The 56,141-nt window shown below is 67.2% G+C and carries 56 protein-coding genes, 2 tRNA genes and 1 pseudogene (1 of these 59 running past the window's edge); 31 read left to right on the forward strand and 28 right to left on the reverse strand.

The features are described 5' to 3' along the window. Positions 1 to 235: pseudogene (locus CEX87_RS27180) on the forward strand (IniB N-terminal domain-containing protein); the annotation flags it as partial. A gap of 63 nt (positions 236 to 298) precedes the next feature. Here CEX87_RS27180 and CEX87_RS00010 read toward each other — a convergent pair. The 3 genes from CEX87_RS00010 to CEX87_RS00020 form a co-directional block, all read right to left on the reverse strand. Then, entirely contained in the window at positions 299 to 1,540 is a 1,242-nt protein-coding gene (locus tag CEX87_RS00010; protein WP_094285780.1) for a glycosyltransferase family 4 protein, read from the reverse strand. Between the two features lie 100 nt (positions 1,541 to 1,640). Then, positions 1,641 to 3,197 carry a 1,4-alpha-glucan branching protein domain-containing protein gene (locus CEX87_RS00015; protein ID WP_094285782.1) on the reverse strand — a complete coding sequence of 519 codons (1,557 nt, stop codon included), beginning with the start codon at positions 3,195 to 3,197 and terminating at the stop codon, positions 1,641 to 1,643. Between the two features lie 20 nt (positions 3,198 to 3,217). After that, positions 3,218 to 3,988, reverse strand: coding sequence for a class I SAM-dependent methyltransferase (locus CEX87_RS00020; RefSeq protein WP_094285515.1), 771 nt, complete (start codon positions 3,986 to 3,988; stop codon positions 3,218 to 3,220). A gap of 194 nt (positions 3,989 to 4,182) precedes the next feature. Between CEX87_RS00020 and CEX87_RS00025 the strand changes: the two genes are divergently transcribed. From CEX87_RS00025 to mnmA, 8 genes are all read left to right on the forward strand, one after another. Next, entirely contained in the window at positions 4,183 to 4,974 is a 792-nt protein-coding gene (locus CEX87_RS00025; protein ID WP_064398495.1) for an electron transfer flavoprotein subunit beta/FixA family protein, read from the forward strand. A 45-nt stretch (positions 4,975 to 5,019) separates the two neighbouring features. Continuing rightward, a complete protein-coding gene (locus CEX87_RS00030) occupies positions 5,020 to 5,976 on the forward strand; it encodes an electron transfer flavoprotein subunit alpha/FixB family protein (RefSeq protein ID WP_064398497.1) in 957 nt (318 codons plus the stop codon). A gap of 167 nt (positions 5,977 to 6,143) precedes the next feature. Next, entirely contained in the window at positions 6,144 to 6,887 is a 744-nt protein-coding gene (locus CEX87_RS00035; RefSeq protein WP_064398854.1) for an SDR family oxidoreductase, read from the forward strand. After that, a complete protein-coding gene (locus CEX87_RS00040) occupies positions 6,884 to 7,555 on the forward strand; it encodes a nitroreductase (protein ID WP_094285517.1) in 672 nt (223 codons plus the stop codon). Before CEX87_RS00035 ends, CEX87_RS00040 begins: the two co-directional genes overlap by 4 nt. A gap of 90 nt (positions 7,556 to 7,645) precedes the next feature. Beyond that, the gene (locus CEX87_RS00045; RefSeq protein ID WP_094285784.1) at positions 7,646 to 8,497 is read left to right on the forward strand and encodes a GNAT family N-acetyltransferase; all 852 of its coding nucleotides are present in this window, start codon (positions 7,646 to 7,648) and stop codon (positions 8,495 to 8,497) included. After that, the gene (locus CEX87_RS00050; RefSeq protein ID WP_094285519.1) at positions 8,494 to 9,324 is read left to right on the forward strand and encodes a lysophospholipid acyltransferase family protein; all 831 of its coding nucleotides are present in this window, start codon (positions 8,494 to 8,496) and stop codon (positions 9,322 to 9,324) included. The genes CEX87_RS00045 and CEX87_RS00050 overlap by 4 nt, the downstream gene beginning before the upstream one ends. Before the next feature lie 44 nt (positions 9,325 to 9,368). Further along, complete coding sequence (locus tag CEX87_RS00055; RefSeq protein WP_066809416.1) at positions 9,369 to 10,565, forward strand: cysteine desulfurase family protein; 1,197 nt, start codon at positions 9,369 to 9,371, stop codon at positions 10,563 to 10,565. Further along, complete coding sequence (gene mnmA / locus CEX87_RS00060; protein WP_094285521.1) at positions 10,565 to 11,632, forward strand: tRNA 2-thiouridine(34) synthase MnmA; 1,068 nt, start codon at positions 10,565 to 10,567, stop codon at positions 11,630 to 11,632. Before CEX87_RS00055 ends, mnmA begins: the two co-directional genes overlap by 1 nt. Here mnmA and CEX87_RS00065 read toward each other — a convergent pair whose 3' ends face one another. Beyond that, complete coding sequence (locus CEX87_RS00065; protein ID WP_066809403.1) at positions 11,633 to 12,277, reverse strand: sensor domain-containing protein; 645 nt, start codon at positions 12,275 to 12,277, stop codon at positions 11,633 to 11,635. A 60-nt stretch (positions 12,278 to 12,337) separates the two neighbouring features. Between CEX87_RS00065 and CEX87_RS00070 the strand changes: the two genes are divergently transcribed. The 4 genes from CEX87_RS00070 (at position 12,338) to CEX87_RS00085 (ending at position 17,366) form a co-directional block, all read left to right on the forward strand. Then, positions 12,338 to 13,348, forward strand: coding sequence for a uroporphyrinogen decarboxylase/cobalamine-independent methonine synthase family protein (locus CEX87_RS00070; protein WP_094285523.1), 1,011 nt, complete (start codon positions 12,338 to 12,340; stop codon positions 13,346 to 13,348). 339 nt (positions 13,349 to 13,687) lie between these two features. Next, on the forward strand, positions 13,688 to 14,572 hold the full coding sequence (locus CEX87_RS00075; protein WP_094285525.1) for a hypothetical protein: 885 nt from the start codon (positions 13,688 to 13,690) through the stop codon (positions 14,570 to 14,572). Between the two features lie 309 nt (positions 14,573 to 14,881). Continuing rightward, positions 14,882 to 15,622: a hypothetical protein gene (locus CEX87_RS27040; RefSeq protein WP_142301064.1), complete on the forward strand. Its 741-nt coding sequence runs from the start codon at positions 14,882 to 14,884 to the stop codon at positions 15,620 to 15,622. Positions 15,623 to 15,770: 148 nt separating this feature from the next. Continuing rightward, a complete protein-coding gene (locus CEX87_RS00085) occupies positions 15,771 to 17,366 on the forward strand; it encodes a pentapeptide repeat-containing protein (protein WP_094285529.1) in 1,596 nt (531 codons plus the stop codon). A 389-nt stretch (positions 17,367 to 17,755) separates the two neighbouring features. On the opposite strand, the gene CEX87_RS00090 is transcribed toward CEX87_RS00085, so the two are convergent. Both CEX87_RS00090 and CEX87_RS00095 read right to left on the reverse strand, forming a co-directional pair. Continuing rightward, complete coding sequence (locus CEX87_RS00090) at positions 17,756 to 19,357, reverse strand: 4-coumarate--CoA ligase family protein (protein ID WP_094285531.1); 1,602 nt, start codon at positions 19,355 to 19,357, stop codon at positions 17,756 to 17,758. Positions 19,358 to 19,395: 38 nt separating this feature from the next. After that, complete coding sequence (locus CEX87_RS00095) at positions 19,396 to 19,800, reverse strand: MmcQ/YjbR family DNA-binding protein (RefSeq protein ID WP_064416827.1); 405 nt, start codon at positions 19,798 to 19,800, stop codon at positions 19,396 to 19,398. Positions 19,801 to 19,879: 79 nt separating this feature from the next. Here CEX87_RS00095 and ligA point away from each other — a divergent pair, with 79 nt between their 5' ends. After that, positions 19,880 to 21,964 (forward strand): NAD-dependent DNA ligase LigA, encoded by a 2,085-nt coding sequence (gene ligA, locus CEX87_RS00100; RefSeq protein ID WP_094285785.1) that lies wholly within the window; start codon positions 19,880 to 19,882, stop codon positions 21,962 to 21,964. A 79-nt stretch (positions 21,965 to 22,043) separates the two neighbouring features. Next, positions 22,044 to 22,298 carry a hypothetical protein gene (locus CEX87_RS00105; protein WP_064416829.1) on the forward strand — a complete coding sequence of 85 codons (255 nt, stop codon included), beginning with the start codon at positions 22,044 to 22,046 and terminating at the stop codon, positions 22,296 to 22,298. A gap of 3 nt (positions 22,299 to 22,301) precedes the next feature. Here the strand turns inward: CEX87_RS00105 and CEX87_RS00110 are convergent, their stop codons facing one another. From CEX87_RS00110 to CEX87_RS00135, 6 genes are all read right to left on the reverse strand, one after another. Continuing rightward, the gene (locus CEX87_RS00110) at positions 22,302 to 23,879 is read right to left on the reverse strand and encodes a polyamine aminopropyltransferase (protein WP_094285533.1); all 1,578 of its coding nucleotides are present in this window, start codon (positions 23,877 to 23,879) and stop codon (positions 22,302 to 22,304) included. Continuing rightward, positions 23,876 to 24,331: a DUF350 domain-containing protein gene (locus tag CEX87_RS00115; protein ID WP_064416831.1), complete on the reverse strand. Its 456-nt coding sequence runs from the start codon at positions 24,329 to 24,331 to the stop codon at positions 23,876 to 23,878. Before CEX87_RS00115 ends, CEX87_RS00110 begins: the two co-directional genes overlap by 4 nt. 36 nt (positions 24,332 to 24,367) lie before the next feature. After that, a complete protein-coding gene (locus tag CEX87_RS00120) occupies positions 24,368 to 24,802 on the reverse strand; it encodes a DUF4247 domain-containing protein (protein WP_094285787.1) in 435 nt (144 codons plus the stop codon). Beyond that, a complete protein-coding gene (locus CEX87_RS00125) occupies positions 24,799 to 25,302 on the reverse strand; it encodes a DUF2617 family protein (RefSeq protein WP_064416832.1) in 504 nt (167 codons plus the stop codon). Before CEX87_RS00125 ends, CEX87_RS00120 begins: the two co-directional genes overlap by 4 nt. A gap of 6 nt (positions 25,303 to 25,308) precedes the next feature. Beyond that, on the reverse strand, positions 25,309 to 25,926 hold the full coding sequence (locus CEX87_RS00130; protein ID WP_064416833.1) for a DUF4178 domain-containing protein: 618 nt from the start codon (positions 25,924 to 25,926) through the stop codon (positions 25,309 to 25,311). A 79-nt stretch (positions 25,927 to 26,005) separates the two neighbouring features. Further along, positions 26,006 to 26,662, reverse strand: a complete 657-nt coding sequence (locus tag CEX87_RS00135) for an ACT domain-containing protein (RefSeq protein WP_064398860.1) — start codon at positions 26,660 to 26,662, stop codon at positions 26,006 to 26,008. A gap of 80 nt (positions 26,663 to 26,742) precedes the next feature. Between CEX87_RS00135 and gatC the strand changes: the two genes are divergently transcribed. From gatC to gatB, 4 genes are all read left to right on the forward strand, one after another. Then, positions 26,743 to 27,042 (forward strand): Asp-tRNA(Asn)/Glu-tRNA(Gln) amidotransferase subunit GatC, encoded by a 300-nt coding sequence (gene gatC / locus CEX87_RS00140; protein WP_064398527.1) that lies wholly within the window; start codon positions 26,743 to 26,745, stop codon positions 27,040 to 27,042. Positions 27,043 to 27,056: 14 nt separating this feature from the next. Beyond that, complete coding sequence (gene gatA / locus CEX87_RS00145) at positions 27,057 to 28,520, forward strand: Asp-tRNA(Asn)/Glu-tRNA(Gln) amidotransferase subunit GatA (protein ID WP_064416834.1); 1,464 nt, start codon at positions 27,057 to 27,059, stop codon at positions 28,518 to 28,520. 78 nt (positions 28,521 to 28,598) lie between these two features. After that, positions 28,599 to 29,630 carry an ATP-dependent 6-phosphofructokinase gene (locus CEX87_RS00150; RefSeq protein WP_064398530.1) on the forward strand — a complete coding sequence of 344 codons (1,032 nt, stop codon included), beginning with the start codon at positions 28,599 to 28,601 and terminating at the stop codon, positions 29,628 to 29,630. A gap of 23 nt (positions 29,631 to 29,653) precedes the next feature. Further along, positions 29,654 to 31,156: an Asp-tRNA(Asn)/Glu-tRNA(Gln) amidotransferase subunit GatB gene (gene gatB / locus CEX87_RS00155; protein ID WP_064416835.1), complete on the forward strand. Its 1,503-nt coding sequence runs from the start codon at positions 29,654 to 29,656 to the stop codon at positions 31,154 to 31,156. Positions 31,157 to 31,227: 71 nt separating this feature from the next. Here gatB and CEX87_RS00160 read toward each other — a convergent pair whose 3' ends face one another. Beyond that, positions 31,228 to 32,349 carry a PQQ-dependent sugar dehydrogenase gene (locus CEX87_RS00160; protein WP_064398534.1) on the reverse strand — a complete coding sequence of 374 codons (1,122 nt, stop codon included), beginning with the start codon at positions 32,347 to 32,349 and terminating at the stop codon, positions 31,228 to 31,230. Positions 32,350 to 32,488: 139 nt separating this feature from the next. Between CEX87_RS00160 and CEX87_RS00165 the strand changes: the two genes are divergently transcribed. Then, a complete protein-coding gene (locus tag CEX87_RS00165; protein WP_064426160.1) occupies positions 32,489 to 33,316 on the forward strand; it encodes a DoxX family protein in 828 nt (275 codons plus the stop codon). On the opposite strand, the gene CEX87_RS00170 is transcribed toward CEX87_RS00165, so the two are convergent. Next, positions 33,313 to 33,660: a PH domain-containing protein gene (locus tag CEX87_RS00170; RefSeq protein ID WP_064398535.1), complete on the reverse strand. Its 348-nt coding sequence runs from the start codon at positions 33,658 to 33,660 to the stop codon at positions 33,313 to 33,315. The two genes, CEX87_RS00165 and CEX87_RS00170, sit on opposite strands and share 4 nt — an antisense overlap. Before the next feature lie 306 nt (positions 33,661 to 33,966). On the opposite strand from CEX87_RS00170, the gene CEX87_RS00175 reads away from it, so the two are divergent. The 3 genes from CEX87_RS00175 to ilvC all read left to right on the forward strand — a co-directional run bounded on the left by CEX87_RS00175 (position 33,967) and on the right by ilvC (position 37,411). Continuing rightward, positions 33,967 to 35,835 (forward strand): acetolactate synthase large subunit, encoded by a 1,869-nt coding sequence (locus CEX87_RS00175; RefSeq protein WP_094285535.1) that lies wholly within the window; start codon positions 33,967 to 33,969, stop codon positions 35,833 to 35,835. Beyond that, positions 35,835 to 36,344: an acetolactate synthase small subunit gene (ilvN, locus tag CEX87_RS00180; protein WP_094285537.1), complete on the forward strand. Its 510-nt coding sequence runs from the start codon at positions 35,835 to 35,837 to the stop codon at positions 36,342 to 36,344. The genes CEX87_RS00175 and ilvN overlap by 1 nt, the downstream gene beginning before the upstream one ends. A 65-nt stretch (positions 36,345 to 36,409) precedes the next feature. After that, positions 36,410 to 37,411, forward strand: a complete 1,002-nt coding sequence (ilvC, locus tag CEX87_RS00185; protein ID WP_197506030.1) for a ketol-acid reductoisomerase — start codon at positions 36,410 to 36,412, stop codon at positions 37,409 to 37,411. Positions 37,412 to 37,468: 57 nt separating this feature from the next. On the opposite strand, the gene CEX87_RS00190 is transcribed toward ilvC, so the two are convergent. After that, the gene (locus CEX87_RS00190; protein WP_094285539.1) at positions 37,469 to 37,906 is read right to left on the reverse strand and encodes a hypothetical protein; all 438 of its coding nucleotides are present in this window, start codon (positions 37,904 to 37,906) and stop codon (positions 37,469 to 37,471) included. A 134-nt stretch (positions 37,907 to 38,040) separates the two neighbouring features. Between CEX87_RS00190 and CEX87_RS00195 the strand changes: the two genes are divergently transcribed. Both CEX87_RS00195 and idi read left to right on the forward strand, forming a co-directional pair. After that, positions 38,041 to 38,877: a MerR family transcriptional regulator gene (locus CEX87_RS00195; RefSeq protein WP_094285541.1), complete on the forward strand. Its 837-nt coding sequence runs from the start codon at positions 38,041 to 38,043 to the stop codon at positions 38,875 to 38,877. An 83-nt stretch (positions 38,878 to 38,960) separates the two neighbouring features. Then, the gene (gene idi, locus CEX87_RS00200) at positions 38,961 to 39,518 is read left to right on the forward strand and encodes an isopentenyl-diphosphate Delta-isomerase (RefSeq protein WP_064416838.1); all 558 of its coding nucleotides are present in this window, start codon (positions 38,961 to 38,963) and stop codon (positions 39,516 to 39,518) included. Here the strand turns inward: idi and CEX87_RS00205 are convergent. From CEX87_RS00205 to CEX87_RS00255, 11 genes are all read right to left on the reverse strand, one after another. Next, positions 39,479 to 39,817 (reverse strand): DUF3140 domain-containing protein, encoded by a 339-nt coding sequence (locus CEX87_RS00205; RefSeq protein ID WP_233151195.1) that lies wholly within the window; start codon positions 39,815 to 39,817, stop codon positions 39,479 to 39,481. The two genes, idi and CEX87_RS00205, sit on opposite strands and share 40 nt — an antisense overlap. Positions 39,818 to 39,821: 4 nt before the next feature. Further along, on the reverse strand, positions 39,822 to 40,031 hold the full coding sequence (locus tag CEX87_RS00210; protein WP_064398548.1) for a hypervirulence associated TUDOR domain-containing protein: 210 nt from the start codon (positions 40,029 to 40,031) through the stop codon (positions 39,822 to 39,824). Between the two features lie 38 nt (positions 40,032 to 40,069). Beyond that, positions 40,070 to 41,077: a DUF5914 domain-containing protein gene (locus CEX87_RS00215; protein ID WP_064416839.1), complete on the reverse strand. Its 1,008-nt coding sequence runs from the start codon at positions 41,075 to 41,077 to the stop codon at positions 40,070 to 40,072. Continuing rightward, entirely contained in the window at positions 41,074 to 42,585 is a 1,512-nt protein-coding gene (locus CEX87_RS00220) for an FAD-dependent oxidoreductase (RefSeq protein WP_094285543.1), read from the reverse strand. The genes CEX87_RS00215 and CEX87_RS00220 overlap by 4 nt, the downstream gene beginning before the upstream one ends. Beyond that, positions 42,582 to 43,313: a class I SAM-dependent methyltransferase gene (locus CEX87_RS00225; protein WP_094285545.1), complete on the reverse strand. Its 732-nt coding sequence runs from the start codon at positions 43,311 to 43,313 to the stop codon at positions 42,582 to 42,584. Before CEX87_RS00225 ends, CEX87_RS00220 begins: the two co-directional genes overlap by 4 nt. Beyond that, complete coding sequence (locus CEX87_RS00230; RefSeq protein WP_064398556.1) at positions 43,310 to 43,639, reverse strand: lycopene cyclase domain-containing protein; 330 nt, start codon at positions 43,637 to 43,639, stop codon at positions 43,310 to 43,312. The genes CEX87_RS00225 and CEX87_RS00230 overlap by 4 nt, the downstream gene beginning before the upstream one ends. Then, positions 43,636 to 43,980 carry a lycopene cyclase domain-containing protein gene (locus CEX87_RS00235; protein WP_064398558.1) on the reverse strand — a complete coding sequence of 115 codons (345 nt, stop codon included), beginning with the start codon at positions 43,978 to 43,980 and terminating at the stop codon, positions 43,636 to 43,638. Before CEX87_RS00235 ends, CEX87_RS00230 begins: the two co-directional genes overlap by 4 nt. Before the next feature lie 2 nt (positions 43,981 to 43,982). Beyond that, the gene (locus CEX87_RS00240; RefSeq protein WP_064398561.1) at positions 43,983 to 44,930 is read right to left on the reverse strand and encodes a phytoene/squalene synthase family protein; all 948 of its coding nucleotides are present in this window, start codon (positions 44,928 to 44,930) and stop codon (positions 43,983 to 43,985) included. Then, a complete protein-coding gene (gene crtI / locus CEX87_RS00245; protein WP_064398563.1) occupies positions 44,927 to 46,435 on the reverse strand; it encodes a phytoene desaturase family protein in 1,509 nt (502 codons plus the stop codon). The genes CEX87_RS00240 and crtI overlap by 4 nt, the downstream gene beginning before the upstream one ends. Further along, positions 46,435 to 47,499 carry a polyprenyl synthetase family protein gene (locus tag CEX87_RS00250; RefSeq protein WP_064417134.1) on the reverse strand — a complete coding sequence of 355 codons (1,065 nt, stop codon included), beginning with the start codon at positions 47,497 to 47,499 and terminating at the stop codon, positions 46,435 to 46,437. Before CEX87_RS00250 ends, crtI begins: the two co-directional genes overlap by 1 nt. A 194-nt stretch (positions 47,500 to 47,693) precedes the next feature. Further along, positions 47,694 to 49,124, reverse strand: coding sequence for a phytoene desaturase family protein (locus tag CEX87_RS00255; RefSeq protein WP_094285547.1), 1,431 nt, complete (start codon positions 49,122 to 49,124; stop codon positions 47,694 to 47,696). A gap of 102 nt (positions 49,125 to 49,226) precedes the next feature. Between CEX87_RS00255 and serA the strand changes: the two genes are divergently transcribed. Together serA and CEX87_RS00265 are read left to right on the forward strand one after the other, a co-directional pair. Next, a complete protein-coding gene (serA, locus tag CEX87_RS00260) occupies positions 49,227 to 50,813 on the forward strand; it encodes a phosphoglycerate dehydrogenase (protein WP_064416844.1) in 1,587 nt (528 codons plus the stop codon). An 8-nt stretch (positions 50,814 to 50,821) separates the two neighbouring features. Then, entirely contained in the window at positions 50,822 to 51,832 is a 1,011-nt protein-coding gene (locus CEX87_RS00265) for a 3-isopropylmalate dehydrogenase (RefSeq protein WP_064416845.1), read from the forward strand. Positions 51,833 to 52,049: 217 nt separating this feature from the next. Here CEX87_RS00265 and CEX87_RS00270 read toward each other — a convergent pair whose 3' ends face one another. Continuing rightward, positions 52,050 to 53,255, reverse strand: a complete 1,206-nt coding sequence (locus tag CEX87_RS00270) for an MFS transporter (protein WP_094285549.1) — start codon at positions 53,253 to 53,255, stop codon at positions 52,050 to 52,052. 116 nt (positions 53,256 to 53,371) lie between these two features. On the opposite strand from CEX87_RS00270, the gene CEX87_RS00275 reads away from it, so the two are divergent. From CEX87_RS00275 to CEX87_RS00290, 4 genes are all read left to right on the forward strand, one after another. Then, positions 53,372 to 54,181, forward strand: a complete 810-nt coding sequence (locus CEX87_RS00275) for a fumarylacetoacetate hydrolase family protein (protein WP_064398573.1) — start codon at positions 53,372 to 53,374, stop codon at positions 54,179 to 54,181. After that, on the forward strand, positions 54,181 to 55,656 hold the full coding sequence (gltX, locus tag CEX87_RS00280) for a glutamate--tRNA ligase (RefSeq protein ID WP_198957131.1): 1,476 nt from the start codon (positions 54,181 to 54,183) through the stop codon (positions 55,654 to 55,656). Before CEX87_RS00275 ends, gltX begins: the two co-directional genes overlap by 1 nt. A 118-nt stretch (positions 55,657 to 55,774) precedes the next feature. Continuing rightward, positions 55,775 to 55,849: transfer RNA gene (locus CEX87_RS00285), tRNA-Gln, on the forward strand. Positions 55,850 to 55,911: 62 nt separating this feature from the next. Continuing rightward, positions 55,912 to 55,984, forward strand: a tRNA-Glu gene (locus CEX87_RS00290). A 32-nt stretch (positions 55,985 to 56,016) separates the two neighbouring features. Here CEX87_RS00290 and CEX87_RS00295 read toward each other — a convergent pair. Beyond that, a protein-coding gene (locus tag CEX87_RS00295; protein WP_094285553.1) for an IclR family transcriptional regulator crosses the window boundary here: on the reverse strand, positions 56,017 to 56,141 show its end. 577 nt of this gene lie beyond the right edge of the window; only the last 125 of its 702 coding nucleotides appear in the window; its start codon lies beyond the right edge, outside the window; the stop codon is at positions 56,017 to 56,019.

Genomic DNA, 56,141 nt, shown 5'->3' on the forward strand with positions numbered 1-56,141 from the left:
CAACGACAACGACACGACCACTACCAATGTCGATGGCAACCAGACCAATGTCGGCGATATCGACGGCAGTGTGTCCGGTGGGATCTCGGGCGGGTCGAGCATCGAGGACAACTCGGTGGACAACTCGGTGGACAATTCGGTCGACAACTCCGGACAGGACAACTCGACGGACAACTCCGGTCAGGTCAACACCGATGTCGATGTGGACACCACCGTCGACACCGGCCTGTTCTGAGCCCGACCGTACAACGCCACTGGCGGGGATCAATCCACGATCCCCGCCAGTCGCCACGTCTGATCAGCGGCCGGGCAGTGCGTGTTCGATGATGGGTCGGCGCCGATGTGGTTCGCGCTCACGACGTTTGGCGGCCAGGTACACCTGGGCGGTTTCGTCTGCGATCGCGTGCCATTCGAACTGCGAGGTGAGCCGCTCGCGCGCGGCGATCGCGCGTTGTTGGGCGGCGTGCGGGTCGTCGAGAACCGAGCGGACAGCCGCCGCCAGGCGCGCGGTATCGCGTGGCGGAAAGGACATTCCGGTTTCACCGTCGATGACCGCCTCGCCCAACCCTCCGACGTTCGAGGTCACCAAGGGGATTCCGGTCGCCGCAGCTTCTAGAGCGACGATGCCGAACGGCTCGTAGTGGCTGGGCAATACGGCTGCGTCGGCGGTGTGCAGCAGGTTCACCAACGCGTCGTGGTCGAGGTGTCCGGCGAACGCGGTCGCCTTGAGCACCTTGTGCTTTCGCGCCTGATCGATGAGCCAATCGAGCTGGGTGCCCTCGCCGGCGATCGTCAGCGTGGTACCGGGGTGGGTGCGCCTGATTCGGGGTAGCGCGGCGATTGCGTCGTGGATGCCTTTCTCGTACTCCAGCCGACCGAGATACAGCAATCGGGCAGGTCCGGTCCGGGGCTTGCGTTGAGCGAATGGCCAGCGACCACAGTCGATTCCGTTGCGGATGACATACGACTCGGCCAGGCCCGGCCCGAAGAGCTCCGAGACCTCATCGCGCATCGAGGCCGAACAGGTGATCAGCGAATCGGATTCGCGCACCAACCACGATTCCACCGCGTGGACCTGTCTGCTGATGCGGCCCGACACCCATCCGGAGTGTCTGCCGGCCTCGGTGGCGTGGATCGTGGATACCAGTGGCGCATCGTAAAATTCGGCCAGGGCGATCGCGGGATGTGCGACCAGCCAGTCGTGTGCGTGTACGACGTCGGGGCGCCAAGGGCGACCGCGTCGCGACTTCAGCATCAAACCGGTGCGGACCATCGCGTGGCCCATCGCCAACGTCCAGGCCATCATGTCCGTGCCGAAATCGAACTCGTGCGGATCGTGCGCCGCCGCGACCACGCGCACACCTTCGGCGATCTCGTCGGTGGTCGGATGCGTGCTCGGGTCGGTGTTCGACGGTCGCCGGCTCAGCACGACGACCTCGTGGCCGGCTTCAGCTAGCGCGGTGGCGAGATGATGAACGTGCCTCCCGAGTCCGCCGACCACGACCGGCGGGTACTCCCACGACACCATGAGGATCTTCACGGTCGCTGACTCCTGTGCGAGTGACCGGAAAATGTACACGCGGAGCGGCGTGTCGGTGTGCAGACACGGTCGCTCGCGGAAGTGAAGGCTGGGGGTGGGGTCATCGCGGTAACCGCCGGGCGTCCAGCGCGCCGAACAGGCCGTCGGCGCGGTTCCAACCGGCGGCGAGGCGCTGTGCATGCTCACGGCGACCGGACGCCACGGCGTCGGCGATCTCGCGGGTGGCGTGGGCGTGCAGGTGCGCACGGTAGCGGGCATAGTCGGCCGCGGAGTCCTTGCTGACCATGAACGGCCAGTCGCTCGACACGGTCAGCAGCGTCTCGCGCAGGATCTGGTCGGCGACAAAGTTGCGTGCAGGCGCAGCGTCGGTCTCGCCGAGCGCCTTGTCGATGGTCGCCAGCGCGGTGTCGACGACCTCGGTGTTCAACTGGACCAGGTCGGCGACCTGCTCACCGGCCCACACCTGCCAGTCCTTGCCGGAACCCCATGAGCTGGGCGGCAATTCGACAGGCGAGCCGACGAAACCGTCGGCCTTGGCGTCGCTCAGCGTGCCGACGCGCACACCGGCCTCGGGCAGCGCGCGCAGCACCCGCTCGAGCCACACGGGGCCCTCGTACCACCAGTGGCCGAACAACTCGGTGTCGAATGCGGCGATGACGTGTGCGGGGCGCCCGATGCGTTCGCTCTCGTCGCATAGTCGCTGCCGGACCACCGCGACGAAATCGGCGACATGGGCGTCGATCGCTCGGTCGGCGCGCTCCGGGTCGTACGGCGCCTTGGCCTCCGACGGCACATTGCGGCCCGTCACCCGGGCCGGCTTGAGTCCGGTCGTGTGGTCGTAGGTGTGGAAGTCGCGGTAGGCGGCGTGCCCGGGGTAGCCGGACTTCGGCGACCACACTCGATAGCTGACGTGCAGGTCCCGGCCGAATGCCACCACGTCGGAGGATCCGACCGGACGGCCGAGCGCGGTGTCGCCGTGCAGGGACGGGCCGTCGACCATGAAGTGGCCGACACCGGCTGCGGCGTAGTCGGTTTCCATGCCGGGCGCGTAGGCGCATTCCGGGGCCCAGATGCCGACGGGTGTGTGCGCGAACCGCAGGCGGGCATCGGCGAGCCCCTCGTGCAGCGCGAATTCCCGCAGCCTCGGGTTGAGCAGCGGCTGGAACGGATGCGCGAGCGGACCGCCGAGCAGTTCGATGGTTTCGGCGTCGATCACCTCGCGCAGCAAGGGGCTGCCGCCGTGCGCCCACAGCGTGGCGAAGTCCTCGATGGCCTGCTCGGCCTCGGCGTGCTCGCGAACACCGAACTGGCGCAACGGATCACCGAGAGTGGTCGCCTCGAGCGCGCGCAGCTGCCAGTTCGCCAGCCAGTGGTGCATCCCGGTCAGGCAGTACGGGTCGTCGAGTTGTGCGGTGACCACCGGCGTCATGCCCAGCGTCAGCTGGTGGCGGCGGCCTTCGTCCGCCAACGTGCGCAGCACCCGCATCAGCGGGAGGTAGCACGCCGACCACGACTGGTAGAGCCATTCCTCGCCGACGGGCCAGCGGCCGTGATGAGCCAGCCAGGGCAGGTGGGTGTGGAGAACGAGCGTGAAGAGGCCCGGAGCCGGGTCGCCGGCGACATTGGACCGGGGAGCCGGGTCGCCGGCGACATTCAGCCCCGGGGGGTCGGCGGATGTCACGGCCGCACCGCGATCGCGACCAGATCGAGGCTGTCGTCGATGTTCCGATCGCGCGCGTCGACCAAATCGAAGTCGTCGCTGCGCACGGAGGCCACGTCGGCGAGCAGATCCTCGGGCCACGGCGCATCGGCTATTGCCCGCGCGATCTGGGCGTCGATGATCGAGCCGCCGTGTCGGGCGTCGAGTTCGACGAGCCGCGGCCCGTGAAAGACCCCGTATACACCTTCGACCGCGAACCCTTCGGTGGTGAGCAGTTCGGTCAACTCGGCGGCGTTGAGTTCGCGGGTGTGGAACGGGTTGATCGGGGCGTCCCGACCGGGGGAGAACGTGATTCGGTTCGGCGTCGACATCAGCAGACGCCCGCCCGGCCGCAGCACACGCAGGCATTCGCGCACGAATTGCCCCTGATCCCAGAGGTGTTCGATGACCTGGAAGTTCACAACGACATCGACCGAGCCGTCTGCGAGCGGCAACACGGCCAGGTTGCCGTGGCGCATGTCCACGCGCGGATACCGCGCACGCACGTGGGCGACCGCTGTCTCGTCGTAGTCCAGGCCGATCACGCACCGGGCGACGTCGGCGATCAGGTTGGCCCCGTAGCCCTCACCGCAACCGGCCTCGAGCACGTCGCGATCCGCACAGCGGTGGGCCGTCTGCTCGTAGACAACCTCGTGGCGGCGGAACCAGTAGTTCTCCTCCGCGAGTCCCGGAACCGTGCGTTCCCCGGTGAGGGGGAGGTCGGGTCCATCAGTAACAAAAGCGCTCATTGGAAGGCAGGCTAACGTGAAACGGCCCACAGACGAATGGTTCACCCCCTACGTGCTGCTAGAACACGAACTTCGACCCGCTACAGTGTTCCTGCGAACCGCCACAAGTTACCCGCGAGTAACATGGTGGTTGTTGCTCAAAGCGTGTTATGCGGGCCGATCATCGGTCCCTTCGAGGAGGACGAACCAGACTCATGACGAACATCGTGGTCCTGATCAAACAGGTCCCTGACACCTGGTCGGAGCGCAAGCTCACCGACGGCGACTTCACTCTCGACCGCGAGGCGGCCGACGCGGTGCTCGACGAGATCAACGAGCGCGCCGTAGAGGAAGCGCTGCTCATCAAGGAGAGGGAAGGTGGCGACAGCACTGTGACGGTGCTGACGGCCGGCCCCGAGCGCGCGACCGAGGCGATCCGCAAGGCGCTGTCGATGGGTGCCGACAAGGCCGTGCACCTCGTCGACGAGGGCATGCACGGCTCGGACATGGTCCAGACCGGTTGGGCCCTGGCACGTGCGCTGGGGACCATCGAGGGCACCGAGCTGGTCATCGCCGGCAACGAGGCCACCGATGGCACCGGCGGCGCGGTCCCCGCGATCATCGCCGAGTACCTGGGCCTGCCGCAGCTGACGCATCTGCGCAAGGTGACCGTCGAGGACGGCAAGGTCAGCGGCGAGCGGGAGACCGACGACGGCGTGTTCTTCGTCGAGGCTCCGCTGCCCGCCGTGGTCAGCGTCAACGAGAAGATCAACGAGCCTCGCTTCCCGTCCTTCAAGGGCATCATGGCCGCCAAGAAGAAGGAAGTCACCAAGCTCACGCTCGCCGAGATCGGTGTCGAGGCCGATGAGGTCGGTCTCGCCAACGCCGGGTCCAAGGTGTTGTCGTCGACGCCGAAGCCGCCGAAGACCGCCGGCGAGAAGGTCACCGATGAAGGCGACGGCGGAACCAAGATCGCCGAGTACCTGGTCGCCCAGAAAATTATTTAGGCCCCAGACCGAGACTGCGAAGAACAAGAGACGAGAGAAGAACTCATGGCTGAAGTACTCGTGCTCGTTGAGCACGCCGAAGGTGCACTGAAGAAGGTCACCTCGGAGTTGATCACCGCGGCTCGCAAGCTCGGCGAGCCCTCGGCCGTCGTCGTCGGCGCGCCGGGTACCGCAGAACCGCTCACCGACGGCCTGAAGGCCGCGGGCGCGGCCAAGATCTACGTCGCCGAGTCCGAGGACGCGGAGAACTACCTGATCACCCCGCAGGTCGATGTGCTGGCATCACTGGTCGAGTCGGCCTCGCCCGCCGGTGTTCTGCTGTCGGCCAACGCCGACGGCAAGGAGATCGCCGGCCGGCTGGCCGCCCGCACCGGTTCCGGTGTGCTCACCGACGTCGTCGACGTCCAGGAGGGTGGCAAGGCCGTGCACTCGATCTTCGGTGGTGCATTCACCGTCGAGGCCGAGTCCACCGGTGAGGTTCCGGTCATCACCTTGCGCGCCGGATCCGTTGACGCCGAGCCCGCCGACGGTGCGGGTGAGGTCGTCAACGTCGAGGTCCCCGGCCAGGCCGAGAACGCGACAAAGATCACCAAGCGCGAGCCCGCCGTCGCGGGTGACCGTCCGGAGCTCACCGAGGCGACGGTTGTCGTCTCGGGTGGCCGCGGTGTGGGCAGCGCGGAGAACTTCAACGTGGTCGAGGAGCTGGCGGACTCGCTCGGCGGCGCTGTCGGCGCGTCCCGTGCCGCCGTCGACTCCGGCTACTACCCGGGCCAGTTCCAGGTGGGCCAGACCGGTAAGACGGTGTCGCCGCAGCTGTACATCGCCCTGGGCATCTCCGGCGCGATCCAGCACCGCGCGGGCATGCAGACGTCCAAGACGATCATCGCGGTGAACAAGGACGAAGAGGCGCCGATCTTCGAGATCGCCGACCTCGGCATCGTCGGCGACCTGTTCAAGGTCACACCGCAGCTGACCGAGGCGGTCAAGGCTCGCAAGGGCTGAGTTTCCGCGCGACGGGCCCCCGGACACTGTCCGGGGGCCTTTTGCATGCCGTTCCGAGGGCGTACAAGGGTGAGCGCTCGGCGGTCTGGACTACGGACTTTCAAGGGCTCGATCGCCGCCACCCGAGTGCGAGTCTTTTCGTGACAGGCACGACGAAAGGTTCCGAGATGAAGATCACCGTGTTCGGCGCGACCGGACTCATCGGCTCGAAGGTGGTATCGATCCTCACCGCGGACGGCCACGAGGTGGTCGCCGCGGCGCGCTCCACCGGTTTGGACGTGTTGACCGGCGTCGGGGTGGCCGAAGCGGTCGCCGGCGCGGATGTGGTGATCGACGTGACCAACTCGCCGTCGTTCGAGGACGACGCGGTCATGGACTTCTTCACGAGGTCGACGACGAACCTGGTGGGTGCCGCGACGGCCGCGCGGGTGGGTCACGTCGTGGCGCTGTCGATCGTCGGCGCCGACGGGCTTCCCGAAAGCGGTTATCTGCGTGCGAAGGTCGCGCAAGAACGCATCATCAAAGACTCCGGACTGCCGTTCAGCATCGTGCGCGCCACGCAGTTCCACGAATTCGCCGAGGCGATCACCGAATCGCTGAGCGGCAACGGCGAAGTGCGGGCGCCCGACGCGCTGATCCAGCCGATCGCAGCCGATGAGGTCGCCGCCGAGGTGGCCCGGACAGCCGTGGCGGCCCCGAGCAACGGTCACGTCGATATCGGCGGGCCCGACAAGATGCCGTTCGCCCAGCTCGCGGGTGCGGTGCTGGCCGCACGCGGCGACGAGCGGCCGGTCGTTGTCACCACCGAGGCGACGTACTTCGGCACTCCGCTCGACGAGCAGAGCCTGGTCACCGGCGACGGCGCCGTCATCGCCGCGACGCGCTTCACGGATTGGCTGGCACGACGATGACCTCCGCGGCGCCCGAGAACGACCTGGACCGGGTTGTTCGCGAGCGGCACTGCACACGCAAGTTCCTGCCCGACAAGCCCGTACCGCGCGTACTGCTCGACGAGGCGCTGGAACTGGCGATGCGTGCACCATCGAACTCCAATATCCAACCCTGGCGGCTGTTCTTGGCCACCGGCGCGCGCCGCGACCAACTCGTCGAAGCACTGCTGCACCGCGCGTCCGCCGGTTTTCCCGCGACCATGGGGATTCCGGAGAGCTTCGCACCGCTGCGGCAGGAGTTGGGCGCGTTGGTCTACGGCTCGATGGGTGTGGCCCGTCACGACGCCGAGGGGAGACGTCGCGCACAGCTGCGCAACTTCGAGTTCTTCGGTGCCCCGGTGGCGGGAGTGGTCTGCATGCACCGCGATCTCGGACACGCCGACAGCCTCGCGGTCGGGATGTTCCTGCAGACGCTGGTGCTTGCGCTGACCGAACGCGGTCTCGACACGTGCGTGCAGGTTTCGGTTGCACACTTCCCGGATGTGCTGCGCGAACAGCTGGACATCCCCGCCGAACTGCGGGTGTTGTGCGGACTCGCGATCGGGTACGCCGACCCGTACTTCCCGGCCAACCACGTGCGCACACCCCGCAACTCGGTATCCGACAACGTCGTGCTGCTCGGCGGCTGACATTTCGCCGGGGCAATTCGTCACCTGGCGCTCATCGACACGTCACGCCTGCGATGCCGCCCGGAGATGCGGCTGAGCGACCGTGCAGCCATGAGCACTGCTTCTGTACTCATCGCCCCCGAGGAGATCGACCGAGGCCGGACCGGGTCCGCAGGTCCCGCGCCGCGCTATACCCTGCTGCTGACGACGGACGCCACGCTCATCGAAGCGGCGCAGCGGCTGCGCCACGAGGTGTTCACCGCCGAGCCCGGATTCGCGCTGACCGGTTCCGCCGACGGCCTGGACGCCGACCGCTTCGACGAGCATTGCGACCACCTGCTGGTACGCGAGGACGTCACCGGCGAAATCGTCGGCTGTTATCGAATGCTGCCACCAGCCGGTGCCGTTGCCGCCGGAAGCCTCTACAGCGCAATCGAATTCGACGTGCGTGCGCTCGATCCGCTGCGGCCGGGCCTGGTCGAGATGGGCCGGGCTGTGGTGCGATCGGATCACCGTAGCGGAGCCGTCGTGCTGCTGATGTGGGCCGGGATTCTGGCGTACCTCGACCGCTGCGGGTACGACTACGTCACCGGCTGCGTGTCGGTGCCCGTCCACGGCCCCGACGGTTACCCGCCGGGCGCACAGATCCGCGAAGTCCGCGACTTCGTGCGTCGCTGCCACGCCGCACCGGCGCTCTACACCGTGCATCCGTACCGGCCGGTGACTGTCGGCGGCAAGGGCCTCGACGACATCGAGCCGCCGGAGAGGCTCGCCGTACCACCATTGATGCGCGGCTACCTGCGGCTCGGCGCGCAGGTGTGCGGCGAACCCGCTCACGATCCTGATTTCGGCGTCGGGGACTTCCCGGTGTTGCTCGACAAACGCCGGGCCGACACGCGCTACCTGCGCAGGCTGCGGTCCGTCGCGGCCGCCGCCACCCTGGCCGGCGGGATCGCGCCGTGAGCACCCTCGGCGCCTGGGTGCCGAAGGCGTCGTGCGATGCGAGTTGCGTCGGCGCTGGCGCCGCGCGGTCCGGACGACGGGTGATCGTGACCTGCCGTGCCGCGGTACGGGTCACCTCGGCCCTGCTGCTCCTGCCGCTGGCGCCGATGCTGGTCCTCCCCGCCCCCGGACGATCCCATCTGCAGCGCGGCTACTGCCGGTTGCTTCTGTACTGCCTGGGTGTGCGCACCAAGGTGTCCGGGGGCCCGATCCGCAACCTGAGCGGCGTTCTGGTGGTCAGCGGCCACATTTCCTGGGTGGACGTCTTCGTGGTCGGCTCGGTGCTGCCAGGCCGGTTCGTCGCCAAGTCCGAGCTCGTCAGCTGGCGGGGCCTCGGACTGCTGGCCCGGCTGCTGAAGGTGATCCCGATCGAGCGGTCGAACCTGCGGCGCCTGCCCGACGTGGTGGGCGCCGTCACCCGCAATCTGAGCGCGGGCCGTACCGTGATCGCCTTTCCGGAGGGCACCACCTACTGCGGACTGGCGTACGGCCGCTTTCGCCCCGCCATGTTCCAGGCCGCCATCGATGCCGGCAGACCGGTCCAGCCGTTGCGTCTGGCGTACCACCACCCCGACGGCACCACCTCCACCGTCGCTGCCTATGTGGGCGATGACACACTGCTCGACTCGATCCGGCGACTGGTCACGACGAGGCGCACGGTCGCGCGGGTGCACGTCGAGTCGCTGCAGCTACCCGGAACCGACCGCCGCGACCTGGCCAATCGCTGTGAGACGGCGGTGCGGGGCGACACAACCAAACACACGTCCGGTCACGCGCTCGTGGCCTGAGCGGATCGGAAGAGCCCCGGCTCGACGGCTATTCTGGACTGGTTATGACCTCGGATCAGCCGGTCTACCTCGATCACGCCGCCACCACCCCGATGCACCCCGCTGCCATCGAGGCGATGACGGCTGCGATGGCGACGGTCGGCAACGCGTCGTCGTTGCACGGCACGGGCCGCACGGCCCGGCGGCGGATGGAGGAGTCGCGCGAGACGCTGGCCAATCTGCTGGGTGCCCGCCCGTCGGAGGTGATCTTCACCGCGGGCGGCACCGAGAGCGACAACCTCGCGGTCAAAGGTATCTTCTGGGCCCGCCGCGACGCCGATCCACGCCGCAGGCGGATCGTGACCACGCCGGTCGAGCACCACGCCGTGCTCGATTCGGTCGAGTGGTGCGTCGAGCACGAGGGCGCCGAGGTGACCTGGCTGCCCGTCGAGAAGGACGGTTCGGTCACGCCCGCGGCGCTGCGACAGGCGCTGCAGGACCACGACGACGTCGCTCTGGTGTCGGTGATGTGGGCCAACAACGAGGTCGGGACGATCATGCCGATCGCCGAATTGGCTTCTGTGGCAGCAGAATTCGATGTGCCAATGCACAGCGACGCCGTTCAGGCCGTCGGCCACATTCCGGTCGACTTCGCCGCGAGTGGGCTCTCGGCGATGAGCATTGCGGCGCACAAGTTCGGCGGCCCCACCGGGATCGGTGCGCTGCTGCTGCGCCGCGACACGGCCTGCGTCCCGCTGTTGCACGGCGGAGGCCAGGAGCGCGACGTCCGCTCCGGCACACCGTATGTGGCGGGAGCCGTCGCGATGGCCGCAGCGGCGAAGGTCGCGGTCGACGGGCTCGAGACCAATGGCGCGCGGGTGTCGGCGCTTCGCGACCGCCTGATCAAGGGCGTGTTGGCCGCCATCGACGACGTCGAGGTGAACGGCACGACGGGTGCCGCTCGGCTGCCCGGCAACTGCCACTTCACCTTCCGCGGCTGCGAAGGCGACTCGCTGCTGATGTTGCTGGACGCCAAGGGTATCGAGTGTTCGACCGGTTCGGCCTGCACGGCAGGCGTCGCGCAGCCCTCACACGTGCTGATCGCGATGGGTGCCGACCCGGCGAGTGCGCGGGGTTCGCTGCGACTCTCGTTGGGGCACATCAGCAGTGAGGCCGACGTCGATGCCGCGCTCGCGGTGCTGCCCGCCGCGGTCGAACGGGCCCGGCAGGCGGCGCTGGCAAGTTCGGGAGTGGTCGAGTAGTGCGGGTACTCGTGGCGATGAGCGGCGGCGTGGACTCCTCGGTCGCCGCCGCCAGGATGGTCGACGCCGGACACGACGTCGTCGGTGTTCACCTGGCACTGTCACCGTCCCCAGGCACACTGCGCACCGGTTCGCGCGGCTGTTGTTCGAAAGAGGACGCCGGTGACGCGGGCCGGGTCGCCGACATCCTCGACATCCCGTTCTACGTCTGGGATTTCGCCGACCGGTTCAAAGAGGACGTCATCGATGACTTCGTGTCGTCATACGCCCGCGGGGAAACCCCGAACCCGTGTGTGCGCTGCAATGAACGGATCAAGTTCTCCGCGTTGGCCGCCCGCGCGCTGGCATTGGGATTCGACGCCGTGGCCACCGGACACTATGCCCGGCTGTCGGACGGTCGACTGCGGCGCGCGGTCGACGCCGCCAAGGACCAGTCCTACGTGCTCGCGGTGCTGACCGCCGAGCAACTGCGGCACGCGGTGTTCCCGGTCGGCGACACCCCGAAGCCGCAGATTCGCGAGGAGGCTGCGCGTCGCGGGCTCGCGGTCGCCGAGAAACCCGACAGCCACGACATCTGCTTCATTCCCTCCGGTGACACCCGCGCGTTCCTCGGGGCCAAGATCGGTGTTCGACGCGGTTCGGTCGTCGACGCCGCAGGGACGGTGCTCGCCGAACACGACGGCGTGCACGGGTTCACGGTGGGTCAGCGCAAGGGTCTGGGCATCGCCGGGCCGGGCCCGGACGGACAGCCGCGCTATGTCACAGGGATCGACCCGCAGACCGCGACCGTGCGGGTCGGTGGCGCCGAAGACCTCGACGTGTGGACGTTGACCGGTGAGCGGCCGATCTTCACCTCCGGTGTCGCGCCCGCGGGCCCGATCGAATGCCAGGTGCAGGTCCGCGCGCACGGCGGTGTCGCAGACGGCGTTGCCGAACTGCGCGACGACCGGCTCGTCGTCGAGCTGCGTGCGCCCCTGCGCGGCGTGGCTCCCGGCCAGACGATGGTGCTGTACCGCCCCGACCCGGCTGGCGACGAAGTGCTGGGCAGCGCGACGATCACCCGGTAGTTATCCGGGGACATTGGCCAGAATGTTGGACATGACGATCTCGGGCACCGAGTCGGGGAACCGGCACGCGGTCACCTCCACCAGCACGACCGACTTCACGCGGTAGTCGCGACCGCAGGCACCCGAGGGTCGGGTCTGCAGGGTGTCCGCGCCCACCCTCCACTCGCCGACGAACATCGGCCCCAAAGGCGTTGCGCTGCAACCATCGACGAGAGCGACGAGCGAATCGAACGCCCGCCGGGCGGTCGCGGCGTCGCGATAGGCCGCCGCGCCCTCGGAGATCAACCCACCTTCGGGCGGGTGCTGGAACGTGGTCTTGCGGAACTCCTCGACCTCTGATCCGAAGGTCTGGGTCTCGGCGAAGATCCACTGGCATGGTAGGGGAGTGGTCTCGGCGAGCGGCTCGATGTCGACGGGGATCTTGCCGTCCATGGTCGGGATGATCGTGAGATCCTCACCGGCTCCGGTGATCGCACGCATCTGTGACTGGTCGAGCATGATCGTCTCCACATCGACCGGCGACAGCGATCCGTCGTCGATGCCCGGCGTCGCCCGCATCGCGTGTCCGTCGATGACCTGAGTGCACCCCGAGGTGATCGCGACCGCCACGCACCACAGCACGAGCGACCGGAGCGCTGCGGGCATGGCCTGTCCTTCCCCAACCCTTTCGGGATGAGATTAGCCCCATCGAATACTGTCAAACGAGTGAGTGCTTTCGCCGCGGCCACCGGCATCGGGTCCTGGCCCGGAACGTCGGCGCGCGAGGCCGCCGAGGTCGTCGTCGGCGAACTGCACACCTTGCCGCATCTGGTGGAACTGCCGGGCCGCGGCGTGGGTGCCGACATGATCGGCCGGGCCGGCGCGATCCTGGTCGACATCGGTATGGACACCGTGCCCCGCGGATATCGGATCGCGGCGGGCCGCACCGCAGTGCTCAGGCGGGCGAGGAGCCTGCTCGAGGAGGACCTCGACGCGCTCGAAGAAGCCTGGGAGAAAGCAGGTTTGCGCGGCGCTGGGCGCACGGTCAAGGTTCAGGCGCCGGGGCCGGTCACGTTGGCGGCGCAACTGGAGCTTCCCAACGGCCATCGCGCCCTGACCGATCGAGGCGCGGTGCGCGACCTCACCGCTTCGCTGGCAGAAGGGATCGCAGCGCACCGCGCGACTGTCGGCCGGAGGCTCGACGCGGCGGTGGTGGTTCAATTCGACGAACCGTTGCTGTTCTCCGCGCTCGAAGGCCGGCTGACCGGGGTCACCAGTTTGACGCCCGTGCACCCGGTCGACGAGGCGCAGGCCATCGGGCTGCTCGACGAATGCGTCGCCGCGGCGGACGTCCCGGTGGTCGTGCACAGCTGCTCATCGGGTGTGCCATGGAATACGTTGCAGCGCAGTTCTATCGATGCGGTTTCCGTCGATGTGTCCGCACTGGTGGCCGACGACCTCGACGGGGTGGGGGAGTTCGTCGACTCGGGTCGCACGGTGGTGTTCGGCGTGGTGCCCTCGACGGCGCCGGAGTCCCGTCCTTCGGCCGAGGAGATCGCCAAGGCCGCGGTGTCACTGACCGACCGGCTCGGGTTCGCCCGGTCCGTGCTCAGGGAGCGGACCGGGATCTCGCCCGCGTGCGGCCTGGCGGGCGCCACCGCCGAATGGGCGCGCACCGCGATCGGTTTGGCGCAGAAGGCGGCGGATGCTTTCGCCGAGGACCCCGACGCGATCTAGTCAGCTAAGCGGCCGACGTGATACCGGTCAACGGGCTGGCAACAACCAAACCGGTGGCGCCAGCGGCCTTGGTGAGCAGCCGGCGCAGTGGCCGTGACCGCATCTGGCGGATGTGGCCCGCACTCCTCGCCGACGCCAGCGAGTCCCTGGAGACGGTTTCGCGAGCCGTGGATCGCACGGTCGAGCGACCCACGGGCGCACGTCGCGGACCACGGAAAACGCGCTTCGCTGAACTATTTGCGGCGTTCCTGCCGGACACCTCGTCTTACGCGGCTACCCATGCGAGAATGCTCCGCAGGCGGCGTCGATCGCCTTTGCCGAGAAGGGAATGGTGTCCGGATGAACGCGCGCCTCGCCGCAGGTGCCGGCGTGGTGTCCGTATTTCTCCTGGTGAGCGGATCGGGTGCGGTGGTCGCATACGCCCACCCCGGTGATTCGCGCGGCTCGGACCGGGGCCACAGCGCCGACCGCGGCGGCGGCCACGACAGCCGCGGGTCCGGCAACGGCAAGCACGACAACGACCGTCGCGACGGCAAGCGCATCACCGGCAGCAAACGGGGCGGGGACACCAACGGGCCCGGCACCGTCCCGAAGTCGCGGGTCGGATCCGGCCGAAACGGGCTCGCGCAGCCGTCGCCGGATAACCGGCCGGGCCCTGTTATCGCCCCGGAGTCGGCCGGCCGCACAGCGTCGCCGGGCGCATCGGCCGCCGCGCCCGATGTGTCGGCCAGCCGTGCGGTTGCGCCCGATGTGTCGGCCAGCCGGTCGGCCGTCGCAGGCGCGACGCCTCCGGTCGAGGCGCCGGTGAACACCACGTTGTCGACCGGCCCAATTGCCTCTGGCGGATCCGGTGCTGCGAGTGCGCCGGCCCCAGCGTTCGAGCCGCCGCAGGTGGCGTTCGGCAACGGGCGCACGCCGCAGAGCCGAGATTCCCAACCCGAAACCCATTGGCAGCCACCAGCACTGGCGTCGCCCTCAGCGCCGGTGCCCGCGCAACCGGTCCTGACGCCGCCGCTATCACCGGCTCCGCCTGCTCCGGCTCCGTTGGAACCGCTGGCGACCCCGCCCCCGGTGGTGCGCCAGTTCGTCGTCGCGCCCGGCGCCGGGACGAGCGACCCGCTGTGGGGCCTGGCCGGGTTGCTGCTCATCCCGGTGGCGGGCGCCGCGCTGGGCTACCGGCAGGCGCGGGCGGCGCAGGTCGCCGAACGGATCGGCCGGCCCTGATCAGCCGCGCAGATCCTTGCGCAGGACCGCTAGCTCAGCGCTGTGCATTGACCAGGTAAATCCTGATTAAGTGAATGCGCTGTGGCCTGAAAGATCCTTGACTGAAACTCGCCAGCTCGACTCTTGGCGTAGCTCTCAGTGTGTTGTGCACTTACATGCGAGACACCATTCACCATCGTCGGTTCCTGTGACCTTTTCGCGGCGCCTGTCGTCATGACGTCGGACACCGCGTAGCACACCCAAAATTCTGAGTATGAGGTTATCTCCAAATCGGACTGACTGCTGAGCAGCAATGGTAGCGTGCTCGCAATGGAGGGGATCGTTCATTGGCTTCAAATTAATGGGTGGCTAGTAACCGCGATTAGTGCTGCAGTTGCGGCCACCATTGCTGTGACTCTCTATTTCAAGAATAAGAAGCGGAAGACGCTCGACTTTCTGATCTTAACCGATATTCCTGTTCTTTCCCCAGAGGGAGCCGCTATTTCCGAGCAGGTGCGAGTTGTTGTGCACGGCGAAACCATCGACAATCCGCGACTAGTATCAGTCTTGTTTGCGAATACCGGCAATCAGGAGATAGTCGCCGACGATTTCCTTCTGCCTTTCACAGCTGAATGCAAGGGGGGTAAAATTGTCAGCGCAAGCATTGGGGACGCTTCGGAAGAAACAGTTTCGGCGGAGGTGCATGATGACCACACGGTGACTGTAGACTGTTTGAACGCCGGTGAACACGTAGTCGTGCAGTATCTCGTCGAAGTGAGTGATGATGAAGATGAAGATGTTGAGCTGAAGCCAAAGTACCGGGTTCGCGGCGCTACTCGCGCACCGCAAGAGATCGATACTATGCGTACCCGTCGGGTACTTCGGCGATCAGTCTTGATAGAGGTTATCTTTTTATGGGCAATCGCACCCTATTTTCTCTACAAGTTGTGGACGACGACACAGTTAACTGTGAATGATTCTCAAGTGGGTATGACTGTGCTGTTCGGTTTCGTGTTATTGTTTGTAGCATTGTCATACTACCTGCTGCATAAATTCACTCCGCTCAAGTAATTCTGCGCCAATTTTATTGGGGTCACTAATCCGAATGTTATGCGACAGGAAAGCAGGCAGCCGCATTCAGAATCTGAATGCCGATGGTTAACATGCGAAATCGAGAGATGGTTGACGGGGAGTCGAATCGCACTGCGGGAGCCAACTCGTGACTATTTCAACACCGGGCAGTCAAGGCGGCGACGACGGCAAGAAGTTGAGCGAGGTGGCGCGGGAGAAGCGCGCCGACACCGAAGCGCAACCCCCATCGCTCCCATCTAAAAGCTCCTCGCCTGCCACGGACGAGGCTGAGGCAGCGCTTGCCGAACAAGCCGGTAGGTGGCCGCTTTGGGTCTTGGTCGTGTTCGGCGCGCTGGGCGGTCTGATCCTGGGTGGCGGCTCATTCGCATGGCTGTCCTGGCTCCTCAGTGATCGGCCAGCCCCGTGGAACGATGACGGAGGGTGGTTCGCATGGCTCGACTCGGTGGACGGTGCCGCCCTATTTGACGCCGCCAGGACAGCCGCCACCCTCCTAGCCATCATCGGCGTCGGCGGTGCAGCCTTCGTCGCTTACAGACGTCAGGCGACCACAGAACTCACCTATCAGTTCACTGTCCGAGCACATGCAGTCGCCATTGATGCGCAGGAGACTGCCGCCCGCCAGTACGAACTTGACTCGAAAAAATATGAACTGGATCGCCAGCGTCACGATTTGGAAACACAACGCCGCATTGACGATCGCGAGCGTGAGCTGCGGGCCAGATTTGCGTCCATCGCTGCTCAGCTAGATGCGGAACGGTTTGCGGAACGACACGCAGCCGTCTTCGCATTAGCATCTCTGGCCGATGACTGGCACCGTGCGGGCAACGATGTCGAGCGGCAGGCGTGTGTGGACTTATTCTGCGCGCAACTGCGAAGCCGTCGCGTCCGAAAGCCTTTCCCTAGAGAAGAGGAAGCGGGCATAGGGCCAACTACGGCGAAGTACATGCAAGACGCTGAAATTCGCAACGCTCTGGTCGCTCTACTGCGGTCTCACCGTCCTTTGGTGGCAGACTCCGACGACAATTGGAAGTCATGTCTGCTCGACCTGTCGGGAGCTGACCTTTCGGGGTTCTACTTCAAGGACACCGACCTGCGCGGCGTCAACCTGGACGACGCAAATCTTAGCGATGCCAACATGGTCGGTGCTGATTTGTGCAATGCGACGATGGTGCGAGCAATACTGTCGTCCGCGAATTTCGAGAAGGCAACCATGGTTAACGCAAGGCTTCATAGCACCCGCATCGTAGACAGCGTGGACGATAAGCGCCCGTGGGGCAACGCTGCTCGGTTCAACAGCGCAGACTTGCGGCGCGCATGGTTCACCAATGCCCGCTTGAAATACTCCGAATTCGACGGGGCCGATTTCACGGGCGCCAAGATGGACCGCGCCGACTTGCGAAACTGTCACTTCGTCGCTGCGACGCTGACAGAGGCCCGATGCCGTGAATCGAACCTTGAGCAAGCCAACTTCGCCCGAGCCGAACTACGTTTCGCCCGGTTCATCGAAAGTGAGCTTGCGAAGGCCAACTTCTCAAAGGCTGATCTGCGCGACACGGACTTTAGGGAGAGTGATCTTACAGCTGCCAATTTCGAGAGAATCCGCCACAACGCCGGTACGCGCTGGCCCAACGAAGAACCACCGGGAAACATCGGACAGCCAGAACTTTCTGAGACTGAAACCCCCGGGCAGGATCGACCGCTCGGGGGTCCCGATTCCGATTGAGCCAACTCCCTGGCTCGCAGGTGGAAGGGGGCACCCCTCCCCGTCACCGGGTAGACACGACACCTGGTGACTGCATCGCCGTGAGGAGCCAGGGGCCGGGGGCGTTTGTTGTGGTGTACTACTTCTTGCGCTCCTTAAAGGGGCGCGGCGTTGGGTGACGGTCAGCCCGCCCATGCCTTCGGTCTTCACCTGTGAGGGGTTCTGACCAGTCGTCCCGCCACGGTAAGGATTACGGCATCTAGGTCCTCGGCGGGTTCGGGGGTGAATCAGGTCCAACGAATCTCCCGTTTCCTGCATGAGTAGGATCTTGTCTGACAGCGCTGTGCACGTCCAGTAGGCACGCTCGTGTCCTTATAATCCCAGTTTAGAGCGCTTCCGGCTACTGACCGCTACTTCAGATCCTTGCGCAAGATCTTGCCGGACGCCGACTTGGGCACCGCGTCGATGAACGCCACCTGGCGGACCTTCTTGTAGGGAGCCACCTCGCCAGCCACGAATTCGATCACCTGTCGCTCGCTCAGCTCGGCTCCGGATCGCTCGACCACGAACGCCTTCGGCACCTCTTCGCCGTCGGCGCCGATGACTCCGACCACGGCGGCGTCGGCGATGTCGGGATGAGTCAGCAGCACGGCCTCCAGCTCGGCGGGCGGCACCTGATAACCCTTGTACTTGATCAGCTCCTTGAGCCGGTCGACGATGTAGACACAGCCGTCGGCGTCGACCTGTGCGAGGTCACCGGTGTGCAACCAGCCCTGGTCGTCGATGGTCTCCTTGGTGGCCTTCTCGTTGCCGAGGTAACCCGCCATCACGTTGGGCCCCTTGAACAAGAGTTCCCCGGTTTGGCTGAGACCCTCTGTGGGCGGGTCGATCTCGTCACCGGTGTCGGGGTCGACGATCTTCGACGCGGCGTTCGACACCGTCCAGCCGACCGAGCTGAGCGGGGCCACCATGTTCATCTCGTGTTGGCCGCCGTCGAACGGCGTGATGTGGCTGACCGGGCTGAGCTCGCTCATGCCGTAACCCTGGATCACTCGACAGCCCAACCGCTCGGCCACGGCGTGGCCGAGGTCGGCGTCCAAAGGGGCCGCACCCGACATCACGACATTCAACGACGACAGGTCGTACTCGTCGACCAGCGGATGCTTGGCCAGCGCGACCGCGACGGGCGGGGCGATGAACGCGATGGTGCAGGCATGGTCCTGGATGTTGCCCAGGAAGTCGCCGAGATCGAAGCTCGGCATGATGACCAGCCGGGCCCTGGCGTGCAGTGCCGCGTTGAGCAGCACGGTCATCCCGTAGATGTGGAAGAACGGGAGAACGGCCAACACGGTGTCGTCGGCGACCATGCCGTGCAGCGGCCGGATCTGGGCGACGTTGGCCACCAGGTTGCGGTGGGTGAGCATGACGCCCTTCGGGTTTCCGGTCGTTCCCGAACTGTAGGGCAGCACGGCAAGGTGCGATGAGGGCGCGAAGCTCACCTCAGGCGGTGGATGGCCCGGCCCCATGAGGTCGGCGGCGTTGGGATGCCCGTCCGAGGACAGGCCGGGTCCGTCGAGCACGACGAGCCCGTCGTCGGGAATGCCGACCGCCGCGGCCGCTTCCTCGGCTTGGGGCAGCAGCAGCGCCACCGTCACGAGCATCCTGGCGTTCGAATCGGTCAACTGCTTGGCGATGTCCTTGGCGGTGAACAACGCGTTGACGGTCGTGGCCGTCGCGCCCGCGCGCAGGATGCCGTGGAATGCGACCGCGAATCCCGAGCTGTTCGGCGAGAGCAGGCCGACCACATCGCCGACGCCGATCCCGCGCCCGGCAAGCGCACCGGCGAACGCGTCGACGCGCGCGATCGTTTCGCGGTAGGTCGTCTCCCGCCCCGATTTCGCGTCGACAAGCGCGACGCGGTCGAGGTCGTCTTCTGCGATATGTCCGAAAAGGTAGTCGTAGACGCTGGTGGACGGGATGTCGACCTCGGGGAAGGGGCTCGCGAAACTCATGGCGTCTCCGATCGAATCATGCCCTGTCTGCTACCTGGTCAGCCTTCGTCGAGCTGTTTGACGAGTTTCCTGGGCGCAGTCAACCGAAACGACGCATCGATCAGCTCGCGTATCTCGTCCCAGTCGATCTTCTTCCGAGCCGACAGGTCTAGCCCGAGCCACCCCGACGGTCCCAGGTAGGCCGGAGAGAAGAATCGGGCGTCCTGCTGCAGCGCCTGGCGTTCACTGTCGTCGACCTTGACCAGGATCGACTGCGGGTACTGGATGTAGTCGCCCTTGGTCGTAGGTTTGACGCTGCCGCCGTACATGGCGAACATCTTGGCGACGAAGAACGCCGGCCGTCCGTGCGAGACCTTCTCGTAAGCCTCGGGGAACGCCAGCGCCACGGTCCGTACCCGGGCCAGCACCGGGTCGTCGTCGCGGAACATGATCGGGTGCGGCATGGGGCCAGGGTAACGGTGCGGTGCTGTCGGGCCGCTCGGTTAGCCTGCGAAGGTGACCTCCAAGGGTGCGGAAGACGCGCTGGCCGCACAGGCCGACGACGCCCCCGACGCCGACGTGCGTCGCCGCTGGCAAGAGCTCGCCGACCAGGTGCGTGAGCACCAGTTCCGCTACTACGTGCGGGACTCGCCGATCATCACCGACGCCGAGTTCGACACGTTGCTTCGCGAACTGGAGGCCCTCGAGGAGGACCATCCCGAACTGCGCACCCCGGACTCGCCGACCCAGTTGGTGGGTGGGGCCGGCTTCGCCACCGACTTCACCCCGGCCGACCACCTCGAGCGGATGCTGAGCCTGGACAACGCCTTCACACCCGACGAGCTCGCCGTATGGGCGGGGCGGCTCAAGGGCGAGATCGGACCAAACGTGCTGCAGGACGCGCACTTCCTGTGCGAGCTCAAGATCGACGGGGTCGCCCTGTCCCTGGTGTATCGCGACGGTCGGCTCGAGCGGGCGGCCACCCGAGGTGACGGCCGCACCGGTGAGGACGTCACGCTGAACGCCCGCACCATCGGTGACATCCCTGAAAAGCTCAGGGACAGCGACGAATTCCCGCAGCCGAAGGTTCTCGAGGTGCGCGGCGAGGTGTTCTTCCGGGTGGCCGACTTCGAGGAACTCAACGCCGGCCTGGTCGCCGACGGCAAGCCGCCGTTCGCCAATCCGCGCAACAGCGCGGCGGGCTCGCTGCGGCAGAAGAACCCCGCCGTCACCGCGCGCCGTAAGCTGCGGATGATCTGCCACGGCGTGGGGCAGGCAGAGGGCTTCCGCCCGAAGACACTGCACGACGCCTACCGCGCATTGGCGGCCTGGGGACTGCCGGTCTCCGAGCACACCGCGCAGGTCAAGGGGATCGACGCGGTCACCGAGCGAATCGCGTACTGGGGCGAGCACCGCCATGACGTCGAGCACGAAATCGACGGTGTGGTGGTCAAAGTCGACGATGTGTCGTTGCAGCGCCGACTCGGGTCGACGTCGAGGGCGCCGCGGTGGGCCATCGCCTACAAGTTCCCGCCCGAGGAGGCGCAGACCAAGCTGCTCGACATCAGGGTCAACGTCGGGCGCACCGGTCGAGTCACGCCGTTCGCCTGGATGGAGCCGGTCAAGGTGGCCGGCTCGACGGTCAGCCAGGCCACGCTGCACAACGCCTCGGAGGTCAAGCGCAAGGGCGTGCTCATCGGTGACACGGTGGTCATCCGCAAGGCGGGCGACGTGATCCCCGAGGTGCTCGGCCCGGTCGTCGATCTGCGCGACGGCTCCGAACGCGAGTTCGTGATGCCGACGCACTGCCCGGAGTGCGGAACCAAGCTCGCGCCCGCGAAGGAGGGCGACGCCGACATCCGGTGCCCGAACACCCGATCCTGTCCGGCGCAGTTGCGCGAGCGCGTGTTTCACGTCGCGGGCCGCGGTGCGTTCGACATCGAGGGTCTGGGCTATGAGGCGGGCACCGCGCTGCTGCAGGCCGGTGTCATCGCCGACGAGGGTGACCTGTTCACGCTGACCGAAGAGGACCTGCTACGCACGGACCTGTTCACCACGAAGAACGGCCAGCTTTCGGCCAACGGGAAACGGCTACTGGCCAACCTGGACAAGGCCAAATCGCAACCGCTGTGGCGAGTGTTGGTCGCGCTGTCGATCCGGCACGTCGGGCCGACGGCGGCGCGCGCACTGGCCACCGAGTACGGCAGCCTCGACGCCGTCATGGCGGCTTCGGAGGAGGAGTTGGCGGTCGTCGAGGGGGTGGGTCCGACGATCGCGGCCGCGGTCACCGAGTGGTTCACCGTCGACTGGCATCGCGCGATCGTCGACAAGTGGCGCGAGGCCGGGGTGCGGATGGCCGATGAACGCGACGCCAGCATCGAACGGACGCTGGAGGGGCTGTCAATCGTCGTCACCGGCTCGCTGACCGGGTTCTCTCGCGACGAGGCCAAGGAGGCGATCGTCGCGCGCGGTGGCAAGGCGGCCGGCTCCGTGTCGAAGAAGACGGCGTACGTGGTCGCCGGTGATTCGCCGGGCTCGAAGTACGACAAAGCCGTCGAGCTTGGCGTGCCGATCCTCGACGAGGATGGGTTCTCCCGGTTGTTGCAGAACGGGCCCGACGGCGTCTGAGTCGCTGCCTATGACTACTTCCGCGTTTGTCGGCTCCGCTCACCGGGCACCCGACTGGGCGAATCGACAAGGAGTTGTGATGGCGATCTGCGATACCTGTGGCAACGACTACGACAAGGCGTTCACCGTGACGTGGCCCGACGGCCGCAGCGCGACGTTCGACAGCGTCGAGTGTGCGGCGGTCCAACTGGCCCCGGAGTGCGCCCACTGCGGGTGCCGAATCCTCGGTCACGGCATCGAGACAGAAGAAGCGATCTTCTGCTGCGCGCACTGTGCCCGAAAGGACACCAACGCCGACGTCAACGACCGCTGGCCGGTGCCTGCGGGCGGCTGACGCTCAGCGGTATCCACGCCGCACGTCGTCGACGACGCGCGGGTGGTCGAGCGTCGACGGTTCCAACGTCTGGGGCCGGGTGTCGCCGCCGAACACAGTGGCGGCATCCAGCGTGCGTTGGTCGAGGTAGCGCAGCGGTGGGGCGTCGGCCGGGATCGTCGGCTTCGGTGCCGCCGGGCCCCGGCGCGCCAGGACGAATCCCCAGTCGCCGAATGTCGGCACGTGCACGTGATACGGGGTCACTGCGTAGCCGGCGGCACGGATCGTCGACACCGTGCGCCAGAATGCGGCCGGGGTGGAGAAGGGGCTACCCGCCTGCACGGCCAGCAGACCGTCCGGCGCCAACACCCGCGCGATCAAGGTATAGAACTCCACCGAGTACAGCCGTCCCAGCGCCGGGTTGTCCGGGTCGGGCAGATCGGCGATCACCGCGTCGAAGCCGCCGGGCTCGACGCTCCCGGGGGCGGTGCGCAGCCACTTCATCGCGTCGTCGATGACCACCTGCATTCGCGGATCGTCCAGGGCACCGGCGTTCGCATCGCGCAACGTGGTACGCCCCACCTCGACTACCGCGGGGTCCAGCTCCACCTGCACGATTCTCTCGATGTCCTCGTCTCGCAACGCTTCACGTGCCACCAAGCCGTCACCGCCGCCGAGGATCAGCACCGAGCGCGCGTCGGCGCCGAGTGCGGGGTAGACCAGACTCTCGGTGTAGCGGTACTCGTCGCGAGTCGAAAACTGCAGTCCGCCATCGAGATACAGCCGAACGTCGTCACCGCGCCGGGTGACCACGATCTCCTGGTACGCCGACTGCTCGTGGGCGATGATCGGATCGGCGTAGAGGCGCTGGCGGGTAGAGGCCTGAATACCGTCCGCACGCACCAGAAGCGTGACGAGCAATGCCAGCGCGGCCGCCAGCACCGTCAGCGACACCGCCAGTTCGCGCGTACTGACAATGCGGCGCAGCAGGAGCACCGCCACGACGGCCGCCGCGACGAGGTTGACGATCCCGGTGGCGGCGGCGCCCCGGATCATGCCCAGCTGGGGCAGTAGGAGAAACGGCCAGACCAACCCGCCGATCAGCGCACCCAGGTAGTCGGCGGCGTTCAGGTTGGCCAACACCCGGCCGGTGTCGGTGGCGCCCGCGGTGCGTCCCCGCTGCAGCAGGGTCATCAGCAACGGCACCTCGGCGCCGACCAGACAGCCGATCACGGCGGTGCCGATCGCGAGCACCCACAGCGAGCCGCCCACGAAGGCGAACGCGACATACAATGCGGCCGCGGACAACCCGCCGATGATCGCCAACGTCGTCTCGACGGCGATGAACGTGACAGCCGCGCGGTGCAACAACGGCTTCACCAGCAGCGCACCGACGCCCAACGCGGCGACGTAGCCGGCGACGATCAGCGACATCGCCACGATGCCCCCGCCGTGCAGGTTGGTCGACAGCGTCAGTAGCGCCAGTTCGTAGATGATGCCGCACGCCGCGCACGCCGCCACGGCCGCGAACAACACCGCGCGCCACCGCCTGACCGATCCGGCCAGCTGCGGTGCGGGTGCGTCGTGTTCGGTCGCCGTCATGACAGCGCGGCGGCGTTCACCCCTCCCACGGCGAGCAGCGTCACAGCGGTCGCGATGGCGGCGGGGTGCAGCCGCTCCTCGGTGATCAGGTCGCGGAAACGCCCGGGTACCACCACCTCCAGCACGATCAGCGCCAGTCCTTGCAGCACAACGCCGACCAGCCCGTACACCGCCGCGTCGACGAGCCCTTGGCCCAGTTCGTTGGAACTGGCCACGATCGCCGAAATCACGACGATGGCCAGGGCCGCATACATTCCCGATGCGACCGCGACGGCGTTGGGCCGCCGCTCGACGAACACCAACCTGCGCAGGTTGCCCGGGGTCAGCAAGTCGGCCATGGCGAATCCGGCTGCCAGGACGCCGACACCCACCAGGAAGTACAGGATCGCTGCGACCACATTCTGGGCGAGGCTCTCGCCGCTGATGGTGCCGAATTCGACCGCCAGATTCATGGGGTTCTCCTTACCTGATTGGCTCTGGTGCGCGTGTCATTTCGTCCCACCCGGGCCGCCGGAACTACCGCCCGCGCCGCCGGCCGGTGCACCCGGAAAGAAACCGGGCCCGAGGAAGATGAACGCGCCCCCGGTGTATCTGCTGCCGCGAACGTCCTCGACCCGGATGGTGCATGGTCGGTTGCCGTCCGGCCCGATGATCACGATGTCGTCGTCATAACGCAGGTACTCGATGCCGCGGTCGGTGGCCCGCGCCTCGGGTGCCTGATAGTCGGCAAGACGGTCGGCCACTTCACTGGGGGACCCGCTGCACTCGTAGCTGCTGGCCTCCGAACCGTGCGAGTACGCGGCGTAGTTCTCGGCCACATATGTACGAATGTCGCGGTTCTGCAACGAGATACCGAGAATCAGGCATGCAATCCCCGCCACGGCCAACCCTCCGGCCAGCCAGAACAACGCGCTTCGGCTCACGGTCGCCACCGACTGCGGGTGTAGACGACGGTGCCGCCCGCGGCTTGGGCGGGGTACAAATGCCATGTCCGCCACCGCCAACCGGGCCCGTCCGGTTCGGCGGCCAGCGCGGTCAGTGCGGCATCGTCACCTGGGAACGCACCACCGAGCCAGCCGTCCTCGTGCTCACAACTGACCCGCAGCATCTGCGCGAGCCTGCGAAACTCCGCCTCGCCATACGTTTCCGTCCGGGAGTCGATCCGGTATCCGGGCGCTTCGGCGCGGCCCGGAAGGGCGGTATCCGTGCGCGCGGTGCACGAGACCTCCTCGGAGAAGCTGTGTTCGGATTGCTCGACGGCGACCACGTGCGACGCGCCGAGGACGCCGAGCACCAGCGCGCCGTCGGCGGGATGGGGCAGCGAGCACGCCGCCAGCGGCGTCGGTGCGCACGCATTCAACGCCAGCCGAAGCCCCGTGCCGGACACATCGGCCGGAGTCACTACCAGTCGGTGAAAGGGCACAGTTTCCTAATCGCTGGGCGGCGGCGCGGGGTAGACCGTCAACTCGCCGGCCCGCACGGGCCTTCCGGTCGACACTTCCCACGGCATGTCGGGCGCCCAGCGTTCGAAGCCGAGAAGCGATGTCTCGTCGGCGTTCGCGTAGTCGACGAACTCCATCTCCCCGCCCGCGGGCAGTCCGGTGGTGCCCTCGGTGGTGAACGACGCGCTGCCGCGTTCGGTCTCGCGATAGGCGATTCCGTCGACGGCGAGCTCGCCGCCCGGCTGCAGCGCCGCATCCTTGCGTCGTGTCCACATCACCAACTCGAGTCGGCCCTCGTCCTCCTCGACGCTGAACCACAGGGGATCCGAATCGGAATCACCTTCCAGCAGATGCTCCCACCAGACGAACGGGCCTTGGCGCAACGTCACCGAGCCGCGGACCACGTAGTCGATGCCGCCGTGGGAGACGATCGCGCCGGGTCCGAGTTGGCGCGGGCCGAACTGCGGCATGGTGGCGGCGAACTTGAGCGGATCTTCGCGCGTGGTCGGCGTCTTCGGCTTCTTCGGTCGCTGAAGCGCCTTCACCAGCACGACGATCGCCGCGATCAGCAGGATGGCGGCCAGCACGATCAGCAGCGTTTCCACGCGAAACCTTCCGGTCGACGTTGAGCGGTGCGGTTGATGGGATTGCCGCCAACCGTAACAGCCGCCCGGCCGCGTGAACTCAGCGCAGAATCGTGGCGACGATGCCCGCCAAGTAACCCAATCTGGCGACCTCGGACGGCCGGAACTGCGGCCCGCCGGGGCGGCCCAGCACCACCGCGGTGCGCGGATCGCCGAGCGGGGCGGCGGCCAGCGTGGTCGCCATATCCCGCCAGACCTGGGGCACCCACGCGGCCTCGCCGTCGAGGGCCTCGGCCCGGTCGAGCGGTAGCCACGGGATCTCGGCGGCCTGCGTCTCGGGGGCGCCCGGGCTGCCGACGACACGTTGCGGCCCACTGTCGGTCAGGTGCATCACGGTGGCCCAACCCACCCGCAACACCCGAGGCGCCTCGTCGGCCAGGACCTGCAACTTGTCCTTGCGGTCCGCCGCCGCGATGTGGTCGATGAGCTCGAGTTCGCGATGGGCCTCGAGCAGGCCGGTGTGCGGCCGGACCGAGTCGACGTAGACACCTTTGATCTGCTCGGCGGCGGTGATCAGCATGTCCGGCATCGCGCCTGCGGGCAGCTCGACCACGAGATCGTCGACGGCGTAGCCGGCCGAACGTTCCACCACGTCGAGCGAGAGAATGTCGGCGCCCACCGACCCGAGCGCCACGGCGAGGGAGCCGAGGCTGCCGGGCCGGTCCTCTAGCTGGACCCGCAGCAGGTACGTAGGCACGCGCAACACTTTTACACAGCGCGACGGCGCGGGCATTCCGGCCTCGGCGGCCGCAACGGCGATGACTAGGCTTGCTTGTCGTGTCGCAGATCTCCCGAGACGAGGTAGCCCATCTGGCGCGTCTGGCCCGCCTCGCCCTGACCGAAGACGAGCTGGACAGCTATGCCGGGCAGTTGGACGCCATCCTCGGTCACGTCAGCCAAATCCAGTCCGTCGACGTCGAAGGGGTCAAACCGACCGGGAACCCGCTCACCGACGTCAACGTGTTCCGGCCGGACACGGTCGAGCCGTGCCTGACGCAGGAGGAGGCGCTGGACCAGGCGCCCAAGGCGGCCGAGGGCCGGTTTGCGGTGCCGCGGATCCTGGGGGAGGCGCAGTGAGCGATCTCACCCGGATGGACGCGGCGACGCTCGGAGAAAAGATCGCCGCCAAAGAGGTGTCGTCGACGGAGGTCACCCAGGCGCACCTGGACCAGATCGTTGCGACCGACGACCGCTACCACGCGTTCCTGCATGTCGCCAAGGAGCGTGCGCTGGAGGCCGCCGCGCGCGTTGATGCGGCCGTCGCGGCCGGCGAGGATCTGCCCTCGCCGCTGGCCGGGGTGCCGGTGGCGCTCAAGGACGTCTTCACCACCACCGACATGCCCACGACCTGCGGATCGAAGATCCTCGAGGGCTGGACGTCGCCCTATGACGCGACCGTCACCATGCTGCTGCGTGCTGCCGGCCTGCCGATCCTCGGCAAGACCAACATGGACGAGTTCGCAATGGGTTCGTCCACGGAGAACTCCGCATACGGGCCGACGCGCAATCCGTGGGACGTCGAGCGCGTCCCCGGCGGCTCCGGCGGCGGGAGCGCCGCGGCGCTGGCGGCGTTTCAGGCGCCGTTGGCCATCGGCACCGACACCGGCGGCTCGATCCGCCAGCCGGCCGCGCTGACCGCCACGGTCGGCGTGAAACCGACCTACGGAACCGTCTCGCGCTACGGGCTGGTCGCCTGCGCGTCCTCGCTCGACCAGGGCGGCCCGTGCGCGCGCACCGTCCTCGACACCGCACTGCTGCACCAGGTGATCGCCGGGCACGACGCGAAGGACTCCACCTCGGTCCACGCCACGGTGCCCGACGTCGTCGGCGCCGCACGGGCGGGGGCGGCCGGTGACCTGGCGGGCGTGCGGATCGGTGTGGTCAAGCAGTTGCGTGGGGACGGCTACCAGCCCGGTGTGCTGGAGTCGTTCAACGCCGCCGTCGAACAGCTGACCGCGCTGGGCGCCGAGGTCAGCGAGGTGGACTGCCCGCACTTCGACTACTCGCTGCCGGCCTACTATCTGATCCTTCCATCGGAGGTCTCGAGCAACCTCGCGCGCTTCGACGCGATGCGTTTCGGGATGCGCGTCGGTGACGACGGCACGCACAGCGCCGAGGAAGTCATGGCGCTGACCCGTGCCGCCGGTTTCGGTCCGGAAGTCAAGCGGCGCATCATGATTGGCACCTATGCGCTGTCGGCGGGGTACTACGACGCGTATTACAACCAGGCGCAGAAGGTGCGCACGCTGATCGCGCGCGATCTCGACGAGGCATACGAGAAGGTCGACGTGCTGATCTCGCCGACGACGCCGACGACGGCATTCCCGTTGGGGGAGAAGGTCGACGACCCGCTGGCGATGTACCTGTTCGACCTGTGCACGCTGCCGTTGAACCTGGCGGGCCACTGCGGAATGTCGGTGCCTTCGGCGCTGTCACCCGACGACAGGCTGCCTGTCGGACTGCAGATCATGGCGCCCGCGCTGGCCGACGACCGGTTGTACCGCGTCGGTGCGGCCTATGAGGTGGCGCGCGGGCCGCTGTCGACGGCGGTTTAGGCGCCGCGAGCGCACGTTTGTTGGACGCAAACGCCGACAGAGGGCGCGAACATCCGCGCGCTCGGGGAGGATGTAGCCATGCGGATCGGAGTGCTGACCGGTGGCGGTGACTGTCCCGGACTGAACGCGGTCATTCGGGCCGTGGTGCGCACGTGCGACGTGCGCTACGGCTCGTCGGTCGTCGGATTCCAGGACGGCTGGCGCGGTCTGTTGGAGAACCGTCGCATCCAACTGGCCAACGACGACCGCAACGACCGGTTGCTGGCTAAGGGGGGCACGATGCTCGGTACTGCCCGCGTGCATCCGGAGAAACTGCGCGCCGGGCTCGACCAGATCAAGCAGACGCTCGACGACAACGGCATCGACGTGCTGATCCCGATCGGCGGCGAGGGCACGCTCACGGCCGCGCACTGGCTCTCCGAGGAGAACGTTCCCGTCGTCGGCGTGCCGAAGACCATCGATAACGACATCGACTGCACCGATGTCACGTTCGGCCATGACACCGCGCTCGGGGTGGCCAGCGAGGCCATCGACCGGTTGCACAGCACCGCGGAGTCACATCAGCGCGTGATGCTCGTCGAGGTGATGGGCCGCCACGCGGGGTGGATCGCGCTGAATGCGGGTTTGGCCTCGGGCGCGCACATGACGCTGATCCCCGAACAGCCCTTCGACGTCGAAGAGGTCTGCCGACTGATCAAACAGCGCTTCGTGCGCGGTGATTCGCACTTCATCTGCGTGGTGGCAGAAGGGGCGAAGCCGGCCGAGGGGTCGATGCAGCTGCGGCAGGGCGGGGTCGACGAGTTCGGCCACGAACGTTTCACCGGCGTCGCCCAGCAGCTCGCCTTCGAGGTGGAAAAGCGGATCAACAAAGAGGTGCGGGTGACGGTTCTGGGCCATGTGCAGCGCGGCGGCACGCCGACGCCCTTTGATCGCGTGCTGGCCACGCGCTTCGGCGTCAACGCCGCCGACGCTGCGCACGCGGGGGAGTACGGGATGATGGTGTCGCTGCGCGGCCAGGAGATCGGCCGCGTCTCGCTCGCGGACGCCACCCGCCAGTTGAAGCTCGTCCCGCAGAGCCGGTACGACGACGCCGCGGAGTTCTTCGGCTGAGCCCGCTTACTAGGATCGGCGTCATGACTGCTGCGACCGCCGAACTGCTCGACTACGACGACGTCGTCGCGCGCTACGAGCCCGTGCTCGGCTTGGAAGTCCACGTCGAACTGTCCACCGCCACCAAGATGTTCTGCGGTTGCGCCAACCGGTTCGGCGCCGAACCCAACACTCAGGTGTGCCCCGTCTGCCTGGGACTGCCCGGGTCGCTGCCCGTGCTCAACGAGAAGGCCGTCGAGTCCGCGATCCGGATCGGGCTCGCGCTGAACTGCGAGATCGTGCCGTGGTGCCGGTTCGCCCGCAAGAACTACTTCTATCCGGACATGCCGAAGAACTACCAGATCTCGCAGTACGACGAGCCGATCGCGATCAACGGTCACCTCGACGTGCCGCTCGACGACGGTACGACCTGGCGGGTCGACATCGAGCGCGCCCACATGGAAGAGGACACCGGCAAGCTGACCCACCTCGGGAGCGATACGGGCCGCATCGAGGGCGCCACGACCTCGCTGATCGACTACAACCGTTCCGGTGTGCCGCTGATCGAGATCGTGACCAAGCCGATCGAAGGCGCCGGCGAGCGCGCCCCCGAGATCGCCCGTGCCTACGTGACGGCGTTGCGGGATCTGCTGCGCGGTCTGGGCGTCTCCGACGTCCGCATGGACCAGGGGTCGATGCGCTGTGACTCCAACGTCTCGCTCAAACCGATAGGGCGAAAGGAGTTCGGCACCCGCACCGAAACCAAGAACGTCAACTCGCTCAAGAGCGTCGAGGTCGCTGTCCGCTACGAGATGCGCCGCCAGGCAGCAGTTCTCGAGTCAGGCGGTCGAATCACCCAGGAGACCAGGCACTTTCACGAGGACGGATACACCTCACCGGGACGCAGCAAGGAAACCGCCGAGGATTACCGGTATTTCCCCGAGCCCGACCTCGAGCCGGTGGCACCCGATGCGGAGTGGATCGAGCGGTTGCGGGCGACGATCCCCGAGCTTCCGTGGCTGTCCCGCAAGCGGATTCAGGACGAATGGGGAATTTCCGACGAAGTGATGCGCGACCTCGTCAACATCGGTGCGCTCGACCTGATCGCCGCCACCGTCGAACAGGGCGCATCCAGCGACGCGGCGCGGGCGTGGTGGGGAAACTTCCTGGTGCAGAAGGCCAATGAAGCCGGGGTAGAGCTGGACGCACTCCCGATCACGCCCGCACAGGTGGCCGCGGTCGTCAAGCTCGTCGACGACGGCAAGCTGTCCAACAAGCTCGCCCGGCAGGTCGTCGAGGGTGTACTGGCCGGTGAGGGCGAACCCGAGCAGGTGATGAAGGATCGCGGGCTGGAGGTCGTGCGCGACGATTCGGCGTTGCAGGCCGCCGTCGACGAGGCGCTGGCGGCCAATCCCGGCATCGTCGAGAAGATCCGGGGCGGCAAGGTGCAGGCCGCGGGCGCGATCGTCGGCGCCGTCATGAAGGCCACCAAGGGTCAGGCCGACGCGGCGCGTGTCCGTGAGCTGGTCCTGGAGGCCTGCAGTTAGCGCCGAAACTGCACACAGGGTCGTGCGCGACGCTCATTCACTGCACTGGCTGCAGTTTCGAGCGCAACCGATCAGGTGTTGTCGGCCGGGTTGCGCGGGAAGCCGCCGCCCTGCGGGAACAGCGGGAAGACCACGTCGTCGAGTTTTTGGGCATCGCCCGCCGTCTTGTTGATCGTGCCGCCCCAGATGTTGCCGTCGGGCGACATGGCCAATGCCCAGGCGTGGCCGTGCTGGTCCTGGCGCACCACCTCGGGATCGCCGGTCACCGCACCGGTTTCGGGCGCGAGCCGCACGGCGACGGTCTGCTTGGTGTTGACCAGATTGACCAGAACCGACCCGTCGAGGGCGGCGCAGCCCGCAACACCGGGCCGGTCGGGCCAGGTCCACACCGTGGACGTCTTCGAGTCCTTGGTGATGCGTTGCAACCTGTCACCGGAGGCGGCGCGGTCGGTGATGTACAGCGACCCATCCGAGTGGTCCAGGCACATCCCGCCAGCAGCGCCCAGACCCGACAGGGCGGTCGTCGTCGGGGCCTGATCGACCGTTGTGGGCTGCTCGATCCGCAACACCTTTCCAGCCAGCGACCCCGGGTTTGCGGCATCGGCGGGATTGCCCGCGTCGCCGGTCTGCACGAGCAGCGTCGTCGGGCTGGTGAAGATCAACGCACCGGTGTTGCCGGTGGCGCCCTTCGGGATGCCGGTCAGGATGGGCTTGGGGATGTCGCCGTCGGCGATGCGGATGACACGGTTGTCGGTCGGGGTGCTGACGTAGGCGTACATCAGCCGGTCCTGTTGGTACGTCGGCGACAGCACGATGTCCAACAGCCCGCCATCACCCGACCCGTCGACCGGCAGCGTGGTCTTGACCTTGGGCTCGGCCCGCACCGATACCTCCTTGACCACACCGGTCGTGCGCTCGGCGACCAGGGCCGACTGACTGTCGGGCAGCATGATCAGGCCGCTGGTGCTTTCCAGACAACCCTGCATGACGCCGGGCGCCGGGCACTCCTTGGGAAACGGCGTCGGGGGCAGCGGCGGCGGTGGCGGCGGTGACGACGTCGGACCGGGCTCGAGCTGAGGCTCAGTGGTGAACGGTTGCGACTGCAGATCGTCGAATCGCGCACAGCCCGATCCGACGAGCAACGCCGCGCACGCCACCGCGAGCGCACCCTGCATCGGCCGGCGCAGTTTCATGCGAGCCAGGTTACGGATCATTCGGATGTGTTCGCCACGCACACCCGCTGGGCCGCGCCCCGGACCGTCGGCGAATTAAGGCCTCGAAAGCACCGCGCCAATACCCCGATACCGGGTGACAAGCACTTACGCTGGCATGGTGACCAGTCATTCCAATGACCCACGCGCCTGGCAGCGGCCCGACGACGCGGCCGGGCGGCCCGCGTCGGCGAGCCTGGTCGACCCCGAAGACGATCTCCCGTCGGCCAACTACGCCGGCGACTTCGAGACCACCGCGATCCCGCACTACGACTCGAACAGCGGCGCGCCGGTCTCCACCGGTTTCGGACTGCTCAACGATCCCGAGCCGCTGCCGTACGTGCAGCCCGGCGGCAGGCACGCACTCGACTACTCGGCCGAACCGGCGGAGATCGGCCCTGATCCGTTCCGCGCCGCACCGGAGCGCCGCGGCACGCTCGACCTCGGCCTTCTGCTGTTGCGGCTCGCAGTCGGTGCCCTGTTCATCGGCCACGGCCTGCAGAAGGCGTTCGGCCTATGGGGTGGCCCCGGGCTGGGCGGATGGGAAGCGGAGCTGTCCGATATGGGCTTCCGCTATGCCGACATCCTGACCTACGTCGGCGCCTTCGGTCAGATCGCCGCCGGGGTGCTGCTCATCCTGGGTCTTTTCACTCCCGTGGCCGCCGCCGGCGCGCTGGCGTATCTGGTCACCGGCGTGCTGGCCGAGGCGATGGTCGCCCACGAGGAGGCGCGCCTGTCGGACTTCCTCACCGACGGACACGAATACAACGTGTTCTTGACCTGCGCGGTGGCCGCGCTGGTGTTGACGGGCCCCGGCCGGTACGGATTCGACGCCGGACGCGGTTGGGCGCGTCGGCCCTTCCTCGGATCGCTCGGCGCGCTCGTGCTCGGCGCTGGCGCGGGTGTAGCGATCTGGGTGCTGCTCAACGGCGGCAATCCGTTCGCTTAATCCTTCGCGTACGGATTCGGCACGCGCCCGTCGCTGGCCTCGGCCAACAGCGGCAACGTCGCGAACGTCACCGCGGGCAACCGCAGGTCCCTGCCGTCCTTCAGATGGGCGTAAGCCGAAGATCCCTTACCGAACCGCAGGCCGTCGATGTCGCCCCAGCCGACGGTCTCGCTGCCCAACAGCGTGCGTGCGGTGACCTGATCGCGGTCGGCGACGGTGCGGTAGCGCGCGACGAACACCGACAACACGATCGGAATGATCAACAGGGCCGCCACCCAGGTGAGGCCCGCCAAAACCAGCGAAAGCATGCTGAACGCCAGAAAGGCGACGGCGAAATGCGCCATGGGAGAGATCCGGATGACGACGGGAGCGGGAGCGGCGTTCGTACTCACCCCGCCATCTTCGCACCGTGCCGCAATTTGACCTGTGACCAGTGCAGAGGCTACCGTCGACGGTTATGCAGGCCCAGGGGTTGCTCGTAGTAATCGGGAAGCGCGTTGATGCCGCGCTCGCCCTTACTCGGGCATAACTCCGGCATCAGCGCGCGACCCTCGTACAGCAACCCAGCTGACGGGGGTTTTTTCTTGCCCGACCACCGAATTTGAGACCCTAGAGACGGATCCGAAGAAGGATTTAGGAGAACGAACACCGTGAGCGCACCAACAACCCGACCGCTGGAGCAGGTGGCGGCAACCGTGCCCGACGACGGACATGCCACCCACCCGACGGCCAAATCTGCGCCCGCACCGGCCAAACGCGCTGAGCCGCAACAGATGACCGGCGCACAGGCAGTCATCCGGTCGCTGGAGGAACTCGACGTCGACACCATCTTCGGGATCCCCGGCGGTGCGGTGCTGCCGGTGTACGACCCGCTGTTCGACTCCAAGAAGCTGCGCCACGTCCTGGTCCGTCACGAGCAGGGCGCCGGGCATGCCGCCAGTGGGTACGCCCACGCGACCGGCAAGGTCGGCGTGATGATGGCGACGTCGGGGCCCGGCGCGACCAACCTGGTGACGCCGTTGGCCGACGCGCACATGGACTCGATTCCGGTGGTGGCGATCACCGGTCAGGTCGGGCGCGGCCTGATCGGCACCGATGCGTTCCAGGAGGCCGACATCTCCGGCATCACGATGCCGATCACCAAGCACAACTTCCTGGTGCGCAGCGGCGATGAGATCCCGCAGGCGATCGCCGAGGCGTTCCACATCGCGGCCTCGGGCCGCCCCGGGCCGGTGCTGGTCGACATCCCCAAGGACGTTCTGCAGGGGCAGTGCACCTTCAGCTGGCCGCCGCGCATCGACCTGCCGGGTTACAAGCCCAACACCAAGCCGCACAACCGCCAGATCCGCGAGGCCGCCAAACTGATCGCGGCCGCGCGCAAGCCGGTGCTCTACGTCGGCGGCGGGGTGATCCGCGGAGAGGCCACTGAGGAACTGCTGGAGCTGGCCGAGCTGACCGGAATTCCGGTCGTGACCACGCTGATGGCGCGCGGGGCGTTCCCCGACAGCCATCCGCAGAACATGGGCATGCCCGGGATGCACGGCACGGTGTCCGCGGTGGCCGCCCTGCAGCGCAGCGACCTGCTGATCGCGCTGGGCACCCGGTTCGACGACCGGGTGACCGGGCGGCTGGACTCCTTCGCGCCGGAGGCCAAGGTCATCCACGCCGACATCGACCCCGCCGAGATCGGCAAGAACCGCCACGCCGACGTGCCGATCGTCGGTGACGTCAAGGCCGTCATCGCCGATCTGGTCGTGGCCCTGCGCCGGGACGGCACCGCCGAGGCGATCACGATCGACAACTGGACGGAGTACCTGCGCGGTGTGCAGGCGACCTACCCGTTGAGCTACGGACCGCAGAGCGACGGCAGCCTCTCGCCGGAGTACGTCATCGAGACGCTGGGCAAAATGGCGGGGCCCGAGGCGGTGTACGTCGCCGGCGTCGGCCAGCACCAGATGTGGGCCGCACAGTTCATCTCCTACGAGAATCCGAAGACGTGGCTCAACTCCGGCGGCCTGGGCACCATGGGCTACGCGGTGCCCGCGGCGATGGGGGCCAAGTTCGGCCGCCCGGAGGCCGAGGTGTGGGCCATCGACGGCGACGGCTGCTTCCAGATGACCAACCAGGAGTTGGCCACCTGTGCCGTCGAGGGTGCGCCGATCAAGGTGGCTCTGATCAACAACGGCAACCTCGGCATGGTGCGCCAGTGGCAGACGCTGTTCTACGAAGAGCGGTACAGCCAAACGGATCTGGCCACGCACTCGCGTCGCATCCCCGACTTCGTCAAGCTGGCCGAGGCGCTCGGGTGTGTCGGATTGCGTTGCGAGCGAGCCGAAGACGTCGAGGACGTGATCCGGCAGGCCCGTGAGATCAACGACCGGCCCGTGGTGATCGACTTCATCGTCGGCGCAGACGCCCAGGTGTGGCCCATGGTCGCGGCGGGCACGAGCAACGACGAGATCCAGGCCGCGCGCGGCATCCGCCCGCTGTTCGACGATCCGGAAGAAGGCCACGCCTGATGAGTACCAACGCTACGCAGACGTTGTCTGTTCTGGTCGAGGACAAGCCGGGTGTCCTGGCGCGCGTCGCGTCGCTGTTCTCTCGGCGCGGCTTCAACATCCAGTCCCTGGCGGTCGGTGCGACCGAGCAGAAGAACATGTCGCGGATGACCATCGTCGTCAGCGTGGACGAAGCGCCGCTGGAGCAGATCACCAAACAGCTCAACAAGCTGGTCAACGTGATCAAGATCGTCGAGCAGGAGGAAGAGAACTCGGTTTCGCGTGAGCTCGCGCTCATCAAGGTGCGCACCGACGCGTCGACTCGCGGTCAGGTCATCGAGGCGGTGAACCTGTTCCGCGCCAAAGTCGTCGACGTGTCGACCGAGTCGCTGACGGTCGAGGCGACCGGTACGCCCGAGAAGCTCGAGGCGCTGCTGCGGGTGTTGGAGCCCTTCGGAATCCGCGAGATCGTGCAGTCCGGTGTGGTGTCGCTGTCGCGCGGCCCGCGCAGCATCGGAACCACCAAGTAGCCCACAACTCAAGACGAGTAGTCCCAAATCAAGTGAGTAGATAAGGAAATTCAGTGGCAGTAGAGATGTTCTATGACGACGACGCGGACCTGTCGATCATCCAGGGACGCAAGGTCGGCGTCATCGGCTATGGCAGCCAGGGTCACGCGCACTCGCTGAGCCTGCGCGACTCCGGCGTCGAGGTGAAGGTCGGCCTCAAAGAGGGCTCCAAGTCGCGTGAGAAGGTCGCCGAGCAGGGGCTCGAGGTCGACACGCCCGCCGAGGTCGCCAAGTGGGCCGACGTCATCATGTTGCTGGCGCCCGACACCGCACAGGCCGAAATCTTTTCCAACGACATCGAACCCAACCTCGAGGACGGCAACGCGCTGTTCTTCGGCCACGGCCTCAACATCCACTTCGACCTGATCAAGCCGCCGGCCAATGTCACGATCGGCATGGTCGCCCCGAAGGGTCCGGGACACCTGGTGCGCAGGCAGTTCGTCGACGGCAAGGGCGTGCCGTGCCTGATCGCGATCGATCAGGACCCCAAGGGCGAGGGCCAGGCGCTTGCGCTGTCGTACGCCAAGGGTATTGGCGGCACCCGTGCAGGCGTCATCAAGACCACGTTCAAGGACGAGACCGAGACCGACCTGTTCGGTGAGCAGGCCGTGTTGTGCGGCGGCACAGAGGAACTCGTCAAGACCGGGTTCGACGTGATGGTCGAGGCCGGTTACGCGCCGGAGCTGGCGTACTTCGAGGTGCTACACGAGCTCAAGCTGATCGTCGACCTGATGTACGAGGGCGGCATCGCGCGGATGAACTACTCGGTGTCCGACACCGCGGAGTTCGGCGGTTACCTCTCCGGGCCGCGGGTGATCGACGCCGACACCAAGGAGCGGATGCGCACCATTCTCAAAGAGATTCAGGACGGCACTTTCGTCAAGAAGCTCGTTGCCAACGTCGAGGGCGGCAACAAGGAGCTCGAGGGCCTGCGCAAGAAGAACGCGGAGCATCCGATCGAGGTGACCGGCAAGAAGTTGCGCGACCTGATGAGCTGGGTGGACCGGCCCATCACCGAGACGGCCTAACTCCGGCGATTTCGGTGTAGTTGGTTTCGCTCAGCGCCACCGACGACACCGAAATCACTACTCGTCGGGGCGGTGCTCGTGCCCGGGGCGACCCTGGGTGCGGCGCCGTTCCTTCATTTCTGACTCGAACACGTGCCTGCGGCCCTGCTGTAGCTCGTCGCGCACTCGGCGTTCGTGGTCGCGGAACACCGACCAGTAGCTGTCGTCGAAGTCCTCGACGATCTGGAACGTCCAGCGGCCGTACAGCACGTTGCGGCCGACGACTTCGGACTCCAGACGCTCGGCGACATCTTCGTGGCCGGCGTCGCGCAACTTGTCACATGCCTCACCCAGCAGAAGGTCCGCGCGACCCATCAGCTGGTGGAACGAATACAGATGTCCGCGTGCGCGTTCCACCCACTCCAATGCCTCCGAGACTCCGCCGACCGCCTCGACGGTCGCGTCGTCGAGTCCCTCGGGGCGGCTGTGCTGTTCGTCCTTCTGCTGATCGGTCATGGGGCTACAAGTACCCGCTTCGGGCCGCAGCCATGTCCACGTGACGAACGGATGCATCGCTTTCGCATTGATGGTTTGCTCACCGCGCGATCGGTGAACCCTCGCTAGGCCCGAAACCCCAGTGAGCAGGCCCCATGAATGACGCTGACACACCGCGGTACACCGTCCGCGTGGTGGCCGAGCGCGTCGGCGTGCCGACTGCGACCCTGCGCAGCTGGAGTCAGCGCTACGGGGTCGGGCCATCACAGCACCGCGCTGGACGACACCGGCTCTACAGCGACAACGACGTCGCCGTCGTGCAGCACATGCATCAGCTCATCGGGCAGGGCACCAGCGCCCGCAGCGCCGCCCGACTCGCGTCCGGGTCCGTCGCTCCGCGACGCGGCGACATCGAGGCGCTGCTGTCGGCCGCATTCGAACTGGACCTCGCCGCGTTGGGTCGGCTCCTGGAAACCCATCTGCGTCACTTCGGGGTTGTCGACACATGGGATCTGATGGTGCGGCCGGCGTTTGCGGCCATCGTGTCCAAACAGGACGAGGACGGCGGCTGCGTCGACGTCGAACACGCGCTGTCGTGGGCGGTCTCGCGATCACTGCACGCAGCGCCGCTCATGCGCATCGACGCCTCGACAACGGTCATCCTGGCGTGCACCGCGCGCGAAGCGCATGTTCTGCCGCTCGAAGCGCTTCGCGCCGCCCTCGCCGAACGTGGGCGCGGTGCGCTGATGCTTGGCGCCGACGTTCCGGTGGCGGCGCTGACCGAGGCGATCGGCAGGGTGACGCCTTCCGCACGGGTGGTGCTGTGGTCACACACCGCCGATACTGCCGACATGGATATGGTCGCAGCGGCCGGCGCGGATACCGACGTCGCGCTCGGCGGCACCGGGTGGGACGCGGCCGCCGGCGTCGCCCCGGCCGCGCGCGTGCACAGCCTGCGTGAGGCCGTCGATTGGTGTGTCTGTCACTCATGACCAGGTTGCATCGTCTATGCGTCGGTTAGCCCGGCGGATTTGGGTACACACATGAGGTGTCTGCAGTGAGCACGCCGACGACCATGGCCACGACCGGCGAGTGCGTCGTCCTTCTCGACGAACAGGGGCGGCAGATCGGCAGCGCCGCCAAGACGACTGTGCACCACGCGGCGACCCCGCTTCACCTGGGGTTTTCGTGCTATCTGTTCGATGCTGACGGGCGGGTGCTGTTGACCCGTCGCGCGCTGAACAAGACGACGTGGCCGGGGGTGTGGTCGAACTCGTTCTGCGGGCACCCGGCACCGGGGGAGAAGGTCGAGGATGCGGTGCGCCGCCGCGCCGGCCAGGAGTTGGGCATATCGATCCACTCCCCGGTGTGCGTGCTGCCCGACTTCCGGTACCGCGCGGTCGCCGCCGACGGCACGGTCGAGAACGAGATCTGTCCGGTGTTCTTCGCCCGCTGCGACGGGCGGTTGCGGCCCGATCCGGGCGAGGTCATGGAGTGGATGTGGGTCTCCTGGGATCAGCTGCGCTCGGCGGTCGGATTGCCCTGGTCGATCAGCCCGTGGGCCATGGAGCAGATACCGCTTCTCGACGAGCCTCACTTGCAGGGGTCGTGGCCCCAGTTCATCAGCGAGTAGCGCCAGGCCGAGTCCTCGATGTCGCCGTTCGGCCGCTGAGCCAGATGGCGGTGCGCATATCCGACGACCTTGCGCATGTGTGCATAATCGTCGTCGTCCAGCAAGGATTTCTTCTTGCGCAGCAACTCGACGGTGCGCCTGCCGCTCGCGTGGCCGGTCGACTCCGCGCCGTCGGACTTCTGCCCAACAGCTTTGGATTCCGCTGAGCCGAGCCAATTCTCGAGTTCACCGGCGGTCATGTTGACGGTGCCGGTGAACTCGGCGTAGGTCGCGGCGCGATCGTCGGGGGTGTCGGCCACGACGCTACTTCTTCTTCAGCGATTCCGGCTTGTGCACCGCGTCGCGGCCGCTCTTGTCGCTGCGCACCCGGTACTGCGGGTTATCGGAGTCGGCGCGCACCGTGCGCCCCGCGGCCTCAGTGTCCGAGGTGATCTTCTCTTCGACCGTTCCGGTGACGGTGGTGCCGTGACTCTTCCACTGCACCTTGTCGCCCTTGCGGATGTCCTTGCTCATCTCGGCGGTATACCCGGGCGGCCCCACGCAAAACGGGCTCAAGCCCGGGAGCGCTGCCGGTAAAGCCGTTCGGCGTAAGCCAGATCGTCACGCCACAAGCGGGTGGCCGCATATCGCATGAACGGGGTGATCATCGGCGCGCCCCGAAGCGCGTGCGCAAAGCCCGGACGGTCGGAATGGGCGATGACCGCCTCGATGACGGCGGTGCGGGGCACGCCGTCGCGGTCGGGACCGAGCGGGGTCGCGTGCGTCTCGACCACGCTTCCCGCGCCTTCGCCGTCGATGATGCGCATGGTGATGGTGCGCGGCTCCGGTGTGGTGAACTCCGCGATCACCGGCACGCCGAGCCGCCCGATGCGAAAGGTGACTGCGACCAGAAAGCGGTCGGCGTCTTCGGGGAGATCGTCGTCGGCCGCCGGCGCCGACAGTACGTCCAGCCGCGTGAACGAGTACGGGTGAAACCACGCCCCGTGCCACGGATCGAGCCGGTTGGCGATCACGTCGCTGGGCTCGCAGGTGCCGACCAACCGCGTCACCGCCGACAACCGCGGCCCGTCGGGTCGCCTCGGCAATATCGGTGCATCCGTCGGGGTTTCGCCGCCGATTGCGTCCAGCCGCACCCATGCGAGCACACCGTCGTCGTGGGCGGGGTAGGGCCGCCAGCTCCAGGTTCGGCCGCCGTCGAAGCGCAGTCCGTGCCACGGGCAGATCAAGGTTCCGCATTCGACGGTCCCGGTGGACAGGTCGGCGCCGAGGTGCGGACAGGCTGCCGGGCCGACTGCGAGACTGCCGTCGGTGCCGCGCCAGGCGACCAGTTCGACTCCACCGACCGTGGCGCTGACCGGTCGCTTGCCGATGGTGTCGCTGGCCGCGAACGCATACCAGTTTCCGCTCGGCCTGCGCTGTGAGCGGCGCAGCGCGCTGTGAATCAGCGACGGCTTGGCATCGTCGTACGTCGGCCGCTGGCCGGACCACGTGGTACGCGGAAGCAGTTGAAACGGCGTGGTTTTCGCCAACCGTGCCTTGATTTCAGCGAGCATGGTCATGCGTACTGCCTTTCGGCCAGTCGCCGCAGGGGGGCGAAGCGACCCTGGGTGGGCACCGTCTGGAGGTCGTGGCCGGTCAAGCTGAAGCGCTTCAGCAGTAGGTTGGCCGCCGACCATCCGGTGGTCGCGGCCCGCTCCATCAGCGCGACCGGCAGGTCGATGCGGATACCGTCACCGGCCAGCGCCAGGCCGGGGTGCGGCGTCGAGACGGTGGGGCGGCGTTCGAAGTCACCGGGGGCGAAGCGCGGGCAGTCCTGACGGCACAGCACCCGTTCGCCGACGATCTTCGCGTCGGCGGTTTCGGGATACAGTTCGGCCATCCGCACCGGTAACCGCTCGAGCACGTCGTCTTTTCCGTCGGTCACCGCGTATGCGTGCAGTTCCACCACCGAGCCGCCGGTTCGGCGCGACCACGTCGCCGCCTCCCGTTCGTACCTGTCCAGCACGCTCACATTGTCCAGCGGCGGTCGGCCGCCCGTCCCGAGAAATGCCGCACGGTCCGGATGGAGGGGCCGGTCCAGCCACAGTCGCTGCACGACGAACGGTGCGGCCGTGCCCATTGCGGCGATCCGGGATCGCCATTCGTCGTCGCCGAGCGATGCCGATTCATCGACGATGCGCTGCAGGCCGGAGACATCGGTGGCCAATACCACCCCGTCGGCCTCGAGCGGGTCGCCGCCGTCGGAGTGCACCGCGAACCGGTCATCGGTGCGTACCTCGGTCACCGACACACCGGTGTGGATGCGGACTCCCAGCGATTGCAGGTAGACGCGCAGCGGTTCCCACAGCGCCGTGTCGAAGTTCGCACCTGCGACGTCGAACACCAGGCCCTCGCTGGAGCCCAGGAAGTAGATGTGGAACATCGTTGCCAGTTCGGCGGCAGAGAGGTTGGTCGGCTCGGCGAAGAAGCTCCTCGAGAAGACCTCGAAGGCCAGGTGGCGAGCGGGTTCGGGAAAGTTGATGTCGCGCAGGAAGGTGTCGGCGTCGACATGGTCCAGACGGTCATAGATCTCGGGGACCGACACCGCGGCCAAGGGCGCCGCGGCGCGCGCGTTGAGCCGCACCAGGTCGCGAAGCCGGAAGGTGGGACTGCGCAGCGCGAAAGCCAACGCATTCCACGGTGGCGTCTGCGGCAGGCCCCGGAATGTGTCGCGCCTACCGTGCGCGTCAACCAGCGGGTAGTCGGAGACGGCAGTGAGCATGCCCAACGCTGGATCTATGCGGCGCAACAGGTTTCGAAGGTTGTAGTACTGGCGGAAGAAGGCGTGGAAGCCGCGGTTCATGGCGACCGGAGAGCCGTCGTCGAGCGAATCGGTCCACCCACCGACACGACCCCCGAGGTACGTCTCGCGTTCGAGGACATCGACGCTCACCCCGCGTTCGGCGAGACCGGTGGCCGCGGCCAGGCCCGCGATGCCCCCGCCGACGACGACAACGTGCGGTTTGTCGAAAGGCACCCCCGCGTCGGGCGGCGGTGCGGGGTGGGTGATGCGTTGCGGGTCGGTCATCGGGGCGCCTCGGCGAGGAACGTGTGCACGATGTTGCGTTGCCAACCCGGCATCGTCTCGCTATGCAGGGCCGTGAATCCGTTGCGGCGCAGGCGATCCCGAAATTCTGCGGCACCGTCGAAGTGATTCACGCTGCGCCGCAGGTACCGGTACAGCGAGGCATCACCGCTGCGGAGACGCCCGCTCGGAATGATGATGGTGGCGCACACGGCGTTCCACACCGCGGTCGCCAGCCGCGAGTCGCGCACGGAGTACTCGTGAACCGCCAGCGTCGCTCCCGGGCGCAGCAGTGCGCGGAACTCGCGCAGTTGCGCGTCGGGGTCGGGCAGGTTGCGGATGAGGTAGGCGGCGAAGATGCCGTCGAAGGGGCCGCCGACGCCGGCGGCGGCGAGGTCCTCGATGCGGCTGTGGACGAACCGCACCGAGTCGGGCCACGGTTTGGCCCGCGCCTCGGCCAGCATGCCTTCAGAGCCGTCCACGCCGACGATCTCCGCGTGCGGTGCCACCGACAGCAGCGCCGCGGTCGACGCGCCGGTGCCGCAACCGGCGTCCAGCAACCGCAGCCCGCGACCGTCATCGGGCAACCGCATCCGCTGCGCCGAAATACGAAGGTGCTCATGGTATCCGGGATTGGAGTCGACCAGCTTGTCGTAGGTCGGCGCTCCCTCGTCGAACGCGGCGGGGACGTCAGCGGGGTCACCGGCGTCACGGCCCGCATTGACTTTCACGACGCGTTCCTCCTCTGTGCGCGCAACCGCTGCCGTTCCCACAGCAGTAGCACCGCGGTGACCAGTGCCCAGCCGAAAAGGAAGTCCTCGACCGGGATGTCGAACGGGAACCGGATGCCGCTGGTGTGCCGTTCGTCGTAGATGACGATCGGTGCGCTGAGCTTGGTGAGCCAACCGTCGACCGGTATCTGGAAACCGAGCACGATCGTCATCGAGACCCAGTACGCGGGCTTGCGGAACAGCCCGGTGCGAAGTACACCCAACTCCAGCGCGCACACGGCGATCACCCCGAGTACGGCGGGCACCGTGTATCCGAGTCCGGTCATTTGGTCTGCTCCACTCGACCCCGCGTCCGTTGCAGCCAGGTCAGGATCGTGGTGACGGCGTTGTAGGTCAACAATCCGCACAGCGGGATCACGATGAAGAACAGCAGTTCCTCGATCGGCATCACGCCGGGGATGTCGATCCCGGTGACGTACTTCGAGTTGTATGTCCACACGTCGGCGAAGATGGCGATCACATCCCAGAGCACGAACACCGCGGCCGCGGGCAGAATCGCGGTTGCGGCCCGGCGCGCCTGCCGGTAAACGCCGTCGCCGAAGATCTCCAACGGCGCGGTGATCACCAGGCAGGCGGCCAGAACCAACAGGTAATGCCAGTTGTCCATCGTCACGCCTTGGGTTCCTGACGACGGGCCCTCCACGCCTTGACCAGTCCGGCGCATCCGACGCGGATGCGGCGACCGGTGCCCACGGTGGCGCGCTGGCTGAACACGGCGAAGTCGATTTGCTCGATTCGATCGAGGATTTCGGAGTACAGGGTCAGCGCCGCCGACACGCACGGGCGCGACCGCGGGCTCAGATGAGCGATGCCGCGCCGCGCGAAGTCGTACACGCGCCGGTTGATGGCGTGTTGTTCCACCAGCGCCCGGCGCACCTTCACGTCGGTGCGACGGTTCTCGTGGCACCAGGTCAGCACATCCCGGTCGACCCCGTATGCGGCCAGTTCGTCGGCGGGCAGGTAGACCCGGCCGCGCTCGAGGTCCTCGTCGATGTCACGCAGGAAGTTGGTGAGCTGAAACGCCTTTCCCAGTGCCGCCGCATACGGCGCGGCCTCTTCGCGTGGGCCGACGGTGCCCAGTACGGGCAGAAGCTGCAAACCGATCACCTCGGCCGAGCCGTACATGTAACGATCGAGTGCGGCCCGGTCGGGATAGTCGGTGACGCTCAGGTCCATGCGCATGGAGCCGAGGAAGTCGTCGAACAGCTCCCACGGGATGCCGTACCGCCGGGCGCAGTGCACCACCGCGGCCAGCGACGGATCCCCGTCGTCGCAGCTGCCCTGCGCGAGCCGGTTGAACAGCTGGGTGGCCAGGCGCTGCAACTGATCGGCGCGCTCATTCATGCTGATGACGGGATCGAAGTCGTCGAGGATGTCGTCGGCGCGGCGGGCGAAGCCGTACAGCGCGTGCACGGCGGGACGCTGTTCGGGCGCCAGCAGCCGGGTGGCCAAAAAGAAGGTGCGGCCGTGTTCGGCGTTGATCGTGCGGCAACGACGATAGGCCTCGCGCAGTGCCGGGTCGTGTACGCCCGCGGCGTCGAGTTCGGAACCGATCATGCTTGCACCACCTGGCTACGGGCCCGCCGGACTGGCAGGCCGGTGATTCGGTCGGCCGCCAGCCGCCCGGACAACAGCGCGGTCGGCACGCCGACTCCCGGGACGGTCGACGACCCCGCCAACACCACGTTGGCGACGCCGCGAACGGTGTTGGCGGGACGGAAGGGGCCGGTCTGGCCGAACGTGTGGGCCAACGCGAACGGAGTTCCCGCGGCCATTCCCTGACGCGCCCAGTCCGCGGGATCCACGACGTGCAGCACCTCGGGGTCGACCCCCACCTGCGGGAGCCGTGAGCTCACCACGTCGATCATCTGGCGCACGTAATCGTCGCGCGTCGATGCCCAATCGATGTGTCCCACTGTCAGATTGGGTGCGGGGGCGAGGACGTACAGCAGGTCCCGGCCTGCGGGCGCCAGCGACGGGTCCCCGGCGGTGGGGCGGGTCACCAACAGCGACGGATCCGACATCACGCGTCCGTCGTCGATGATGTCGGTGAACGTCTTGCGCCACTCGTCGCCGAAAACGATCGTGTGGTGTCCGACGTCCGGGCCCACGGTGCGGCAGCCAATGTGGGCCACCACCGCCGACGGGGCGGGCCGCAGCGGCAGCGCACGCCGCGGCGTGCGACCGAGCAGCCGGTACGTGTCGGGCAGTTCGGTGGTCAGCACCACCGCGTCGGCAGTGATCCGGTCACCGCCCTCGGTGTGCACCGCGACCACCCGGTCGCCCGTGCGCTCCAACGCCGAAACCGCCGAATCGTAACGGAACTCGACGCCGGCATCGGTCGCGGCCGCGGCCAGCGCTTCGGGCAACGCGCGCACACCGCCGCGGGGGAAGTACACGCCGGAGATCGTGTCCATGTAGGCGATCACGGCGTACACCGCCAGCGCCCGGTGCGGCGGCACACCGGCGTACAACGCCTGAAAGGTGAACACCCGCTGCAGTCGCTCATCGCTGATGAAGCGGCGCACCATCCTGTCCCAGCGCCGGAAGCCGCCGATGGCGATCAGCCGGGCGAGCTGCGGTGTCAGCAGCGACAGCGGTGAGTCGAAGTTCGCGGCGATGAACCCGTCGAACTCGACGCGGTACAGCTTGGCCAGCCAATCGCGAAGGCGCAGATAGCCGTCCGCCTGGTCGCGGCCTGCGAAGCCCTCGATCTCGGCGGCCATCGCGTCGGCTTCGGCGCGCACGTGCAGCGAGCTGCCGTCGGCGAACGACGCGCGGTAGGCGGGATCGACGTTGATCAGGTCCAGTCGGTCCGCGGTGTTCTCGCCGACGGCGGCGAACGCGTCGTCGATGATGTCGGGCATCGTCAGCACGGTCGGCCCGGTGTCGAGGCGGTAGCCGCCGATGTCGGCGCGACCGACGCGCCCACCCGGATGGTGTCCGCGTTCGAGGACCGTGACGGTGCGGCCGCGCCCGGCGAGCTGCAGCGCCGCCGACAGTCCCGACAGCCCTGCACCGACCACGACGACGTGGTCGGTGCGGCCCGCGACGGTGCGCATCACGCGGCCCGTTCGGTGCAGGCGGCGGCCATGTCGGCCAGCGCGGTGCGGATCAACGGATCCAGTTGCCTCGTGTCGATCAGCTCGAGCGCTCGGTTGAGCCGCGAATCGATCAGCTGTTCAACCCATTCCAGTGCGCCGGTCGCGACGATCAGCTCGCGCCACCGGCGGATGTCGTCGTGATCCAGATCGGAGGCACTCATCAGATGGGTGAGCTCGCGGCGATGGTTCGCGTCCGCGAGGCGGTAGGCGGCCACCACGACGCTGGTCGCCTTGTGCTCGAAGAGGTCACTGCCCGCCGGCTTACCGGTGATCTCGGGAGACCCGAAGATGCCGAGGACGTCGTCGCGCAACTGGAAGGCCTCACCGACCGCTTCGCCGTACTGGCCGAGCAACATCAGCACACGGGGCGGGCATCCGGCCATGTCGGCGCCGATCTCGAGTGGTCTGCGCACGGTGTAGTTGCCGGACTTGCGCCGCATCACGTCGAGAACCCGTTCCCACTCGGGGAATTCGGCGGCGTCGTTGACCAGGTCGGCGAACTGGCCGACGGCGAGCTCGGTGCGCATCGCGTCGTATCTCTGCCAGCCGCGCGCCAGCGCAGCCTCCCCGACGCCGCTTTCCCGCAGCATCTGTTGGGCCCACACCAGGCATAGATCTCCGAGAAGGACGGCCGCGGCCTCGCCGAAACGGTCGGGTGAACCCGACATCGCCCGCTCGCGGTGCCACTGCGCGAACCTGACATGAGCAGAGGGCCGCCCGCGGCGCAGCGCGGAGCCGTCCATCACGTCGTCCTGCAGCAGGGCGAACGCATGCAGCAACTCGAAGCTCGCCGCCGCCCGCAGCGCACCGGGATCGTCGTCGGCATTAGACAACCAGCCGAGGTAGACGAAGGTCGAGCGGACGCACTTTCCACCGTCGACGAAAGCCTGCAGGACGTCGGCGGCGATATCGACTCCGGCCGATTTGAGGTCGTCGGCGCAGCGTGTCTTGACGAATTCGTTGAGCGACCGAAGCACCTCACTGCGTATGGCATCGCGCCATACCGGAAATGCGGTGGTCATCAGCCCTTTGGGGGGAGCGGTGAGGTCTGACACCGACAGGAGCGGGGTCTGCGTGTTTCCGTTGATCCCGCTCAAGCAGCGTTCCTTTCACTCGATGCGATGACAGGTACCCGAATCGGTCGAACTCAACCGGGGTACCCCTTCTCACCGCACCTACGCATCGAATTTGCATCGATACGTACCGAGTTCCGGGCTCAGGGAGACAGCGCAGGCACCGTCTTGATGCCGAACTCGCGCCGCAGCACCGTTCGTGCGGCGAAATAACCGGCCATGCCGTGCACCCCGCCCCCGGGCGGCGTGGCCGACGAGCACAGGTACGCCTTGGGGATGGGTGTGGTCCAGGGGTTGATTCGAGGGGTCGGGCCCGTCAGCGCGTGAATGAGGGTGTTACCGCCGACGCCGATGTCGCCGCCGACCAGGTTGGCGTTGTGGTCGGCCAGGCGTGCGGCGGAAACGGTTCGCACGGACACCACGATGTCGCGGAAGCCGGGCGCGAAGCGCTCGAAGATGTCGGTGACCCGCTCGGCCTGGTCGACGGTCGATCCGTTCGGGACGTGCGCGTAGCTCCACAACGGCCGGCGGCCCTGGGGGTCGATGCGGCCGGGATCCTCCAGGTGTGGTTGCGCGGCGAGCACCATCGGCCACTCTGGGTGCCGCCGTGAGGCGATCTCGCGTTCGGCGTGTGCCATCTGTTCGCGGGTGCCGCCCATGTGCAGCGTGGGCGCCTGTCGTAAGCGCTCGTCGGTGAACGGCACATCCTCGGAGAGCACGAAGTCGACCTTGGCAACGCCGGGGCCGAATCGATATCGCTGCAACGCTTTTGCGTAGCGGCGGGGCAGCTTGTCGCCGTAGATGCGGGCCAGCGCGGTGGGTGCGGTGTCGAAGAGTGCGACACCCTCGGGTGGTTCGGTGACCTCTTGGCCGGCCGTGATCACGCCACCGTGAGCACGGAGATCGGAGATCAGCGCATCGACGATGGCCTGGCTTCCGCCGACGGGGATGGGCCAGCCGACGGTGTGTGCGAGCGTGGCCAACATGAGGCCCCCACCTGCCGACACCAACGACGGCATTTGAGAGATCACATGCGCGGCAACGCCGCTGAACAATGCACGCGCATCGTCACCCTTGAGTGCGCCCCATGCGGGCGTGCCCTGTTCGAGCAGCCGGCTCGCCACCTGGACGGCGGCGATCGGATTGCTCGGCACCGAGCGTTTGTCGCCGAGCAGCAGATCGAGAACGGCGTCGTCGCGTTCGACCATGGGGCCGAAGAATCTGCGCCATGACTGCCCGTGCTCGAGTTCCGCAGCGGTCCGGTCGAGGTCGTGGTAACCGATCGCGGCGCGCGCCCCGGGAAGTGGATTGGCGTAGGAGACCTCGGGCACCCGCAAGCTCACGCCACGGGCGGGCAGGTCGAATTCGGCCAGGAACGGCGACGCCAGCGCGAGCGGATGAACGGCCGAACAGATGTCGTGGGAGACGCCGGGAAACTCCGGGTCGGCGAGTGTGCGGGCGCCGCCCCCGAGCGTCGGCTGCGCCTCGAGCACCTGCACCGACAACCCGGCCCTGGCACAGACGACGGCTGCCGCCAAACCGTTGGGTCCGCTGCCGACGACGGTGACATCCACGCCTGCGGTTCTCCCACCCACCACACTTGCGGTTCTCCCACCCACCACACTTGCGGTTCTCCCACCCACCACCCCAACATTCAAGCCCATTAGGCTGACCGCGTGAGTCTGCCCGTTGTATTGATCGCCGACAAATTGGCCGAATCGACGGTCGCCGCCCTCGGTGACCAGGTGGAAGTCCGTTGGGTCGACGGTCCGGACCGGCCGAAGCTGCTGGCCGCGGTTGCCGATGCCGACGCGCTTCTGGTGCGCTCCGCGACGACCGTCGACGCCGAGGTGCTCGCCGCCGCGCCCAAGCTCAAGATCGTCGCGCGTGCCGGAGTCGGCCTCGACAACGTCGACGTGGACGCCGCCACCGCCCGGGGCGTGCTGGTCGTCAACGCGCCAACCTCGAATATTCACAGCGCGGCCGAGCACGCCATGGCCCTGCTGCTGTCCGCGGCGCGCGAGATCCCGGCCGCCGATGCGTCGCTGCGCGCGCACACCTGGAAGCGCTCGTCGTTCTCGGGTACCGAGATCTACGGCAAGACCGTCGGCGTTGTCGGCCTTGGCCGCATCGGCCAGCTGGTGGCCCAGCGCCTGGCCGCGTTCGGCACCCACGTCGTCGCCTACGACCCGTATGTCTCGGCGGCCCGCGCCGCACAGCTCGGCATCGAGCTGCTCAGCCTCGACGAGCTGTTGGAGCGCGCGGACTTCATCTCCGTGCACCTGCCGAAGACACCGGAGACCGCGGGACTGATCGGCAAGGAGGCGCTTGCCAAGACGAAGCCCGGCGTGATCATCGTCAACGCCGCCCGCGGCGGCCTGATCGACGAGGACGCGCTGGCCGAAGCGGTGCGCTCAGGGCATGTGCGCGCGGCCGGCATCGACGTGTTCGCCACCGAGCCAACGACCGAGAGTCCGCTGTTTGACCTGCCGCAGGTGGTGGTGACCCCGCATCTGGGCGCGTCCACCGCCGAGGCGCAGGACCGGGCGGGCACCGACGTCGCGGCCAGCGTGAAGCTTGCCCTGGCCGGGGAGTTCGTTCCCGACGCGGTCAACGTCGGCGGGGGAGTCGTCGGCGAGGAGGTCGCGCCGTGGCTGGACCTCGTCCGCAAGCTCGGCCTGTTGGTCGGAGTGTTGTGCGACGAGCTTCCGGTGTCGCTGGCGGTGCAGGTCAAGGGTGAGCTCGCCGCCGAAGACGTTGAAGTGCTTCGCCTTTCGGCATTGCGCGGACTGTTCTCGGCGATCATCGAAGACCCCGTCACGTTCGTCAATGCCCCGGCGCTCGCCGCCGAGCGGGGGGTGCAGGCCGAGATCAGCACCGCGAGCGAGAGTCCTAACCACCGCAGCGTGGTGGACGTGCGGGCCGTCTACGCCGACGGGACGACCGCCAACGTCGCAGGCACATTGACCGGTACGCAGCTGGTCGAGAAGATCGTCCAGATCAACGGGCGCAACTTCGACCTGCGCGCCGAGGGCGTCTACCTGATCGTCAACTACGTCGACCAGCCGGGCACGCTCGGCAAGATCGGCACCATCCTCGGGTCGGCGGGCATCAACATTCACGCCGCCCAGTTGAGCGAGGACGCCGAAGGTCCCGGCGCGACCATCCTGCTGCGCATCGATCGCGACGTTCCCTCCGATGTCCGGTCCACCATCGCCGAAGAGGTCGGCGCGATGATGCTGGAAGTGGTTGATCTGTCGTGACTTCGGCGATGAAGCTGGCGATCATCGCCGGCGACGGGATCGGCCCGGAGGTGGTCGGGGAGGCCGTCAAGGTTCTCGACGCGGTGCTTCCCGGCGTGCACAAGACGCCTTACGACCTGGGCGCGCGCCGCTACCACGCCACCGGTGAGGTGCTGCCCGACTCCGTGCTCGACGAACTGCGCGGGCACGACGCGATCCTGCTCGGCGCGATCGGGGACCCGTCGGTACCCAGCGGCGTGCTCGAACGCGGTCTGCTGCTACGGATCCGGTTCGAACTCGACCACCACATCAACCTTCGGCCCGGCCGGTTGTACCCCGGCGTGAACAGCCCCCTGGCGGGCAACCCCGACATCGACTTCGTCGTCGTGCGCGAAGGCACCGAGGGTCCCTACACCGGAACCGGCGGTGCGATCCGTGTGGGCACGCCGCACGAGATCGCCACCGAGGTCAGCATCAACACCGCTTTCGGTGTGCGTCGCGTCGTGACGGACGCATTCGTCCGTGCCCAGCAGCGTCGCAAGCACCTGACCCTTGTGCACAAGAACAACGTCCTGACCTTCGCGGGCGCGTTGTGGTGGCGCACCGTTCAGGAGGTCGCCGCCGACTTCGGTGACGTCGAGATCGCCTACCAGCATGTGGACGCGGCGACCATCCACCTCGTCACCGACCCCGGCCGTTTCGATGTGATCGTCACCGACAACCTGTTCGGCGATATCGTCACCGATCTCGCCGCCGCGGTGTGTGGCGGAATCGGCCTTGCGGCGAGCGGCAACATCGACGCCACCCGCACCAACCCGTCGATGTTCGAACCCGTGCACGGCAGCGCCCCCGACATCGCGGGCCAGGGAATCGCGGACCCGACCGCCGCGATCATGTCGGTCGCACTGCTGCTGGCACACGTCAACGAAGCCGACGCTGCCGCGCGCGTCGACAAGGCCGTCGAGCAGCATCTGGCCACGCGCGGTGACGAGAAGCTGTCCACTACCGCGATCGGCGACCGGATCGCGGGATTTCTATAGCTCGGCGTCACTCATGGCGGTCGCGGCCGCCTGACCCTCGGGCGCTCAGATACCCGCGCTCAGATAGCCCTGGGACTGCCTCCCTTACAGCCCACCTCTGAGCGAATAATTCGCTCCCAGCGACTTATTCGCTCGTAGGTGGGCAACGGCAGCACTGGTTCGGCAGAGACTGATGACATCAGTGTGAACAGCCGCGCGCGAAACTGCCATCGCTGAATCACAGTTCCCGCGCAGGGTCCGGCGAACCCGAGGAATCGGCGGGCACGATCGGTATCGCCGCCAGCGGGAACAGTGCGCAGACGGCGAACGCCGCCGGATAACCGGCAACCCCGATCAGCGCCCCGAACGTGGGGGCCGCGACGGCCGATGCCAGATGCTGGGCCGTGTTCTGGGTGCCCAGGGCGCGGCCGCTCCAGAACGGCCCGGCGATCTCGGCGATCGCGGTGAACGCCAAACCGTTGTCGGACACCGTGATCACCGAGGCGACCACCATCGCTGCCACCGCGACCGGAGAGCTCAGCCAGTCCGACACCGCGAGGGCGCCCATGGACAGCGCCGCGGCAGCAGCGATCGCACGGATCGGACGAAGCCGCTGACCCAACCGGTCCGACCAGTACCCCGCCGCGACACGTCCGGCGGCGCCTAGCAGTTGGGCCGCCATGACGATGAGGCCCGCCGAGCCTGCCGACCAGCCGCGCTCCGACATCAACCACACCAGCGTGAAAGTCCACACCAGCGCCTGCGGCACGACGAGCAACACCGAGACGGCATGGATCCGCCACAACACCGACGATCCGCGATAGGGGTTCGTGAGATGTTCGATCGGCGCCTCGGAACGCGGCGGCCGTGGCGGGTCGATCACCGCGACCAGGCACACCAGCGCCGACACCGCGCAGACCGCCGCCGGAAACAGCAACGCGCCGGTCACACCGTGGCTTTCGGCCAGCCGCGGGATCACCAGCGCGCCCAACCCGACGCCCAACGGGGTGGCCGTCTGCCGGATCCCCATGGCCAGGCCGCGTCGTTCGACCGGGAACCAGCCGACCACCAACCGCCCGCTGGCCGAATTGCTGCTCGCGGCCGCCATACCGCCGAGAAAGAGGAAAGCGCCGACGGCGACCAGAGATTGGGAGAAGGCGGCGGCGAACGCCGCCGCCGATATCAGCACCGACCCGACCGTCAGCACAATGCGCTCGCCGTAGCGGTCGACGACATAGCCCCACGCGATCAGCGTGATCACCAACCCGAAACCCGGCATCGCGGAAAGCAGGCCCGCCGCCGCGAGGTCAAGGCCCCGCTCGCTGTGCAGTGTGGGGATGAGAAACGCCACACCGTTGATGAACACGTTGGCGCTCGTCGTGGCCGCCAGCGCGATACACAGCAACGACCATCGCCGTGCAGTGGTGAGCGACTCGGCGGACATCGGTCCATCGTGGCATAGCGATCTCACCATGCTGAATCGGTATCTCAGATACCGAGACAAGGCTGTCGTGGGAGCGGTCGGCCGCCGCTTCTTTGCCGGCTACTAGGCTGAACGCCATGCGTCTTGGCCGAATCGCCAGCCCCGATGGTGTCGCCTTCGTCAGCGTCGAGGGTCCACTCGACGATCCCGCCCAGGCGATCGCGAGGGAGATCGCCGAGCACCCGTTCGGTAAGCCGCAGTTCACGGGCAGGCAATGGCCGCTGGCCGACGTGCGCCTGCTCGCCCCGATCCTTGCGACCAAGGTGGTGTGCGTGGGCAAGAACTACGCCGCCCACATCGCCGAGATGGCCGCACGCGCCGGGGACGGTTCGGAACCCCCCACTTTCGACGACCCGATCATCTTCATGAAACCCAACACGGCGATCGTCGGACCGAACGTGCCGATTCAGTTGCCCGCCGACGCCGATCCCGTGCACTTCGAAGGTGAGTTGGCGGCGGTCATCGGCAGACCGTGCAAGGACGTGTCGGCCGCGCGCGCCGCGGAGAACATCCTGGGATACACGATCGCCAACGATGTTTCGGCCCGCGATCAGCAGCAGAAGGATGGTCAATGGACCCGCGCGAAGGGCCATGACACGTTCTGCCCCGTTGGGCCGTGGATCGTCACCGACGTCGATCCCGCGGACCTGGAGATCCGCACCGAGGTCAATGGCGTCGTCAAGCAGAACAGTAGGACGTCGATGATGATCCACGACGTCGGTGCGATCGTGGAATGGATCTCCCGGGTGATGACCTTGCTGCCGGGCGATCTGATCCTGACCGGGACACCGGAGGGTGTCGGCCCGATCGAGGACTCCGACACCGTGAGCATCACCGTCGAAGGTATCGGAACGTTGACGAATCCGGTTGTGCGCAAAGGGAAGTGATGACAAGTGATGTCCGGGTGCGGTTCTGTCCGTCACCCACGGGTACGCCGCACGTCGGCCTGATCCGCACCGCGCTGTTCAACTGGGCGTACGCCCGCCATAGCGGCGGCACCTTCGTGTTCCGCATCGAGGACACCGACTCGGCGCGCGATTCCGAGGAGAGCTACCGCGCGATACTCGACGCGTTGCGCTGGCTCGGGCTCGACTGGGACGAAGGCCCCGAAGTCGGTGGTCCCTACGGGCCGTACCGCCAGTCGCAGCGGCTCGATCTCTACCGCGACGTGATCGACCGGCTCCTACAGGCCGGTGACGCCTACGAGTCGTTCTCCACGCCCGAAGAAGTCGAAGCGCGTCATCTGGCCGCGGGGCGCAATCCGAAATTGGGCTACGACAATTACGACCGCGACCTGAGCGAGGAGCAGAAGGCGGAGTTCCGCGCCCAGGGCCGGCGCGCCGTAGTGCGGTTGAAGATGCCCGACGAGGACATCGGGTGGCGCGATCTCGTGCGCGGTGAAACGACGTTTCCGGCCGGATCGGTACCCGATTTCGCGTTGACCCGCGGCAACGGGGAGCCGTTGTACACGTTGGTGAATCCGGTCGACGACGCGCTGATGAAGATCAGCCACGTGCTGCGCGGTGAGGACCTGCTGTCGTCGACCCCGCGCCAGATCGCGCTCTACCAGGCGCTGATGCGGATCGGCGTGGCCGACCGGATTCCCGAGTTCGCGCATCTGCCAAGCGTTCTGGGGGACGGCAACAAGAAGCTGTCCAAGCGCGATCCCCAGTCGAATCTGTTTCTGCATCGCGAGCGCGGTTTCATCCCGGAAGGCCTGCTGAACTATCTGGCCCTGCTGGGGTGGGGAATCGCCGAGGACCGGGACGTTTTCAGCCTCGACGAGATGGTGGCCGCCTTCGATGTCGCTGACGTCAACTCGAATCCGGCGCGGTTCGACCAGAAGAAGGCCGACGCGCTGAACGCAGAACACATCCGGATGCTGAGCGAAGAGGAGTTCAGGGCCCGTCTGAGCGCGTACTTCGCCGAGCACGGTCACGACACCGGCCTCGACGACGACCGGTTCGCCGAAGCCGCCGCGCTCGTGCAGACCCGCATCGTGGTGCTCGGCGACGCGTGGGACCTGTTGCGGTTCCTCAACGACGCGGAGTTCACGCTCGACGAGAAGTCGGCGGCCAAGGAGTTGAAGCCCGAGGCGGTCGCGGTGCTCGACGCCGCACTGGGCGCACTGGAGAACGTCGGCGACTGGACCACTCCGGCGATCGAGGCGGCCCTGAAGGAGGTGCTGCTCGACGGCCTCGGACTGAAGCCGCGCAAGGCGTTCGGCCCGATCCGCGTCGCCGCCACGGGTGCTTCGGTCAGCCCGCCGCTATTCGAATCACTTGACCTGCTGGGGCGCGAACGCAGCTTGGACCGGCTACGGGCCGGCCGCGAACGAGCCGCCGCGGAAGCCGAGGCGTGAAAAGCGCGTTGAAAATCTTTGGTAGTCTGCACGTCGGTCCGACACCGCGCGCGATGGGTTCCGCCCGCCACGCAAGGGGGCCAAAATAAGCCCGTGACCTGCGGTTACGGACTGCCGATGGGGTATGGTGTAATTGGCAACACAGCTGATTCTGGTTCAGCCATTCTAGGTTCGAGTCCTGGTACCCCAGCCAACCACCGTGATTAGGCCGACAAATCTCGCTGAGATATGCTGGCGATCCGGAAACCAGTTCTAGCCCCCGTCGTCTAGCGGCCTAGGACGCCGCCCTCTCACGGCGGTAGCGTGGGTTCGAATCCCATCGGGGGTACAGATTTCGCGGTCTGCGAACTGCATCACATCTCACAGGCGCCGGGTCAGGGCGTCGGCAGCGGCCAACAGATCGGCCGCCCACCGTGCACCCGGCCGCCGACCCATCCGGTCGATCGGCCCGGACACCGATACCGCGGCGATGACCACGCCGCGTC

Origin of the sequence: Mycobacterium lehmannii (assembly GCF_002245535.1) — a bacterium.
Lineage (GTDB): Bacteria > Actinomycetota > Actinomycetes > Mycobacteriales > Mycobacteriaceae > Mycobacterium > Mycobacterium lehmannii.

What these genes read in the sequence shown, in the direction of transcription:
- CEX87_RS00020 (WP_094285515.1), bottom strand. Translation starts at nt 3,988, where the DNA reads ATGAGCGCTTTTGTTACTGATGGACCCGACCTCCCCCTCACCGGGGAA.
- CEX87_RS00025 (WP_064398495.1), top strand. Translation starts at nt 4,183, where the DNA reads ATGACGAACATCGTGGTCCTGATCAAACAGGTCCCTGACACCTGGTCG.
- CEX87_RS00030 (WP_064398497.1), top strand. Translation starts at nt 5,020, where the DNA reads ATGGCTGAAGTACTCGTGCTCGTTGAGCACGCCGAAGGTGCACTGAAG.
- CEX87_RS00035 (WP_064398854.1), top strand. Translation starts at nt 6,144, where the DNA reads ATGAAGATCACCGTGTTCGGCGCGACCGGACTCATCGGCTCGAAGGTG.
- CEX87_RS00040 (WP_094285517.1), top strand. Translation starts at nt 6,884, where the DNA reads ATGACCTCCGCGGCGCCCGAGAACGACCTGGACCGGGTTGTTCGCGAG.
- CEX87_RS00045 (WP_094285784.1), top strand. Translation starts at nt 7,646, where the DNA reads ATGAGCACTGCTTCTGTACTCATCGCCCCCGAGGAGATCGACCGAGGC.
- CEX87_RS00055 (WP_066809416.1), top strand. Translation starts at nt 9,369, where the DNA reads ATGACCTCGGATCAGCCGGTCTACCTCGATCACGCCGCCACCACCCCG.
- CEX87_RS00065 (WP_066809403.1), bottom strand. Translation starts at nt 12,277, where the DNA reads ATGCCCGCAGCGCTCCGGTCGCTCGTGCTGTGGTGCGTGGCGGTCGCG.
- CEX87_RS00075 (WP_094285525.1), top strand. Translation starts at nt 13,688, where the DNA reads ATGAACGCGCGCCTCGCCGCAGGTGCCGGCGTGGTGTCCGTATTTCTC.
- CEX87_RS27040 (WP_142301064.1), top strand. Translation starts at nt 14,882, where the DNA reads ATGGAGGGGATCGTTCATTGGCTTCAAATTAATGGGTGGCTAGTAACC.
- CEX87_RS00090 (WP_094285531.1), bottom strand. Translation starts at nt 19,357, where the DNA reads ATGAGTTTCGCGAGCCCCTTCCCCGAGGTCGACATCCCGTCCACCAGC.
- CEX87_RS00095 (WP_064416827.1), bottom strand. Translation starts at nt 19,800, where the DNA reads ATGCCGCACCCGATCATGTTCCGCGACGACGACCCGGTGCTGGCCCGG.
- CEX87_RS00105 (WP_064416829.1), top strand. Translation starts at nt 22,044, where the DNA reads ATGGCGATCTGCGATACCTGTGGCAACGACTACGACAAGGCGTTCACC.
- CEX87_RS00110 (WP_094285533.1), bottom strand. Translation starts at nt 23,879, where the DNA reads ATGACGGCGACCGAACACGACGCACCCGCACCGCAGCTGGCCGGATCG.
- CEX87_RS00115 (WP_064416831.1), bottom strand. Translation starts at nt 24,331, where the DNA reads ATGAATCTGGCGGTCGAATTCGGCACCATCAGCGGCGAGAGCCTCGCC.
- gatA (WP_064416834.1), top strand. Translation starts at nt 27,057, where the DNA reads ATGGACGCGGCGACGCTCGGAGAAAAGATCGCCGCCAAAGAGGTGTCG.
- CEX87_RS00150 (WP_064398530.1), top strand. Translation starts at nt 28,599, where the DNA reads ATGCGGATCGGAGTGCTGACCGGTGGCGGTGACTGTCCCGGACTGAAC.
- gatB (WP_064416835.1), top strand. Translation starts at nt 29,654, where the DNA reads ATGACTGCTGCGACCGCCGAACTGCTCGACTACGACGACGTCGTCGCG.
- CEX87_RS00160 (WP_064398534.1), bottom strand. Translation starts at nt 32,349, where the DNA reads ATGAAACTGCGCCGGCCGATGCAGGGTGCGCTCGCGGTGGCGTGCGCG.
- CEX87_RS00170 (WP_064398535.1), bottom strand. Translation starts at nt 33,660, where the DNA reads ATGGCGCATTTCGCCGTCGCCTTTCTGGCGTTCAGCATGCTTTCGCTG.
- ilvN (WP_094285537.1), top strand. Translation starts at nt 35,835, where the DNA reads ATGAGTACCAACGCTACGCAGACGTTGTCTGTTCTGGTCGAGGACAAG.
- ilvC (WP_197506030.1), top strand. Translation starts at nt 36,410, where the DNA reads ATGTTCTATGACGACGACGCGGACCTGTCGATCATCCAGGGACGCAAG.
- CEX87_RS00190 (WP_094285539.1), bottom strand. Translation starts at nt 37,906, where the DNA reads ATGACCGATCAGCAGAAGGACGAACAGCACAGCCGCCCCGAGGGACTC.
- CEX87_RS00195 (WP_094285541.1), top strand. Translation starts at nt 38,041, where the DNA reads ATGAATGACGCTGACACACCGCGGTACACCGTCCGCGTGGTGGCCGAG.
- idi (WP_064416838.1), top strand. Translation starts at nt 38,961, where the DNA reads ATGGCCACGACCGGCGAGTGCGTCGTCCTTCTCGACGAACAGGGGCGG.
- CEX87_RS00210 (WP_064398548.1), bottom strand. Translation starts at nt 40,031, where the DNA reads ATGAGCAAGGACATCCGCAAGGGCGACAAGGTGCAGTGGAAGAGTCAC.
- CEX87_RS00215 (WP_064416839.1), bottom strand. Translation starts at nt 41,077, where the DNA reads ATGACCATGCTCGCTGAAATCAAGGCACGGTTGGCGAAAACCACGCCG.
- CEX87_RS00220 (WP_094285543.1), bottom strand. Translation starts at nt 42,585, where the DNA reads ATGACCGACCCGCAACGCATCACCCACCCCGCACCGCCGCCCGACGCG.
- CEX87_RS00230 (WP_064398556.1), bottom strand. Translation starts at nt 43,639, where the DNA reads ATGACCGGACTCGGATACACGGTGCCCGCCGTACTCGGGGTGATCGCC.
- CEX87_RS00235 (WP_064398558.1), bottom strand. Translation starts at nt 43,980, where the DNA reads ATGGACAACTGGCATTACCTGTTGGTTCTGGCCGCCTGCCTGGTGATC.
- CEX87_RS00240 (WP_064398561.1), bottom strand. Translation starts at nt 44,930, where the DNA reads ATGATCGGTTCCGAACTCGACGCCGCGGGCGTACACGACCCGGCACTG.
- crtI (WP_064398563.1), bottom strand. Translation starts at nt 46,435, where the DNA reads ATGCGCACCGTCGCGGGCCGCACCGACCACGTCGTCGTGGTCGGTGCA.
- CEX87_RS00250 (WP_064417134.1), bottom strand. Translation starts at nt 47,499, where the DNA reads ATGACCACCGCATTTCCGGTATGGCGCGATGCCATACGCAGTGAGGTG.
- CEX87_RS00265 (WP_064416845.1), top strand. Translation starts at nt 50,822, where the DNA reads ATGAAGCTGGCGATCATCGCCGGCGACGGGATCGGCCCGGAGGTGGTC.
- CEX87_RS00270 (WP_094285549.1), bottom strand. Translation starts at nt 53,255, where the DNA reads ATGTCCGCCGAGTCGCTCACCACTGCACGGCGATGGTCGTTGCTGTGT.
- CEX87_RS00275 (WP_064398573.1), top strand. Translation starts at nt 53,372, where the DNA reads ATGCGTCTTGGCCGAATCGCCAGCCCCGATGGTGTCGCCTTCGTCAGC.
- gltX (WP_198957131.1), top strand. Translation starts at nt 54,181, where the DNA reads ATGACAAGTGATGTCCGGGTGCGGTTCTGTCCGTCACCCACGGGTACG.